Below are 57671 nucleotides of genomic sequence, written 5' to 3' on the forward strand. Positions count from 1 at the left end.
AGGAAAGTATTAATATCGCGCATAAGAACGCCGGTTTGGTAGATGTGTTTGCTCGCACGAACATCATCAATCAAATCGGCGTTCTTGTTTCTGTGTTTCCCGGGATTCCGTGAAGAACCTTTTTTTTCGCAGTCCGCTTTGCCATGTCAACGCTTCGTACTAGCTAAAGATCCCACCTACTCGGTACCTAGGCCCCTATCGATACACGGGTACAGGTAAAGCTTTGCTGGTTTCAGCCGAAACATTCCGAACGGAGAAAAAACTGGCTACGGCAGGCTACTACTGAACCATCCTGGGCTCTATCAGACGTCGACTTCATAGAACGTTCGCCTTGGATAGCTTTAAACAACATCTTCAAGCCCTGAGGCCTGCCATGCTTAGAAATGCTCCTTTGAGTACAAAGCTACTGCTTATTTTGATGTTTCCCCTGTTGGGCTTTCTGGTCTTCGCCGGGATTTTTGTAGCTGACAAACGAGAGACACTGAGCGAGATGAACCGAGCGGTCACCGCTACCGGCACCGCGCAGAAACTCAGTGACGTAGTAACCACTATCCAGCGTGAGCGCGGCGCAAGCGGCGTGTTTCTGGGCAGCGGTGGTAAGACGATGCAGGACAAGTTGAAAGTCTTACGCCAAGAAACCGACCGTGCGGTGAGCGCGATGCATGCGCAATCGACCGAGGGTCTTATCGCGCCTGACAAGATGCTGCGCGCAATTGATGGTTTGGCCGGACTGCGTCAGCAGGTGGACACGCTCGCAATCAATAACGGCGAGTCCGGCACCCGATTCACCGATCTTATCAAAAATTTGATCGGCTTCTCTTACTCACTGGAAACCAGCATTGAGGATCCGGAAATCCTGCGTGGGCTGAGTTCACTCAATCAGTTCGTAGACATGAAAGAGCGCTCTGGTCGAGAGCGTGTACTGCTTGGCCTGGCATTCAACCAAAACCGTTTTGATGCGCCGCTGTTGTCACGTTTCAGCCGCAACATGGGCGAGTTCTCCGGCTATTTCGAGGCCTTTCAACGCTGGGCTCCTGCCGTGTTCAAAAATAAGCTGGATGCGGTTCTACAACAGCCCGCATCCGTCGATGTAGCTCGCCTGCAAAAACTCGGATTTGATACGCCTCTAGGCGATCCGCTTAATATCAAACCCGAAGACTGGTTCAACCTTTCCACCAGCCGTATCGACATGATGGCTCAGGTCGAGGCTGAACTGGGCCAGACGGTCGTGAGCCTAGCCAATGTCGCGCGTACCGATGCCCAGCGCAGTCTGTATGTCGCAATAGCCACCGTCATTCTGATGTTGATTGCGGTGCTGTGGCTCGCTTCGGTGATTATTCGCAATATCAAAATCGCTGTGGTCGACGTGAACCGCACCCTTATTTCGCTATCCACGCGTGACCTAACTGCCAGAACCCGTTACACCGGCAGAGACGAGTTTGGCGAGATCTCGCGTAACCTGGATAACATGGCCATACAGATCGGTGAAGTGATCCGTGAGATCGGGAGTGCCACGGCGCAGGTCGCGACCGCCGCCGAGCAGTCTTCGGCTGTGGCCCTGCAAACTAGCAATAACGTCGTCCAGCAGCGTCAAGGCACCGATCAGGTGGTCACTGCCATCAGCGAGATGAGCGCCACGGTCAAAGACGTGGCGCGCAGCACTACCGACGCCGCAGAGATGTCGCAGCGCGTTAATGCCAGCACTATGCAGGGCAAGGCTGAAATCGAGAACACCATCAGCTTGATCAAAGGGCTTGAGGTTCAGGCCGAACAAACATCCCGAATCATTGAGGAGCTCAAGGGTGAAAGCTATTCCATCTCCTCGGTTTTGGATGTGATTCGTGGTGTAGCAGAGCAAACCAATCTGCTAGCTTTGAACGCTGCCATTGAGGCTGCCCGTGCCGGTGAGCAGGGTCGTGGATTTGCCGTGGTCGCCGATGAGGTGCGGAATCTGGCCAAAAAGACTCAGGATTCCACCGTCAGTATCCAGAAGATGATCGCCAATCTGCAATCCGGCTCCGACCGTGCCGCCACTTCCATGCAGGAAACTCTAGGGAAGGCTCAAGAAGGCGCGAGCAACGTAGTGCGCGCAGGGGAGTTGCTAGAAGAAATAGCCGAGGGCATCGCGACCATCAGCGACAGCAACATACAGGTCGCCTCGGCGGCAGAACAACAGAGTCAGGTTGCCGAGGAGATCCACCGCAACGTAAACGACATCAACACTCTGGTTATCCAGGTCAGCGCCGGTGCTGAACAAACCGCCGTCACCAGCCGCGAGTTAGCCCGCTTGGCCGAGCAACAGCAGGGGCTGGTGGGACGGTTCAAGGTGAACTGAGTTACAAGTTTTTTTACCGGATGCTCAAATGCCCGAGAGAATGACTTTCGGGTATTTGAGGATTGGTAGGTGAGAGGGTGACGCGCCTATAAGGGCTACTTTGCTCAACGCGATAAACGAGGCTTTTCATGACGCCGGATGAGGTCAGGCCATGGATTATCAGCCGTCCTACGGCTTTCTGAAGGACTGCTTATACCGTTCTGAGTCATACAAGGTGACTTTGGCAGACGCTTACAACATTACGCCCTGTATTCCTAGTCCAAAGCGTTGTGAGCTGAATGGAAATGCATGGTTGCCACCCGCCAGCTCCAGCCCTCCTCGCCCTTTAGAGAGCTAAGGCGTTATCTCCTTAAGATCTCCTTAGCCCTTTCAAACTGTACCCTCACATGTCTCCTACGCGATTCCATTTGCAGGAATGGTCGATTGATTTGGAAGCAACCGATACCTTGAGCAAAAAGCGCACAATCTTAGGCATGGAAGCTCATTCAGCTAGGCCGATTTGCTTGGCCTGCCAGGAACCCATTTCCACTCACTCTGGAAAAATGAGGATTGATCGTCATGAAAAGATTTGAGAATAAAACCGTCGTGGTGACGGGGGCCTCCAAGGGCATGGGTGCAGACATAGCATTAGGATTTGGCCGGGAAGGCGCGAATGTCGTTGTGAATTACGCCTCCGATGCAGAAGCCGCCAAGCGAGTGGTGGATAGCATCAAATCCCATGGCGGCCAAGCCATCAGCGTAAAAGCCGATATCGCGTCTAGGGACGAAGTTGAAGCGATGTTCACGGCCTGTCATCAAGCTTTCGGTCAGGTCGACGTTTTGGTAAATAATGCCGGTGTCTATGGTTTCGATGACCTTGGAGGGATCACCGAAGAGAGCTTCCACAGGATGTTCAATCTCAATGTTCTGGGAGTAATCCATTGCTGCCAGTTAGCACGTGAGTCGCTTATACAGCGAAAAGGATGCATTGTTAACATCAGTTCTACCGCAACTGCAGAAACTCCCGCAGGTTCATTAGTTTATACAGCCTCAAAAGGGGCTGTAGACATGATCACGCGAACACTCTCTAAAGAACTCGGCCCTTACGGCGTGCGAGTCAACTCGATCAATCCTGGCCTCATCGTGACTGAGGGCACTAACACCCTCGGCATTATCGGAAGCGAAGTGGAACAAAGCTTCGTTAAGCGCACTCCACTCAGGCGTGTGGGCACGCCGGCAGACATTACACCACTGGCCCTTTTCTTGGCTTCCGAAGAAGCACAGTGGCTTACAGGAGAAATCTTGTACGCCTCTGGGGGAATCCGCTAGCAAGCATATCCGCTGATTGCTTGGGCGCATTTTCAGGATTCTACATTGAGCCTATCCGAGATTTGGGTGCGAGGCTCGATTGCGCCTACAGCATCAGAGTTTGGATAAAGGAGGCATTCAATGAACAGACAGGAACTACGAAAGATAGACCTGAACACAATAGTTATCTTTGAACGGGTAATGCAAGAACTGAATGTGACACGTGCAGCCAAATCGCTTGGGGTAAGTCAGCCGACTGTGACCGCAGCCCTCAATAGACTACGTGACAGACTGGAAGATCCGCTATTCATTGTTGGCGGCAGGAGCATAGAACCAACCAGCAAAGCACTCTTTATCTATGAAGAGCTCAGCCCAGCACTCGATGAATTGAGTAGAGCGCTTTCGTCACTGCAATCGGCGACTAGCTAAATACACAGCCCTTTTAAGGCTTACGATAACGTCTGGAACTTCTCTAATGTAACGGATCCATTGACTGTACTTAAATCTTTTTTTGCAGAGCTTAAATTCGTTTCATGGATCATCTCTGCTACGTACCTAGCCTGCCATGTCATTATTTTATGAGCATTACTCACTCAGTTTCAAGCAACGGATTGCTGCAGCCCTAACCTTAAAGAATTATCGATACTACTTATCAGTCAAATCAATTTTACCCATATCATGATCAACTATATTATATGTCTCGATGATGCATCGGGCTCCCTCCCGCCCCTGCATATCGACCCTTTGGTTTACCGCCTTTCCCAAGGCGGTTTTTTTTCGCCTGAGTTTCGCACGGAGTGAGATATCAGTATCCCAATCCATACTTTACCCTTTACAACTTAGCGCTTAGGTGGCCACAGCCTATTCGCCCCTCTATCCTAAATATTATTTTATACCAAATGCAGATTTTTGGTTTTATTTAAGTTAGCCATACTAATTGGCAAGATAGAGATTCTGAACGCAGTTAGTGTGCTCCCAAAGATCGAGCCTTATTTTGCTCTAATCAATGTTGACATCATCAACTAAGCTCAGGAAAGCGTTTCTAACGCAACGACGTCTGGAGTAGGTATGTCCGAACAATTATTTAGAATCGATTTCGCTTAATGGAATTATTTTAAATAATCATTTCTCGTGAAGAAGTCCAAGAAGCCTAAACCCATTGAAATTGTATACGCAACCAATTGTTTTTTAAGACTTTACTGCGAAACCCTATCGGGATAGCGCCTCAAGTTTGGTGCAAGGATAAGTACGGTAAATTTTTATTACTACTTGACAGCAACAGATTCAGGAAATAGTCTCCAGACAGATAAGACGCATACGTACATTGTGTATCGTATATTCTTTACGGGAAGCGGTTACGTTATGAAAGGTTTTCGTTACCTTGCATTCAGTTGTAGACATCAACTCGACCTATACGCCTGCACACTGATGCGCATTGGTTAGGGAACGCAGCCGATAATAAAAATAACGTGTTTGATTCTTGATCCTGCCATTTACCAATAAAGGAGATAAAAATGGCTATTCTTCGACAACTGGCAAAAGCTCTAACTGACCAAAGTATCGAGATCATAGATTTAACCCATACTCTTGAGACCCGGACACCCGTAATCCAGCTACCCACCGAATTCAGGCAGTCTGCACCATTTAAGATTGACGAAATCAGCCGATTTGATGAGCGCGGCCCGCTGTGGTACTGGAACAACTTTTCCTGCGGGGAGCACACTGGCACGCATTTCGATGCACCTATCCACTGGATTACCGGAAAAGATTATCCAGACGGCGCAACTGATACGATCTCGGTGCAAAAACTCATGGCGCCCGCCTGCGTTATCGATGTATCAGACCGGGTTCGGGATAATGAGGACTATCTGCTGACGATCAGTGATGTTGAAGAGTGGGAGGCGAAGCATGGCAGGATCCCTGAGGGGGCTTGGGTACTGATGCGCACAGGCTGGTCTACACGTCAATACACCGACGCATTCCTGAATCACAAAGAAGATGGTGGGCACTCACCAGGCCCTGACTCTCAGCTACCACTATGGCTAGCAAATGAGCGCAATGTGATGGGGTGGGGTACTGAACCTGTAGGTACGGACGCTGGCCAAGCTCACGCATTAGCGAAACCATTCCCTTGCCATCACGATATGCATGGCACCAATAAGTTCGGTCTTTCTAGCTTGGCCAACCTCCATCTGCTACCTCCAACCGGTTCAGTGTTGATCACTCCTCCACTGAAAATCAAACAAGGCTCCGGGAGCCCATGCCGGGTTTTGGCCCTTGTCGAAAAGAACGTTCGCTAGCGTTTGCCGAGATAGGTGAGCGGTTCCATACCGCTCTTTCGCTTCAATCTACTGATGGCTGCTTTCAGAGCAGATCCGAGGTATGACTTGATTATGTCTGACTACCAGCGGATTCAAACAGCGTCTCACTGGGGCGTTTACAACGTCGGTGTGAAGGATGGCCACATCTCAGACGTTAGCCCTTTCCCGAACGATCCGGCTCCCATTCGAATGATGGAATCTCTCCCGCAAATGGTGAGAAGTCCACTACGCATAGACCAGCCCTACGTCAGAGCAAGCTACCTAACCCGAAAGCATGACTCTCGGGCAATGCGAGGCTGCGACGCATTTGTCCCGGTGTGTTGGGACGAAGCGCTGGATCTAGTGGAAGAAGGCTTACGGAGAATCAAAACAGAATACGGTAACGAGTCTATCTATGGCGGATCATATGGCTGGGCTAGCGCGGGCCGCCTTCATCACTCACCAAGCGTACTGAAGCGCTTCCTGGGTCAATTCGGAGGCTACGTAGATAAAGCCGGCAACCACAGTTTTGGCGCCGCGATGCACATAGCTCCCTACGTGCTTGGCTCTTCGGATGTAACCTCTATAGTCGTTCCATGGAGAGAGATTGCTGAGCATACAGAACTGGTCGTCATGTTCGGAGGTGCAAACTCCAAGAACATGCAAATCGATCCAGGCGGTGCTGTGATGCACGAAACAGACGGACTTCTCGGTGCCATCGCCAAGAGGCAGGTGCGCTTTATAAACATCAGCCCTAGTCGAGATGACACACCTAGCCAGATCGATGGGCAATGGTTGCCGATCATCCCCAACACCGACACAGTTTTAATGCTGGGCCTTGCCTACGTACTGGTACATGAAGGTCGGCACGATCAGCAGTTCGTTGACAAATACTGTGAAGGCTTCGCTCCCTTCAGAGCCTACCTGTTAGGCGAATCTGATAGCGTGCCGAAAAATCAGTATTGGGCGTCGAAGATATGCGGAGTATCTACCGAAGCAATTACTTCGCTCGCAAGAGAAATGGCAACTAAACGCACTGTGATCACAACGGCCTGGTCGGTACAGCGGGCTGATCATGGAGAACAGCCCGTGTGGATGACCATCGTCCTTGCATGCCTTCTAGGCCAGATCAACAAGCGGGGCGGAGGCTTCAGCCTCGGCCCTGGAGGGGTTTCAGGAATAGGCATTGAACGTCCCGGAAATGTTCCTCGACCCACCTTGTCGTTGGGGAGAAACCCGATTGACATATCCGTTCCCGTGGGCAGAGTCGCTGACATGCTCCTGAATCCAGGCATGGAGTTGAATTACAACGGTTCGACATTACGCATGCCTGACATCAAACTAATCTATTCAGCTGGCGGAAATCCATTCCATCACAATGCAAACCTGAACCGTTTTGTTGATGCGTGGCGGCGGCCCGATTTGGTCGTGGTTCACGAGCCATGGTGGAGCCCGCCTGCTAAATACGCCGACATTGTTCTGCCTGCGACCACTTCAATGGAGCGTAATGACATTCTGGCAACCGAATTTCAGCGGCACTGGATTGCGATGTGTCAGGTAATCCCGCCCGTTGCGCAGTCTCGTAATGACTTTGACATTTTTGCTGAATTGGCAGATCGCCTTGGGTTCGGAGAGAGCTACACCGAAGGAAGGGATGAGTTTGGCTGGCTAGAACACATGTACAAAGGCGCGCGTCAAAAAGCGATGGATGTTGGGTATGAGCCGCCGCCTTTCGAGGATTTCTGGGATTTGGGGATGTACGAGTTTCCGCTTTCGGTAACCAACAGAGAAAATTCATTACTGTCGGATTACTGCAACGACCCCAAAAAATACCCACTTAAAACTCGATCAGGAAAAATTGAAATCTTTTCTCAGGCGATTGCTGAATACAAGTACCAGGACTGTCCTCCTCATCCGTGCTGGCTGGAGCCGGTGGAGTGGCGTAACAGCCCTATTGCCCGAAAGTACCCAATACACCTTTTAACAAATCAACCGGCAGGAAAGCTTCATAGTCAACTCGACCCAAGCGATCTAAGCGTAAGTTTTAAGCGAAAAGGAAAAGAGGTATTAAGTATTTCTCCAACGGATGCGCGGGCGCGAGATATTAATACGGGAGACATCATTAAGGTCTTCAACGACCGGGGGGAATTTCTCGCATGCGCCAAAGTAACGGACAACATCCTGGATGGCGTCGCATCAATACCAACAGGTGCTTGGTTTGACCCAGCTGATCCAACAACTACTGGCACTATCGACAAGCACGGAAATCCGAACGTCGTGACACTAGACATTGGCACATCACAGTTGGCCCAAGGTTCCGTCGCTCAAACTGCGCTTGTTCAAGTTGAGAGATTTGATGGTGATTTACCTGTAACAGCATTTCAACTACCCAGAATTTCACATAGATCATAAATTTAGAGCCAGTCGTAAATTAACCTTTTAGAGGCCTAAGCTAAAAGCTCCGATTTAATCTTACAGCATAAAAAACATGGAGAAATTTTCATGCGCCAAAAAAGCTATCTGACAAATGATGAAGTTGACACAGTCTTGAAAGAGGCCTCCAGCTTTGCGAAAGACAAAGCGTGGCCAGTTGCGATCGCCGTTTGCGACGACGGGGGTCATCCATTGGGCCTAGTCTGCCTAGATCAGTCCGCTCCAATAAGCGCGTATATCGCATTGGAAAAAGCACGTACTGCTGCTCTCGGGAGGCGCGAGTCCAAAGCATATGAAGATATGGTTAATAGCGGTCGCACCGCGTTTTTGAGTGCGCCTCAACTGACTTCGCTGGCCGGCGGCATTCCCATTATCGTAGATGGTCAAGTCATTGCGGCGATAGGTGTCTCAGGGGTTAAGCCTGAGGAAGACATATCGGTTGCGCAAGCAGGCTCTGCTGCATTGTCACCGGCTAAAGATACTCGAATTAATTCAACATCTCGGAGTTCACGCGACTGAATATACGCCCTGTTTCGACCTCAAGGTCGATTGCAAGCTCAAATCCTTCATGGAGACCGAGGTATTGTCAGAAGCACAAATCCGCCAGATCACTTTTGGACTCAACAGGCCAAGGTCATTCATTCACTGGCCCCATCAACCGAGCTTTGCTAGCTGAGCGAGAGAAACTTCAGACAAAATCAATAACTAGCTCGGATCGCAAAAAGGACATTCAACAGACGTCGCGCCAAATGCAGCGCGATCCACGCGCTGAGCGCTGTGCAGATAAGTATATCTGCCAGGCCACTGAGCAGGAAACGCAGCAGACTGCCTCCATGGCCGACCAAATGTATAGCGCTGGTTAGTGGAGCTCGATAGGCCCGATGCTCTGAAATTCAAGCGTCATGCTGGCATTAAAATGCAGCGTGAATATGACCATCTTGCATAATGTCGCGCAGTTTCCAACGATACACTGCAACACGTTTTACGACTATCAGTTAGCCTCCCGTAGCGCTATTGAGTCTTGATAAATTCCAGCATCATATTATTGCCATCGAGAATATCGGTACAAATCGCTTGCCTCGCTGCAGCACCGTCACGATTTCTCAATGCCCGAAGGACTTCCCAGTGGTGCTCGATGGCTATTTGCTCCGAAAAGTGGTCGTACGCCAGCGCCAGCAATGGCCCGGTGCGCATCCACAGGCTGTCCAGGAAGGCGCGCAACAGCGGCATCTGGGCGATCTCGGCAAAGAAGAAGTGAAACGTCTGGTTGAGCTTCAACGCTTCGGCCATGTCTTCTCGATGAATCGCGTCAAGGTTGGCCCTGATATTGGCCTCGATGCGCTGCAAGTCGTCGTCGGTGATCATTGTTGCCGCCGTCTCCGCGGCCAACCCCTCCAGCGCCAGTCGCACCGCGCGAATTTCCAGGTATTGCTGCACCGTCAGGATAGGCACACGAATGTCCTTGGGCGTCTTCATGACCAGGGCCTGCTCTTTGGCAAGCTGAAGAATCGCATCACGCACCGGGGTGACGCTGGTGCCCAACTGCATGGCGAGGTCACGGATACGCAGTTTGTCATCGGGCTTGAGCTTGCCCGTGACCAGCGCTTCGCGCAGCGATGAATAAACGCTGGTGCCGAGATACGCGTGTTTTATTTCGCCGATTGGATAGCTCATTTCAGATCCGAGTGAGGAAGGCTGTAGTTGGCGGGAAATACCTCCCCGTCAGCAACGAATTGCATCATCGCGGTTTTATTGGGAAAAAACCAGCTACACAACATGATGCATCATGCATTATGATTCGAATGGCAGTCCCACCCAATAGCGAGATCATCATGAGCACACCACGTTCCTCCCTAGCCGATAAAGATATGCGTCACCAACTGCACCCTTACACCAACGCCCGTGCTCACGAGGAACAGGGGCCTTTGGTGATCGAACGAGGGGACGGGGTGTACGTGATCGACGAAGACGGCAAGCGTTACATCGAAGCCATGGCCGGCCTGTGGAGCGCGGCACTGGGTTTCAGCAATAAGCGGCTGGTTGCTGCGGCGGAAAAGCAGATGTCGACCCTGCCCTTCTATCACCTTTTTGGCCACAAGGCGCACGCCCCCAGCATCGAGCTGGCGGAAAAGCTGATCAACATGGCGCCGGTACCCATGAGCAAGGTGTTCTTCACCAACTCGGGTTCAGAAGCCAACGACACCGTGATCAAGCTGGTTTGGTACCTCAACAACGCCCAGGGCAAGCCTGCGCGCAAAAAATTTATTAGCCGCATCGGCGGCTATCATGGCATTACGCTTGCAGCCGCCAGCCTCACTGGCCTGCCGGCCAACCAGCGCGGTTTCGACGCACCGTTGCCGGGCTTTCTGCACACCGGCTGCCCGCACCACTACCGCCATGCACTGCCCCACGAGAGCGAGGAGCAATTTGCCGATCGCCTGGCAGCGGAGCTTGACGCATTGATCGTGAAGGAAGGCGCGGACACCATCGCGGCTTTCGTCGGCGAACCCTTGATGGGGGCCGGTGGCGTGATCGTGCCGCCACGCACCTACTGGGAAAAAATCCAGCGCGTCTGCCGCAAGCACGACATCCTGATCGTCGCTGACGAGGTGATCTGTGGCTTCGGGCGTACTGGCAAGATGTTCGGCAGCCAGACCTATGGCATCGAACCGGACATCATGATCCTGTCCAAGCAACTGTCGTCGTCCTACCAGCCTATTTCCGCCATTCTGCTCAATGACCGCGTGTATCAGGGCATTGCTGACCAGACCAAGTCTTTCGGTGCGCTGGGCCATGGCTTTACCGGCGGCGGCCACCCGGTGGCGGCAGCGGTAGCCTTGGAAAACCTGAAAATCATCGACGAAGAAAACCTGGTGGAGCATGCGGCCAGCATGGGCGAACTGCTGCGCAGTCAGTTGCAGACCTTCAGTGACCACCCTCTGGTCGGTGAAGTACGTGGAGCCGGCCTGATCGCGGCGGTCGAACTGGTCGCGGATCGCGCCACCAAAGCCCCTCTGGACGCGCCAGGCAACCTGGGTCGCTACCTCGCGGGCCGTGCCCAGGCGCACGGCATGATCACCCGCAACATGGGCGATGCCATCGCTTTCTGCCCGCCGCTGATCATCAATGAAGCGGAAGTCCGGGCCATTGTCGATCGCTTCGGCATGGCACTGGACGACACCAGCAAGTGGGTCAATGGCTAAGTGAACGATCGAGTAGGAGGCGGATTTACATCCGCCGTCCTCTCACACCACCGTACGTACGGATCCGTATACGGCGGTTCAAGCTATGCGGTTAAGCCGGTTTATCGTATCCAGTACCGAGACTAGTCCAAGTTGATCCCATAGTTTCTTCGGCAATGCCTGATTCATATGAGATGCCCCCTGAGCTCCACCATAGGCCACGACCATTGAACGCCGATATGCAGGCGCGCGCTTCGCCAAGCCCCAGGCGCATCAAGTTACGCGCCCTCGTTGAGGGCTGCTTCCATTGACGCCAGACGACGCAGCGAAGCTTGCGACGCACCCAGCCGTCAATTTCCTCAAGTGGCCGTTTGCTTTGACTTAGCTTGAAGTAGCCTGCCCAGCCACGCAGCACTGGGTTTATCCGCTCGATGACACTCGCCATCTTGTGGCCCCGCGCTCTGCGCAGCAGCTCTCTGAGTCGGTCGCGCAAGCGACGCAGGCTCATCGTTGCCACTCGCAACCTTGGCTGTTGATGCCAGCTCATCCCATAGCCCAAGTAATCACACATCCACGACCCGGCTACTCGGCTTTTTCCCCGGTTCAGCGTCAGTTTCAGGCGCTGACTCAGGAAACGCTCAACGCTGACCATCACCCGTTCGTCTGCGCGACGACTGCGCACATAAATGTTGGCGTCGTCGGCATAGCGCACGAAACGATGGCCCCGTCGTTCTAGCTCGTGGTCGAGTTCGTTGAGCAGAATGTTCGACAGCAACGGCGAGAGCGGGCCGCCTTGCGGCGTCCCTTCCTGCCGTCGGCTGACGAGTCCACCTGACATCGTTCGCGCTTCGAGATAGCGACGGATCAGCGTGAGCACACGTTTATCTTCGATTTGACGCTCGATGTAGGCCATCAGCACGTCGTGGTTGACCCGATCAAAGAACTTCTCAAGATCGAGTTCCACGCAGCAGCGGTGACCCGCCGCCACGTGGGCACGGGCAGTTTCGATGGCTTGGTGAGCACTTCTACCCGAACGGAAGCCGTAGCTGTAATCCGAGAACAGAGGGTCGAAGATCGGCGTGAGCTGTTGCAGCAGAGCCTGTTGGATCAGGCGATCCACGACGCTGGGGATGCCCAGCTGCCTTGTCCCGCCTTTGGGCTTGGGGATTTCGACGGCACGCACACCTTGCGGGTGATACTCACCGGCCAGCAACCGAACCTTGAGGATCGGCCAATACTGTTTCACGTAACCTGACAAATGCTCGACCGTCATGCCATCGGCACCCGGCGCGCCTTTGTTGCTGACTACGCGTTGGTACGCACGTCTGAGGTTGGCGGGTGCAAGCACCCGCTCCATCAGCGTGTCCGGCTCCGCGTTCGTCCACGTCACAGACGCCGCCGATACCTGTGCGCTGTCAGCCGTCATCCTCGGATACTGTCCGGGACTCGGAGTAACAGTCTTCTCTTGGAGAAATTTCTGCATTTCGGTATTCAACGAGACTTTGACGCCTACTGGCGGCATAACTTGTTCGGCCCTTGGTGACGGGGTTATCCGCCACTTACTACGGCCTCGGCTGACTTCTGCACGTTCATCCCGTCGCCTCTCGACGCTCGGTAGCACTGTGGCAAACGTGCAGATCTCCCAGGGTAATTCGCGCGACCTTCCTGCTTATGCCTGTCTACGTCGCAGCGTCCCGTGCAAGTATTGGGCTTTAGGGAAACACGCCCCTTTACCCCGCTGCGCCGCCTCTATCCGCTTCCTGTTCGTCAGGCCAGCATTTTGCCTCGGGCTTCCTTCAGATTCGCGGTCACCTGCGACACCCTTGCCTCTGGCTAACACTTCCCCTTGCCGGGTGTGTAGAGGACTTTCACCTCCAAGTCATCAGCGAGGCCACCACAGCCAAGCTGGTTGCGCTTGCGCGCAACGCGCCATGCCTGGCGCACGAGTAAAAAAGGCCTGGTGTGAACCAGGCCTTTTTTGTTTTTGCTGGCCTCAGTTCAACTCGCTCAGCAACGCCGGCACCGCCTCGAACAAGTCCGCCACCAGGCCATAATCCGCCACCTGGAAGATCGGGGCTTCTTCGTCCTTGTTGATCGCGACGATCACCTTGGAGTCCTTCATACCGGCCAAATGCTGGATCGCGCCGGAGATACCGACCGCGATGTACAGCTGTGGCGCGACGATCTTGCCGGTCTGGCCGACCTGCATGTCGTTGGGTACGAAGCCTGCGTCGACGGCCGCGCGCGAAGCGCCGACCGCTGCACCCAGCTTGTCGGCCAGGGCGTAAAGGTGCTTGAAGTTGTCGCCGTTCTGCATGCCGCGCCCGCCGGAAACGACGATCTTGGCAGCGGTCAGCTCAGGACGGTCCGACTTGGCCAGCTCTTCGCCAACAAAGCTGGAAGTACCCGCGTCGTGGGCGGCGGAGACGGCTTCAACAGTGGCCGAGCCACCTTCAGCGGCGACCGGATCGAAACCGGTGGCGCGCACGGTGATGACCTTGATCGCGGCGGTCGATTGCACGGTGGCAATGGCGTTACCGGCGTAGATCGGGCGCTTGAAGGTATCGGCGCTTTCGACCGAGATGATCTCGGAGATCTGGTCGACGTCCAACTGCGCGGCAACGCGTGGCAGAATGTTTTTGCCGTTGGAGGTGGCGGCGGCCAGGATGTGGCTGTAGCCCTTGCCCAGCTCTGCAACCAGCGGCGCAATGTTTTCCGGCAACTGATGCGCGTAGGCGGCGTTGTCGGCGTTCAGCACTTTGCTTACGCCAGCGATTTTTGCAGCGGCCTCAGCCACCGGGCCTGCGCCCTCACCGGCGACCAGCAGGTGAATATCGCCACCGATTTTAACGGCGGCGGCCACGGTGTTCAGCGTGGCCGGGGCCAGCACCTTGTTGTCGTGTTCAGCGATTACCAAGATAGTCATGTTTAGATTACCTTCGCTTCGTTTTTCAGTTTCTCGACCAGTTCAGCCACCGACTTGACCTTGATGCCCGCGCTGCGTGCAGCCGGCGCTTCAACCTTGACGGTCTTGTTGGTGGAGGCGGTAGAAACGCCTAGAGCTTCTGGCGTCAGCGACTCCAGCGGCTTCTTCTTGGCTTTCATGATGTTGGGCAGGGACGCGTAGCGCGGCTCGTTCAAACGCAGGTCGGTGGTGACGATGGCCGGCAGTTTCAGGGAAACGGTCTGCGCGCCGCCGTCGATCTCGCGGGTCACTGCCACGCTGTCGCCGCTCACTTCAACCTTGGAAGCGAAGGTGCCCTGGCCGTAACCGGTCAGCGCAGCCAGCATCTGGCCGGTCTGGTTGTTGTCGCTGTCGATGGCTTGTTTGCCGAGGATGACCAGCTGTGGCTGTTCCTTGTCGACAACGGCCTTGAGCAGCTTGGCCACGGCCAGGGAGGTCAGTTCTTCAGCGGACACGACCAGGATGGCGCGGTCGGCGCCCAGTGCCAGGGCAGTGCGCAGTTGTTCCTGGGCGGTGGTCGGGCCGATGGAAACCACGACGATTTCGGTCGCCACGCCTTTCTCTCTCAGGCGTACGGCTTCTTCCACGGCGATTTCACAGAAAGGGTTCATCGACATCTTGACGTTAGCAAGGTCGACGCCGGAATTGTCCGCCTTGACGCGAACCTTGACGTTATAGTCGATCACTCGCTTTATAGAGACCAGGATCTTCATCAATTACCTCAGTGATCACAACACAGGGGGTCGGAATAACGGATCAGGTGGGACTCGCGCCACGCAGCTTTTCATTGCGTCGGCGCAACCACTCCATCAACAGTAAAAGCACGGCAGAAGCAGCGATCATCAGGGTCGCAGCCGCCGCGATAGTCGGGTTCAGGTTTTCGCGAATACCGCCAAACATCTGCATCGGCAAGGTGCGTTGTGCGGGGCTGGCCAGAAACAGGGTCACCACCACCTCGTCGAAGGACGTGGCAAACGCAAACAAGGCGCCGCTGATTACACCGGGCGCAATCAAAGGCAGCATTACTTTGCGAAACGCGAACCAGGGGGGCGCCCCGAGACTGGCCGCTGCGCGGGAAAAATTACGGTCATAGCCCTGCAAGGTCGCCGCCACGGTGATCACCACAAAGGGCACGCCCAACGCGGCATGCGCCAGTACCAGGCCGAGGTAGCTGTTAAGCAGGTTCAACTGTGCGAAAAAGAAATACAGCGACACGGCAATGATCACCAGGGGCGCGATCATTGGAGAAATCAGCACCGCCATCACCAGCCCCTTGCCGCGGAATTCGCCGCGGGCCAGCCCCACCGCTGCCAGGGTTCCCAGCGCAGTCGCCAGCAACGTGGCGGCGGGAGCGATGATCAAGCTGTTGCGCAATGCCCGCATCCATTCCTGGGAACCGAGAAACTCTTGATACCAGCGCAGTGAAAAACCGCTCAACGGGTAGCTGAGAAACGACCCTTCATTGAACGACAGCGGCACGATCACCAGGATCGGCACCACCAGGAAGATCAGCATACTGATGCTGAACACGCTGAAGATCGGCGCCCATAAGCGCTCGATCAGTGTGGAATGATGATTCATCAGGCACCTCATGCACGCTGGGCGGGGTTGGCTGGACGGGTGACGCGCGAATACACCCAATACAGCAGCAGGACGATGATCAGCAACTGGCTGCCCAGCGCAGCGGCCATCCCCCAGTTGATGGTGGTGTTGGTGTAGAACGCGACGAAATAGCTGAGCATCTGATCACCCGGACCGCCCAGCAGCGCGGGAGTGATGTAGTACCCGATCGCCATGATGAACACCAACAGCGCGCCAGCGGTGACGCCGGCAAATGTCTGCGGTACGTACGCCGACCAGAACGCCCGGAAAGGATGTGCGCCGAGTGAAACCGCCGCACGCACATAGTTGGGCGAGATGCCCTTCATGACCGCATACAGCGGCAGGATGACAAAGGGCAGCAATATGTGGGTCATGGAGATGTACACCCCGACCCGGTTGAATACCAGTTGCAGCGGCTGATCGATCAACCCCAGTGCGATCATCGAGTGGTTGATCAACCCGCCGTTCTGCAGCAGCACAATCCAGCCCGCGGTGCGTACCAGCAGTGAGGTCCAGAACGGCAACAACACCATGATCAGCCACAGGTTCGCGCGGCTGCTCGGTTGCTTGGCCAGCCAGTAGGCCACCGGGTAGCCGAACAGCACACACAGCAGTGTGACCACCAAGGCCATCCATAACGTGCGCATCAGCACCGACAGATACAGCGCCTGCCCCTTGGGCAGCTCGACGATATTGCCGCTCTGGGCATCGACCTGATGATCGAAGGCGGCCAGCACGTAATAGGCTGTCAGCGTACGCCCCGCGCGTTGAATACTGCGCCAGGTGCTCGGCTCCGCCCACAGCGTCGACTGTGCGATCAACGATCGGCTGGTGGACTCGACGCCGTCATCCGGCAACTTGCGCAACGCCATTGTGAGCAGCGTTCGATAACGTCCATCCTCATAACCCAGGCGTTTGATCAGCGATGGAATCTGCCCTTCGTCCTTGGCGGTTTTCAGGTCCTTGACCAACGCCACGAAGACTTTCTCATCCGGGCGGCTCTCGCCGTCCCAGCCCTGCAACGCCAGCAGCGTGGTGGGTAACGCTCTGACAACTTCAGGGTTATCGAAGCTCTTCCACAGTATGTTGCCAATCGGTAACACGAAGCTGATCAAGAGAAAGATCAACAGCGGCGCAATCAACAGCATGGATCGTCTACGGTAAGAGCCCTCGGCACGCAGCAAGCGCTGCTTGAGCGAGGCATTCTTATCGGTTGAATGATCGATAGCCGTCAGGCTGACTTCTGACATGCTGGTCTCCAGGTATAAGACGGAACCGGCCTCACGCACGTAAAGCCGGTGATGACAGGTTACTGCGCTGCCCAAGCGTTGAAGCGTTGCTCCAACTCTTCACCGTGTTCGATCCAGAAATCGGTATCCACGCTGCGAGCGCCTTTGAGGTTGGCGGGAGCAGTGGGCAGATCACCGCGTACCTTGGGGTCGATCTGCGCGATCGCCAAGGTGTTGGTCGGGCCGTAGGGGATGGTTTCGGCGAACACTTTCTGGTTTTCGGGGCGGTTGGCGAACGCGATGTACTTCTCGGCCAACGCCTTGTTCTTCGAACCTTTGACAATTGCCCAGCTGTCCATGTCATAAAGGCTGCCGTTCCAGACGATCGAGAACGGGTGCCCTTCTTTCTGGGCTGCCGTAACGCGTCCGTTATAGGCCGACGTCATGACCACATCACCGGACACCAGCCATTGCATGGGCTGAGCGCCGGCCTCCCACCACTGGATGTTCGCCTTGAGTTGATCGAGCTTCTTGAAGGCACGGTCGACGCCTTCGGGCGTGGCCAACACGGTGTAGAGCTGACCTTGTGAAACGCCGTCAGCGAGCAAGGCGATTTCCAGGGTGAACTTGGCACTTTTACGCAGCGCACGTTTGCCAGGATAGGTTTTCACATCCCAGAAGTCCGCCCACCCGGCAGGTGCCTTGGCGAGTTTTGTCGAATCGTAGGCCAGCACGGTGGACCAGATAAAAATGCCCGCGCCGCATTCGCTGGCGGCAGAGTCGATCATCTGTTTCTTGTCGCCCAGCTTTGACCAATCCAGAGGCTCGAACAGCCCTTCACTACAACCACGCACCAGTTCCGGGCTTTCCACCTCCACCACATCCCAGCCGACCTGGCCGGTCTCGACCATGGCCTTGATCTTGGCCATTTCGCCATTGAACTCGCCCGCTTCAATATCGACGTTGTTCGCCTTGGAGAAGGGTTGGTAAAACGCTTTTTCCTGGGCTTGCTTATTCAGCCCGCCGAACGACACGACCGTCAGTTGTTGCGCTTGCACCTGGCTTGCCGCCCCGGCCATCAACGCCAATACCGCAATTTTCTTGAACATGGCAACGCTCCTTAGCAGTGTTTTGAACAACGCTTTTTTAGTGGTGAACCAAGGGATCGAGCGCACTGGCGTCGTGACTGAACCAACTGACCGGTACCGTATGGCCGGCCAGCCAGTCGTCATGCATGTCCGCGATGGGCACTTTTGCGGTGAACGCCTCGTGCCCGGCGACGTTGAGCCGCACCCGCACGTGATCGCCCAGATAGATCAATTCTTCGATACGTCCCGACAGGCTGTTGGCGGAGGGCACATTCAGCGCAATGCGTTCCGGGCGGATGGACAGGGATGTCGGCTCACCGGCACTTAACGCAGTGCTCGCGCGGGCCCCCACCTCGGAACCGTCCGCCAGGCGCACACGACACTCAGCGCCGGAAACCGAAACCACGGTGCCCGGCAGGGCATTGTTTTCACCGATGAAATGCGCGACGAACGAGTTGCAGGGGTGCTCATACAGCGCCTTGGGCGTGTCGATCTGCTGAATCACCCCATCGTTGAACACCGCGACGCGGTCCGACAGGGTCAGTGCTTCCGCCTGGTCGTGGGTAACAAATACGACGGTCAACCCCAACTGGCGATGCAGGCGGCGGATTTCGAGTTGCATTTGTTCACGCAGTTGTTTATCCAGCGCGCCCAGCGGTTCATCCATCAGCACCAGGCTTGGCTCGAACACCAATGCACGCGCCAGCGCGATGCGTTGCTGTTGCCCGCCGGAGAGTTGCGCGGGGTAGCGTTGCGCGAGATGGCCGAGCTGCACCATGTCCAACGCCCGCTTGACCTTCAATTCGATATCGACGGCACTCATCCGCCGCACTTTCAGCGGAAAGGCCAGGTTCCCCGCAACCGTCATGTGGGGGAACAGTGCGTAGTTTTGAAACACCATGCCGATGCCGCGCTGATGCGGCGCAACCGTATGTAACGGCTTGCCGTCGAGAAGAATTTCACCCTGGGTCGGTGTTTCAAAGCCTGCGAGCATCATCAGGGTGGTGGTTTTTCCGGAGCCCGAAGGCCCGAGCAAGGTCAGGAACTCACCGCGCTGGATATCGAGGTCAAGCTTCTTGACCACCAACTGTTCACCGTCATAGCTCTTCTGCACACCTCGAAAGCGTACATAAGGGGGGACACTGCTCATGGCTGCACCTGCATCTTATTGTTTTGGAAAAATTGCGTCAGATCACTTGTAGCCATTTTAAGCACACCTCCATTCGTGATGCATCATGTTTTATACTTCACTACGAGAGCATAATATGTGCCAGATTCGGCGGAGCTGTGCGGCGAGAGGAGAAATCAACAAACACACAGATGTGCGGCACTCATGCAGTGCACTGAGGGCTGTCGTGCACTGCATAAGCGTGATCACCGGGGTAAAAAAGGAGCAGTTGACAGTATCAACAGAGTTCAACATGATGCATCAAACATCACTTAACCGAAACGATCGAGGATAACCATGAGCGAGAAGAAAACCCTCCTGCTGACAGGTGCGAGCAGAGGCATCGGGCATGCAACGGTTAAATATTTCAATGCGGCCGGCTGGCGCGTGTTCACGGCCTCGCGCCAGAGTTGGGCGGCCGAATGTCCCTGGGCCGATGGTCAGGAGAACCACATCCACCTGGATCTCGAAGACATCGGCAGTATTGAAGCGAGCATCGCCCTAATCAAAGAGAAGCTCGGCGATGGCAAGCTGCACGCGCTGGTCGATAACGCCGGCATGAGCCCCAAGGGCCCCGAAGGCGGTCGCCTCGGCGTACTGGAAACCGATTACGCAACTTGGTTGCAAGTGTTCAACGTCAACCTGTTCTCCACGGCCCTGCTTGCCAGAGGCCTGTTCGAGGAATTGAAAGCGGCCCAGGGCACCATCATCAATGTGACATCCATTGCCGGTTCCAGGGTTCACCCGTTTGCCGGAGTTGCCTATGCCACTTCAAAAGCCGCCTTGTCCGCATTGACCCGCGAAATGGCCTACGACTACGGACGCCATGGAATCCGCGTAAACGCTATCGCGCCAGGGGAAATCGACACTTCAATCCTCTCCCCCGGCACCCAGGACATCGTCGAGCGCGATATTCCAATGCGTCGGCTCGGCAAGCCGGAAGAAGTCGCTTCCCTGATTCATTTTCTGTGCACCTCGGGCGCCTCCTACATCAATGGCTCCGAGATTCAGGTCAATGGTGGTCAGCACGTCTGATCGGTTCCCCCTCTTTCCGTGATGTGTTCAACCGGAGTTTTTATGAAATTGCGTGATGACAGTCTGTTCCGCCAACAAGCCTATATAGCCGGTGTCTGGAGCGATGCCGACAACGAAGAGCGTCTGGCCGTAAATAATCCGGCGACGGGCGAAACCCTCGGCCATGTGCCGAAAATGGGCGCCGCCGAAACACGTCGCGCCATCGAAGCCGCCGAACAGGCACTGCCGGCCTGGCGTGCACGCACCGCCAAGGATCGCGCCACCGTGCTGCGTCGCTGGTTCGACCTGATCATCGCTAACCAGGATGACCTGGCCTGCCTGATGACACTGGAACAGGGTAAACCCCTGGCCGAAGCCAAAGGCGAAATCGCCTACGCCGCATCCTTCATCGAATGGTTTGCCGAGGAAGGCAAGCGCGTCTATGGCGACATTATTCCAGGCCACCAACCGGACAAACGCCTGCTGGTCATCAAACAGCCTATCGGCGTGACGGCCGCGATTACGCCGTGGAATTTCCCATGCGCCATGATCACGCGCAAGGCAGGCCCGGCGTTAGCCGCCGGCTGCACCATGGTGATCAAGCCAGCGAGCCAGACGCCCTTCTCGGCATTGGCCCTGGCTGAACTGGCCTCCCGCGCAGGCATTCCTGACGGCGTGCTCAGTGTAGTAACCGGCTCCGCCGCGCACATCGGCGCAGAACTGACCAGCAACCCGATTGTGCGCAAATTGTCATTCACCGGCTCGACCGAGATTGGTCGTCAGTTGATGGCCGAATGCGCGCAAGACATCAAGAAGGTTTCGCTTGAACTCGGCGGCAACTCGCCGTTCATCGTGTTTGAAGACGCAGACCTGGATGCGGCCGTCGAAGGCGCCATGTCGTCCAAATACCGCAACGCCGGGCAAACCTGCGTCTGCGCCAACCGCCTGTATATCCACGACAGCGTCTACGATGCCTTCGCCGAAAAACTACAGGCTGCCGTCGCCAAGCTGCGTCTGGGCAATGGTCTGGACGAAGGCACCACGACCGGCCCGCTGATCGATGAAAAAGCCGTGGAGAAGGTTCAGGAACATATTGCTGATGCAATCACCCAGGGTGCACGTGTGATCCAGGGCGGCAAACCCCATGCGTTGGGCGGCAACTTCTTCGAACCGACCATCATGGTGGACGTGCCCAAGACCGCCCTGGTTGCACGCGAAGAAACCTTTGGCCCCTTGGCACCGCTGTTTCGCTTCACCAGCGAAGCGGATGTTGTTGCGCAGGCCAATGACACCGAGTTCGGCCTGGCAGCGTATTTCTTCGCACGCGACCTGTCGCGGGTGTTCCGCGTGGCCGAAGCGCTTGAATACGGAATCATTGGCATCAACACCGGGATTATCTCGACTGAAACCGCGCCCTTCGGCGGTATGAAAGCGTCCGGCCTGGGTCGTGAAGGTTCCAAATACGGCATCGATGATTATCTGGAAATCAAATACATATGCCTGGGCGGTATCTGAGACTTTGAAGGAGTCGTGACGTGAGTGTCGATATTGATTGCGTAGTCGTAGGTGCTGGCGTGGTAGGGCTTGCCGTGGCACGCGAGATGGCCCGGGCCGGCAATGAAGTGCTGCTGATAGAAGCTGGCGAGGCAATCGGTATCGGCACCAGCTCGCGCAACTCGGAGGTCATCCATGCGGGGATCTATTACCCGCCCGGGAGCCTGAAAGCCCGGTTCTGCGTCGAGGGCCGGCACGCCCTCTACGCGTATTGCTTAAGCCATGGGGTCGATACGCGCAGAACCGGAAAGTTGATCGTTGCCAATACGGAAGCGCAAGTCGCTCAGCTGGAATGCTTGCTCAAGCGTGGGCTTGAAAACGGTGTGGATGATTTACGCCTGCTTGATCGCAGCCAGGCCACCGCACTGGAGCCCGCGCTTGAATGCATCGCGGCGTTGTATTCGCCGTCCACCGGCATCGTCGACTCCCATGCGCTGATGCTGGCGCTGCAAGGAGATGCCGAAGCGGCCGGCACCAGTGTCGCGTTTCACGCGCCACTGATCGGAGCCAAAGTCATAGCGGACGGTTTTTTGCTGGACATCGGTGGGGAGTCGCCCATGCAACTCTCCTGTCGCAGGCTGATCAATTCGGCGGGGCTTCATGCGCCAGCACTGGCAAGGTCCATCGAAGGGTTGGCGCCAGACAAGGTGCCACGCGACTATTTGTGCAAGGGCAGTTACTTCAGCGTTTCAAAGCGCGTGCCCTTCACGCACCTGATCTACCCGGCACCGGAAGCAGATGGTCTGGGCGTGCACATGACGGTCGACCTGGGTGGCCAGGCACGCTTTGGCCCGGACACTGAATGGGTCGACACCGAGGACTATCAGGTCGATCCGGCGCGCGCAGACGGTTTCTATTCGGCCATCCGCAGCTACTGGCCCGATTTGCCGGATGACAGCCTGCAACCGGGCTACAGCGGGATTCGTCCAAAAATTTCGCCACCGGGCGAGCAGGCCAATGATTTTGTGATCAGCAGCCCGCGCGAGCATGGCGTACCGGGGCTGATCAATTTGTTCGGCATTGAGTCACCGGGCCTGACGTCGTGCCTGGCGATTGCCGAGCATGTGCGCGAGCTAATTGATATTTAGTGTGTATTTCCCGAGGGTGGCTACACTCGCACCAGGATGTAGGCGAAGCCGCGTCCCCTCTACTTGCAGATGAGCATTGCCGATGAAATTCAGTCATAAGATACTGCTGGCCGCCGTCTCGGTCGTCACACTGGCGTTTGCCGCCTTTTCGACTTACAGCGTGCAGCTTCAAGAGCGCTACATCATGAACACCCTGCAGGCGCGCTTGAACGATAGCGGCCAAAGCACCGCCAACCATGTGCAAAGCTGGTTCGAAGGGCGCTTGCTGATGATTCAGAACCTGAGCCAGAACATCGCCTTGGATCCGCGCCCGGAACATATCAAGGCGTTAATCTCGCAAAAGGCGCTGGCGGGTGAATTTCTGCAGAACTTCATCGGTTTGGCCGACGGTAGCGTGGTCATGGAACCGGTGACCGCCCTGCCTGACCAATACGACCCACGCACTCGCCCCTGGTACAAAGACACCGCGGCGAGTAACACGCTGAACCTGAGCGAGCCCTACGTCAGCCAGTCCACCCAGCAACTGGTGCTTTCAATCAATACGCCGTTGAACAGCGATGGCAAACTGATTGGCGTCGCCAGCGGTGACCTTAGCCTGGATGCCTTGACCAAAATGATCGGCGGCCTGGACCTCAATGGGCTGGGCTATGCCTTTATGGTGAACGCCCAGGGCAAGATCCTGGTCAGCCCAAACCGCGACCATTTGATGAAAACCCTCGCCGAGGTGTATGGCGACCACCCTCCCCAACTGGAGCAACCCTTTAACACCGTCCTGCTCGATGGCCGTGAACAGATCATAGGCTTTACCCCGATTCGCGGGCTGTCGGGCGCGCAATGGTACATCGGCATTTCCATCGACCATGACAAGGCGTATGCGGCCCTGGGCGAGTTGCGCAGGTCCGCCGTGTTCGCAACGCTGATCACCGTCGCCATCATCGTTGCCCTGCTCGGCAGCCTGATGCACGTCCTGATGAGGCCCCTGCGAACCCTGGGCACAGCGATGCAAACGGTCGCCGAGGGCGAAGGTGACCTGACCTTGCGCCTGTCCGCGCAAAGCCGCGACGAATTTGGTACCGTCGCGCAATCCTTCAATACCTTTGTCGAGCGAATCCATCGCTCGATGCTCGAAGTCGCCTCCACCACTCGGCATTTGAACCAGATGGTCGAACAGGTGCACAGCAGTTCCGTCGTGTCGTTGAGCAGTTGCGACGAACAGAACCAGCGCAGCAACAGTATCGCCACGTCGCTCAATGAGCTGGGCGCCACTGCCCAGGAAATCGCAAGGAACGCCTCCTCCGCCTCCGTACAGGCGTCGACGGCAAAATCCCAGGCGATGGAAGGCCAGGTCGTCCTGACCAAGACACTTGCCGCGATCAACGAGCTGTCCGAAAAAATACACACTGCTTCCGGCCGGCTCGAAGTCCTGAATGGCAGGACTGTCGACATTGGCAGGATCCTCGAAGTGATAAAAAGCATCTCCCAGCAAACCAACCTGCTGGCGTTGAACGCAGCCATCGAAGCCGCCCGTGCGGGAGAAGCCGGCCGCGGCTTCGCCGTGGTCGCCGATGAAGTCCGAAGCCTTGCCCACAGGACACAGTCTTCGGCAGAGGAAATCCAGCAAATGATTGAAGAACTTCAATCGGACTCCCGTTCATCCGTGACCACCATGGATGAAAGCCAACAGTACAGCGCGCAGAGTATTTCGATTGCCACTCAGGCCGGGGAACGTTTTGATGCGGTGACCCAGGGCATCACGCTCATCGATGGCGTGAACCAGTCAGTGGCGGCCGCGACCGAGGAGCAGACGTCGGTGATCGAGTTGCTCAACGTTGACATCGTTGAGATCAACACGCTCAACGGCCAATCCGTCGACAGCCTGAATGCCACGCTGGCGGCCTGTGAACAATTGCAGTTGCAGTTCTCCGGCCTGTCTCAGCTCGTTGGTTCTTTTCGTGTTTGAGAACGGTGTGATTAAGGATGACCGGACAGTGAGATTGCTTCTGGCCCATTAGAAACTTCGAAGGGCGGCCGCTAACGACCGAGGCTGTGTAATGCAGCCACATATTACCCAAGCGGCGCTGCCCTCCTGCCCACTCAGCGCGCGGCGATATTCTGATTTGAAGCATCATATCCAGGCTCAGCACAGGCAGGGATGATTGTGGCTGAATCGGTTGCCGCTCCAACTGTCGATCCCCCAGAAGATCTCATGACCAAACTCCACGTACGTCGATCACCCGAATCCGGATACCGGGTATCTGGGGTGGCACTGCCGAACAGGACATCGCGAAGCTGAATACCGCATCCATTCTTGGAATTCTCCTATTCGCGTACAAAAATCAATACCCTCTCCAACATGCGGTCGCAGGCATCCAGTTGCCAGTTGCGATGCCTGCCTGTTGCCGACGCTATACATTCGAACCCAATGACGCGATGGCTAAAGAATCACCGAGCCGACCTCTTTAAAACGCAACACAGGCCGATAGAGGACATATCCAATAATAAATATTGGCCCAGGCCAAAAGATGGTCGCCAGGCATGCTGTTCACTTGCGAGATACCCCGATGCTCAACTCCATCTCCATCCGCTTGAAAATCATCCTGCTGTCCGGCTTGTGCCTTCTGGGCGTGATAGGTCTGATCGTCAGCCTGAACCTCTATCAGGGCAACCAGAACATTCAGGTAATCAGTGCCTCCAGCAGCAAAATGCTGACCGGCAGTGGCGAGAACCTGTTGCAGGCCAAGGCGGCCGAACAGGCGGCCAATCTGCAGAGAGTCTTCGGCGACAGTCTGCTGATCATCACCGCCCTCTCCGACCAGGCGGCCAACCTGCGTAGCATGGCAATCCAGCGCGGGTTGCCGGCCTCAACATTGCGCGAGGAACTTAACCAGAGCGTGAAAACAACATTTGATCGAAACCCTCAGATTCTGGGGCTTTGGCTGGTGTACGAACCGAATGCGCTGGAGGGTAAGGACAGCGAGTTCGTTAACGACACGGCACGCACCTCCAACGATAAAGGACGCTTTGCCAGCGCCTGGAACCGGGGTGCGGGCCAGTCGATGAACCTGCAGATTACTGAAAGCGATTTGCACAAGACCGAGCTAAGCATCAGCGGTACCCCGTACAACAGTTGGTACACCTGCCCGAGAGACAAGCGGATTACCTGCCTGACGGCGCCCTACGCCGACACCCTGGGCGGGAACGCCCAAGTGATGACCTCGCTGTCGATACCGTTGATTGCCGATGGCAAGGTGATCGGCGCCATGGGCGTGGACCTCGCCCTCGGCGCCCTGCAATCGGCCGCAAGCGATGCCCAGCGCACGCTGTTCAATGGCTCGGCAAGCATGTTAATCGTGTCCGACAGCGGCGTGCTCGCGGCCTATAGCAAGGATGCAGGCCAGGTCGCCAAACCGCTCAGCGTCACATTGGGTGAGGACGGCAAGGCGATACTCGCGGCATTGACGCAAAAAAAACCACAGGTGCTGTCCCAGAATGATTTGATTCGCGCCGTCTACCCCGTTGCACCTATTCCCGACGCGCCGGCTTGGGGGGTGGTCATCGATTTGCCCAAACAAGTCTTGCTGGCCGACTTGGTAGCGCTTCAGACCTTGCTTGACCAGACCCAAACCCGTGACACGCTGGAGTCATTGCTGGTGGCTATCGGCGCCGGGCTGCTGGGCCTGCTGCTCATCTGGCTCACCGCCTCCGGCGTGACGCGCCCGATCAACAGTGTCGCGCAGATGCTCAAGGCGATTGCCAGCGGCGATGGCGACCTGACCCAACGACTGCACTACCGCAAGAAAGATGAATTGGGCGATCTGGTGAACTGGTTCAACCGTTTCCTCGACAAACTGCAGCCCACCGTTGCGCAAATCAAGCAGAGCATTATCGATGCGCGCGGTACCGCCGACCAGTCTTCGGAAATCGCGCGGTTGACCAGTGAAGGGATGCAGGTGCAATTTCGCGAGATCGATCAACTGGCAACCGCGTCCAACGAAATGAGCGCCACCGCCCATGAAGTCGCCCACAGCGCCTCGAACGCCGCCCAGGCAGCGCGCGGTGCCGACCAGGCGTCCAGGGAGGGCATCACCCTTATTGAGCGCAGCACCCAGGACATCAATGCGTTGGCCCGCGAGGTCAGCAAGGCCGTTACGGAAGTCGAAGCCCTGGCGATAAACAGCGAGCAAATTGGTTCGGTGCTGGAAGTGATCCGCAGCATTGCCGAGCAAACCAACCTGCTGGCACTCAACGCCGCGATCGAAGCGGCGCGCGCCGGGGAAAGCGGTCGAGGTTTTGCGGTGGTGGCTGATGAAGTACGCAACCTGGCAAAGCGCACACAGGATTCCGTCGAGGAAATCCGCATGGTCATCGAACGCATCCAAACCGGAACGCGGGGCGTGGTGGCGACAATGCACTCCAGCCAGACGCTCGCCCAGGACAACGCCGAGCAGATCCATCAGGCCGTGCAGGCGCTGAGCAAGATCAGCGACGCGGTAACGGTGATCAGCGACATGAACCTGCAGATTGCCAGTGCGGCGGAGGAGCAAAGCGCGGTGGCCGAAGAGGTCAATCGCAACGTCTCGACCATCCGCGGCGTGACCGAAACCCTGACTGAGCAGGCCGCCGAGTCCGCGCAGATCAGCAGTCAGCTCAACGCACGGGCCAATCAACAGATGAAGTTGATGGACCAATTCCGCGTATAACAAACGGCGCTATGCCGGCGAGTGACTCAGGGACGGTAATTCGTCTGAGTTTCTCTAACGAGGCCTTTGCGCCTACGCTGAGCGGCACCCGCAGATCTGACGATGCAAATAAAGCCTGCTTGCTCACCATTGCGGTGTGTCGGTCGATAGCCTGACCGACACACCGCAATCCCTAACAATCCTCTCCGCATTTGTTTTATCGCGCTCAATCTTCAAGCGCGCGAACGCGCTGCATGCGCTTTTGCTCTGCGGGTGCATCTGCCAACTGCAACTCAAAGTCAAAATCAATCTGCGCAAAGCGCCCTTGCACACCCAACTCCCGCGCCAGTTGCTGATCGTCGCTGAAGCGGATTTCGGCGATCAGTTCATCGCGTGTCGCATATGCAAAGTCGTCGTGCAGGTACGGGTCATCCGACAGGTTGATCTGCGTTGTCAGGTGCCGGTAACCCGGGGCCGAGATGAAGAAGTGGATATGCGCCGGCCGCTGCCCATGCCGCCCCAGGTGGTCAAGCAACTGCTGAGTCGGCCCAGTCGGCGGGCAGCCATAACCCGACGGCACGATGCTGCGGAAACGGTAGTTGCCCTGGGCATCGGTTTCGATGCGTCGGCGCAGGTTGAACTCCGATTGGCTGCTGTCGAACCAGGAATACGTGCCGCCGGTGTTGGCTTGCCACACATCGACAATCGCGCCGGCCAGTGGATTGCCGTCGGTGTCGCGCACCTGGCCTTGCATGAACAGCGGCACGGCAGCATCGGTCCCATCATCCAGGCGCGCTTCGTACTTGGACAACGGCGCACCGGCCACGTACAGCGGGCCCTCGATGGTGCGCGGGGTGCCACCGGACTTGCCAGCTTCTTCATCCGCGGCGTCCATCAACATATCCAGGTAATGTTCCAGGCCCAACCCGGCCGCCAGCAGCCCGGCCTCCTGGTTCTTGCCCAGTTCGTTGAGGTAGTTGACCGCCTTCCAGAATTCTTCGGGAGTCACCTCCAGATCTTCGATGATGTTCACGGTGTCGCGCAAAATCCGATACACCAACGCTTTGGTGCGCGGGTTGCCGGCGTCGTTAAGTTTGCCGCTGGCTTCTTCGAGAAACTGTTGGGCGTGAGCGGTCTGGGACAGTCGGATGGACATGGTGCATTCCTCATCTTGTAATTATTGGGTGCGTGACAGGCTTAACGGTCGTCTTCATGGATCGACGAAGGGTGCCGGCACAAGGCATTCACTTCGATCGACATATAGGGATAGAGCGGCAGTTGCATCAGCAGGTCGTGCAGGTCTTGCACGCTGTCGACATCGAACACGCTGTAGTTGGCGTAATGCCCGGCGATACGCCACAGGTGGCGCCATTTGCCCTCCTGTTGCAGACGCTGCGCCAGCGCTTTCTCATCGGCCTTGAGACTGGCCGCGCGCTCGGGGTCCATGTCCAGGGGCAGGTTCACGGTCATTTTCACATGGAACAACATGGCAGGCGCCTCTTAGTGTTTGTCACGACGGAAGAACGCCAGGCGCTCCTCATCAATGGCCAGGCCCAGGCCCGGTGCAGTGGAGACATGCAGGTGGAAATCACGGTACACCAGCGGCTCCGTGAGGATGTCCTCGGTCAGCAGCAGCGGGCCGAACAGCTCGGTGTCCCACGCCAGCTTGTTCAGCGTGAGGAAGGCATGCGCCGAAGCCAGGGTGCCGATACCGCCCTCGAGCATGGTGCCGCCGTACAGGGCGATACCCGCCGCCTCTGCGATCGCCGCCGTGCGCAACACCGCACGGGGGCCGCCGTTCTTGGCGATCTTGAGGGCGAACACCGACGCCGCGCCTTCGCGGGCCAGGTTAAAGGCATCCTCGACACATTCAATGGACTCATCCGCCATGATCGGCACCGGGCTCGACAGGTTGAGCCGCGCCATACCGCCACGGTTATAGCGTGAAATCGGTTGCTCGATCAGGTCGATACCGTTGTCGCCCAGCACTTTGCACGCGCGCAATGCCACCGCTTCGTCCCACGCCTGATTAACGTCCACGCGCACACTGGCGCGGTCGCCCAGGGCCTTTTTGATTGCGACCACATGGGCCAGGTCGTGGTCGACTTCACCGGCGCCGATCTTCAATTTGAAAATGCGGTGGCGGCGCAGGTCGAGCATCTTCTCGGCCTCGGCAATGTCCTTTTCAGTGTTGCCGCTGGCCAGGGTCCAGGCCACCGGCAACGCATCGCGCACGCGGCCGCCGAGCAGTTCGCTGACCGGCAGGTTCAAGCGTTTGCCCAGCGCATCGAGCAAGGCGCTTTCGACGCCGGACTTGGCAAAGGTGTTGCCGCGAATGCTGCGCTCCAGGCGCAACATGGCCGCATTGATATTGCTGGCGTCCTGGCCGATCAGCAGCGGCGCAAAATGGCGATCGATGTTGACCTTGATGCTGTCGGGGCTTTCATTGCCGTAGCTCAGGCCGCCAATGGTGGTGGATTCGCCGATGCCCTCGATGCCATCGGCACAGCGCACGCGGATGATCACCAGGGTCTGGTTCTGCATCGTGTGCATCGCCAGCTTGTGCGGGCGAATGGTGGGAAGGTCGACGATGATCGTCTCGATCGACTCGATGGCGCAATTCGGCATGACTATACCCGTTGGGTTCTGTTTAGATTTAAGCCGATTCTGTTCCCTATTTTCTAAGGCATCCAATATAGAATGGGTCTCGAACAATACTCTTTGGGTATGAAAGGAGTGATCATGGAACTGCGTCACTTGCGCTATTTCCAGGTGCTGGGGGCAACCCTGAACTTCACCCGCGCCGCCGAACGCCTGCACATCGCCCAGCCGCCCTTGAGCCGGCAGATCCAGCAATTGGAGGACGAACTGGGGGTGATTCTGCTCGAACGCGGCCGGCCGCTGCGGCTGACCGAGGCCGGGCGGTTTTTCTATGAGCACGCCAATGTGCTGCTGGAACAACTGAACAAGGTATGCGACAACACGCGGCGCATCGGCCAGGGTGAGAAGACCTGGCTGGGTATTGGCTTTGCGCCTTCGACGCTGTACGGCGTGTTGCCGGAGCTGATTCGGCGGTTGCGTACCCATGAAGCGCTGGAGCTGGAGCTGGGGCTGTCGGAGATGACCACCTTGCAACAGGTCGAAGCGCTCAAGGCCGGACGGATCGATGTGGGGTTCGGGCGAATCCGCATTGACGACCCGGCTATCGTCCAGCGCGTACTGGTGGAAGATCGATTGGTCGCCGTATTGCCCGCCGGCCACCCGTTGCTGGCCGCACCCGCCACCCTCGCCCAATTGGCCGCAGAGCCTTTTGTGCTGTACCCCGGCAACCCGCGTCCCAGTTATGCCGACCATGTGATCGCGCTGTTCGACGCCCATGGCCTGAGCCTCAAGGTGGTGCAATGGACCAACGAATTGCAGACCGCCATTGGCCTGGTCGGCGCCGGCATGGGCGTGACGTTGGTACCGGCCTCGGTGCAAGTGTTGCACCGGGCGGATATCGGCTATACACCAATTGTTGAAGCCACCGCGACTTCGCCGATTATTCTGAGCCATAGAGCCCATGATAAATCGCCCGGGCTCAGTCATTGTTTGCAGTTGGTGGAGCAATTGATCTGAATGCCGTCAGCCGAGGTGCGGTTCGCGATCGGTTATCCGGAGCGGGGATCAAACTCGGAACTGCTGCATCAGCTCACCTTGATAATTGGCCAACTGATTGAGCTGATCGCTCACCTGAGCTGACTGTTTGGCCTGACCGGAGAGTGATTCGGTCACATCGCGGATTGCATCGACATTGCGATTGATCTCTTCGGCAACGCTGCTTTGTTGCTCCGCTGCGCTCGCTATCTGCAGGTTCATTTCGCTGATCACGTTGACTGCCGCGCCGATCTGCTCAAGTGCGAGCACGGCTTGCTGCACCTGGACCACATTGCTCTGAGCCAATCGGTGGCTGCTGTGCATGGCCTGGCTCACATCGCGGGTGCCGGACTGCAGGTTTTCGATAACCTGGCGAATTTCCTCCACCGAATCCTGAGTACGTTGCGCCAGATTACGCACCTCGTCAGCCACCACGGCAAAGCCTCGCCCGGTCTCCCCGGCACGTGCCGCTTCGATGGCGGCGTTGAGGGCCAATAGATTGGTCTGCACGGCGATAGCGCAAATGACTTCCAACACCGAGCCGATCTGCTCGCTACTGTCAGCCAATCCCTGCAACTTATGCATGGCATGGCTCAAATCATGGGCGAGTTCGTCGGTGGCAGACGTCGTCCGGGCAATAACATTCAGCCCGTCCTGACTGGCCTGGTCGGCATTAACAGCCGCTTGGGCGGCCTGTGCAGCACTCTGAGCGCAGGCATTGGCCGCAGTGGACATTTCATGCAGGGCCGCGGCGACTTGGTCGATCTCCTGGAATTGCTGCTGCATGCCCTCGCTGGTGCTACGGGCGATCTGCGCGGACAGGTCCGCCGTCTGGCGGGCGTCGTGTACCGAGCCCTGCACCTGGGCGATTACCGGCTGCAACTTGTCGAGGAAGCGATTGAACGCCTGTGCCAGCCGACCCAGTTCATCGCGGCGCGGATAATCCAGCCGACGTGTCAGGTCACCGTCGCCCTGGGCTATATCTTCGAGCATCACTGCCAATTCGAGCAGTGGGCGCGTGACCCCTCGTGCGCTCAGCCAGATCAATAAGACCCCGAGGATAGCGGCCAGTGTGCCGAGTCCGAATTCCAGTCCCGAGCTACTCAGGCGAGCAGCATCGAGAGTGTCTTGCATCGCGGCGACCGGCGCCAGCAGCACCTCTTGCGGCACGCTCAGCAACACACCCCACGACCGGCTGCCGAATGCCGGCTCCAGCGGCTCCAGCACCGTAATGCGTTGGTTATCCAGCACGGTAAGCGGCTTGGCTTGACTCAACGCCGCCAGGATATTGCGCGCATCATCAGGGAGCATATCCTGAAGTTGCTTGCCGAGCCTTGCCGGGTTGGCGCTATTGCTGGCGATCAAACCAGTGGGGCTCAAGATGCTGATTTCTCCCTTGCCCGCGTAGAGAGTACGGCTGTCGTCCAGCGTGTTTTGCTGGAAGCTCTCCAGACTGATATCCAGGCCCAGCACAGCGATGGTCTTGCCATTTTCAATGATTGGAAAGGTGATGCCGGTGACTAACAGGCGCTTGCCAGACGCATCGTCGGAATAGGGATCGACGACACAGGGCTGTCCGCTATTGCGCGAGCACGTATAGAAGGTATTGAACGGTTTACCGCTGGGCCCGGGAGAAGTGTCAGCGAGTATTTTTTCCTCGCCCAGCACCGGAAACGGTTTTGCGTTTTTATCGCGTACCCAATATTGAGCAAATCGACCTTTTTCATTGCTGCCCAGTTGCGTTTGGCCAATAAAGTCGGCATCGCGGCCGTCCAGCGTTTCGGGCTCAAAAATGACAAAAAGGCCGAGCAACTCAGGCCGCTTTTCCAGCGAGCTGCGGATTACCGCCGTGAGTTCGCCGCGTAACGCCTGCGGCGTAATTTCGCCACGCGACGCCCGATCACGCAGGTCCAGCAAAAACCGCGCAACGCCCTCTCCATATTCATGGGTGCGCATAAAAGCTCTTTGAACCTTGAGCGCCTGCACCCGGCCCTGCGCTTGAAGATTCTGTTGCGCCGCGTCCGCCAGCATTTGACTGCTGGAGGCCTTGATTTGCGCAGAGGTGATATTGCTCTGATAGAGAGAAAGGCCCACCAGCAGGATGACCACCAATATCAGGCAGAGACTCGCGAGCAGAGTGGTTTTGCTCTGTATGGTCAAAGTAACAGTACCCATGGGTTCAACCTTGTCTGAGTGGACAGGAACGAAAACGGGTGGCACATGCCACCCGCCCACGGTCAAAACGTCGTAGCGAACACCAACTGGGTATAGACGTTTTTGTCGTTGTTACCCAACTGTGCCCCACCCTGCGCGGCGCTCTTGTCCGGCTGGTAGATGCCCACCAACGGCATCACGGTCACGTGCTCATTGAAGTGCCATTCGGCATACAGGTCGACTTCATGACCATCGGTGTTACCCAATTTTCGGTCGATCGTGTCGTAGTTGAAGTACAGCGCGCCAAGGGTCAGGTTCTCCAACGGCGAGGCCTTCAGCGTGACGTTCTGGATACGTGAATTACCGTTGAAGGGGCCGGCATAGTTACCGGCCACCTCACCCTGGAACCAGGTGCCGTAGCCACGGCTCATGCCGTAAAACAATGTGTCGTAGCGTTCGGAAAAGCGGCTGTAGCGGTAACTCGCGCTCGGCTTCCACATCGCATCGGCGAAGGTCCATCCGGCTTCCAGGTACCAGGCGTCTTCATTCGCCGCATTGGGCTTGTTCTGCCTGGCGTATTCACCCGACAAAAACAGGTTTTTCACGCCCGCATTGCCCGCTGCGCGCAGGCTATAGGTCTTCATGCCGTCACGCTCGAGCTGCAGCGGCGAGGCGTACGGTTCGCGGATGTCGGTGGTGTTGATGTACGTCAGCCCGACGGTCCCCGCCTCTGCCACATGTTCCAGCGTACCGACGTACATCTCGGTATTGGCCTGGGCACGGTTATCGGATTTGAGCCACATCAGGTCCCCACGCCAGCCTTCCTTGCCGCCGATTCGTAGCACGGCGGTTTTGTCAAAAGCCTTGCGCGCCGCCAGGTAGTAAGCGCCGCCACGGTTGAATTGGCCATCGGCGTTGCCGCGCCCCAAATTGAGAGCGTCGCCCTGAATCAGGAAGCCGTCGCCCACTACAATATTCTGTCGACCGAATGACAGGTCGATGCCGTCCTGGCCAAGAGCTTCGAACAGGTTGCCCGAACGCCACCCCAGATAGGCATCCTCGATTTTGGTCGTGCGTTCAGAGCCATCGGTGAAACCGGCCGCGTCGCCATCGCCCCAAGTTCCTGAACTGAGCAGTGAGAAGGCGCCATAGGCCGTCCCGGCGCCGCCCAGCCCCTGATCGCCGCTCACGCCATACTTGATGTAACCCTCCCGCCATGAGGACGACCCCGGCTGCAATCGGCCGGAAGGCGCGTAATTTTGCTGACTGTGAAAAGCGCCAAACACCGCCTCCAGGTTGGCATTCAGGTGAGTGTCGCCTTGGGCATACAACTCGTAGGCACCCGCGTGAGTTGCAGTGCCGACAAGTGCTGCGAGTGTGCAAAAGCGGAGCATGGGATGTTGGCGCATGGATGCATTTCCAATTTATTATTAGAGAGGAGCGATACCTTGAACAGGTTGACAATCAACCCAAAATTAAATACCGCTCACAATGGTTTCGGCAGTTAATGCGAACAACTAATTATTATTAAACTTTATCGGCGGCATGCGCTGCGTCAACGCAGCAGACCACAGTAGTGCACGAACAGACTATACAATCCAGCGATACTCATCTATCCGATTTATTGGTCAATTTCATCCTGTAAATCAGCGCCTGATAGTATGTTCATATAAACAAAAACCATGGCTTAAAGCACAAATTTTCGGATAAACAAACCAACTTACAGGACATCCGCCATTCACTCATTTAGTGTTTTTACTCATTAAAGAGCATCATGTGATCGCCAGCACCAACGTGGTGCAAATCCTATAATCCAATTATCCGTTACGGCCCTTCCCGCTTTATCTTCCGGGTAACACTTTGCTGACAGCCGTACAGGTTGCCAAAGCGTCAGCAAAGCCACTGCGCCAGCTATTCCGGCTTCGCGGGCGAACCAATCGGTGACAAGGTGCGATTTTTGCTAGTTAATCCTCACCCTCCCCTATGTGACCCCCTCAAACATGGACACCAAGAAACTGCTGCTGGCCGTGAGGCTGGGCGAAACCCTTCATTTCGGGAAGGCCGCGGAAATTGAAAATATGGCGCAATCCGGCCTCAGTGCGCAGATCGCCAAATTGGAAAGCGAGCTGGGTTTTCGCCTTTTCGTGCGTGCCAATCGCACAGTCGCACTGACGGAAGCAGGTGAAATATTCATTAAAAAAGCGCGCGTGATTTTGGCCGACATGCACAACTCAATCGTCGAATGCAAAGCGCTTGCCGACAACAAACGCTCTGTGTTGAGGATAGGCATGTTCGGCGATCAGGCAGCGGAGTACACCCATCCTATGTTCGCCCTTTTTCAACGGCTGAACCCGGATATCCGACTGGTATTCATTGAGCTGCAAATGACCAACCAGGTGCAATCCCTGGTGGGCGGCCTTGTCGATGTGGTGTTGATGCGCATCCCGACTCATGATGCGCGGCTGGAGTACGTTGAGCTGTTCAAGGAGCCTCGAGTCGCCGTCGTTCCCGCGACCCACGCGCTGGCATCGCTGGGTGCACTGACCGTAGCGGATTTGCTCGATAAACCCTTTGCCATTCCGGCCGAGGGGGCACCGTCCGACCTTATTTCGTACTGGAGTCTGGCAGACGTTAGAAATGAGCCAAGTAAAGTGGCCGCCATGGTAAAAACCATACCCGAGGTGATATCGGCAGTCGCTTACGGGGGCGCCTTCGATACCTTCCCATCGTCGTTAACCAAAGCCTATAACCATCCTGGCATTCGGTACATTCCCATTGACGACGCATCACTCAGCGCAATGTCACTGGCCACCTTGCAGGGCAATCGAAGCCCCGGTGTCAGGGCGCTACGCTATTGTGCGGAGCAGACATTTGAAGTCAGTTTTTCACAGTAGCCCCCCCTTGCGCGGTGACGCCAGCCTCACCCATCACAAAGCGTGATTGATCAATCATCTTTGGCGCATTGAATCCCCCCTCGGATGGTCACATTATCATGCTGCGGCCACACAAACATGCGCTGCGATAAGGTTTAAAAATTGCCTTTGCGTAAATGATAAAAATAATAGGTGTCGAAAATGAAAAAAATAAAAATCACCATGTTGTTGCCCGTTGACACATTACTCAACTGGGATGCCATTCAATGAATGACGCCCCAGCTTCCTCCTGAAAAATTGCGCCGAAATATATAAAAAACAAGAATTTTGCCAATTTAAAAAATGCACCGGCTACTTTTGTTGTTTGCCCCTCAGGCAAAAACAGTTTATTGCCCGTGCACGACTCAATACTGCCGAATAAAAAAATCGTATTGCTGTAACAGGCCGCTCAACAAGTAGCCGGACCACAGCGATGCAGGATGGTATTCCGCGTGGAGGATGTTATGCAAAACCGTGATCAAAAGAACAACCTGAAAACAAACTCGCTGGGCGTGTCTGACATTGTATTTTTTGTCGTCGCCGCCGCCGCGCCGCTGGGCGCCACACTTGGTGGTTCGCCGGCCGTTTTTGCCATAGGCGGGAGCAGCGCACCCGGTCTTTATCTGTGTGCGTCAGTGATCCTTATGCTATTCGCCATCGGGTTTGCCGCAATGAGCCGCTATGTTGTCAGTGCCGGCGGGTTTGCCGAGCTGGTTAAAGTGGGCATTGGCAGCACCGTGGGTCATGCCGCCTCGGGCATCGCCATTCTTGCGTACATCTGCATGCTGGCAGGCATTTACGGCGCATTCTCCGCGTTTAACTCGGACCTGGTTAAAAATTATACGGGTGTTGAGTTCACCTGGCAGCTGAGCGCCTTATTGGCGATTGTCGTCGTCGGCCTATTTGGCTACATGGACGTGAACATATCCGCGAAGGTACTGGGGGTGTTAATGATCCTCGAAGTGCTGATTCTCGTCATATTCGATATTGCGGTACTGATTCAGGCAGACCCGGCGGCAATGAATGTTGCCAACTTCATTCCCAAAGACCTCAGCGCTCCAGGCCTTGGCGTCGCGATGATGTTTGCTTTCGCCTGTTTTGTGGGCTTCGAATCAACGACCATCTATGGCGAAGAAGCGAAAAACCCGCATACCACTATCCCGCTTGCCACCTACATCGCAATCGCACTGATCGGCGTATTTTATACCCTCACCACGTGGTGCCTGGGCATCGCCTATTCGGGCAGCGATATACAAGCCGCGGCCACCGGCGACGTGGTGAACTTCGTCTTCAACATGAACACCAAATTTGTCGGGCTCTGGTCGACCCAAATTATGCAGGTACTCGCCGTCACCAGCCTGTTTGCCGTGCTCTTGTCATTCCACAACGCGCTGTGCCGATACCTCTTCTCCCTTGCCCGTTCGAACTTTCTGTTTAACGCGTTGAGCCGTGTACACCCCAAGAACAGCAGTCCTTACGTCGCCAGTTTGACGCTCAGCGTGATTACTTTTTTAATATTGTCAGTCTTTATGCTTATCGGCGCTGACCCGATAGTCAATCTTTACATGTGGATGGTGGCTGTCGGCACGCTCGCCATACTTGTGCTGCAGTCAATGGGCGCGATCGCTGTGATTGCCTATTTTAAAAAGACCAAACAGGGTTTCTTGTGGCAAGGCCTTATCGCTCCGCTATTGGGTGGCGCAGGCTTGATCTTCGTAGTGATGCTAGCACTCACTAACTTCCATGAGTTAACCGGTTCAACCTCTGACTGGGTTGGATTTCTGCCTTGGCTGGTGCCCATTGCAGCTGCGGTAGGGATTATCAACGGCAAATGCAAATCCGCCAATTACACCGCGAATGAAAACCCGGCGTCGGCATGACGTTGAATAATTAAGCACCTGTTGCTTGTGCGGCGCATTCAGATAGCCAAATCCAGGGTGTGCACCGGGAGAGCACCTTGGTTCCTTCTTAGTTTAATACCTCAGACGACTTTTTTTAGCTCTCTTTACGTGGGAACAGCCATGAAACTTGATTACCAACAATCCGTGACCAACTTTTCCGAAGCTTTTAACCTGTCCAAACGCGAAACAACCAAGGGCACCGATTATATTCCAGGCGGTTTCAGCAGACGCACCTTTGCGTTTGGACCCCATGCCATTTTTGTAGAAAAGGGCGACGCTCAATACATCCATACCATTGATGGAAAACGCTTACTCGACCTCAATAACAACTTTTCCACCAACGTACTCGGGCACAATCATCCGGCTGTCATTCAGGCAATCACGGACATGCTGCCGAATGGTTTTTCCTTCGGCAACCCGACCGATCATGAACTGGAACTCGCTAAATTGATTTGCGAGCGAATCGAATCAATCGAGCAGGTCAAGTTCTCTTGCTCGGCGAGTGAAGCGTGCCTCAGTGCCGTTCGTATTGCGCGAGGTTACACTGGCCGCAACAAGATCGCCAAGTTCGAAGGCGGCTACCATGGCTTTACCGATGAACTCGCGGTTTCCGCTCATCCAAACCCTGACAACTTTCCCGGCCCGGACTTCAACCCCAAAGCCCTTCCAGACTCCGACGGCATTCCAGGCTACACAACCGAAAACGTCATTATTCTGGTGCAAAATAACTACGAAGCCTGCGAGAAAATCCTGCGTGGAAACGCAGAAGACATCGCCTGCGTGATGATGGAGTTGCAGGCCTGCGCCGGTGGCATCGTAGTGCTCGACAAAACCTTCGTTAAAAAAATTCGCGCGCTGACTGAAGAATTGGGCATTTTGCTGGTCGTCGATGAGACCGTCACTATGCGCGCGGCGTACAACGGCCTTCAAAGCGAGTATCAGATCAAGCCCGACCTGACCGTGCTGGGCAAGATGATCGGCGGCGGCCTGCCTATTGGTGCAGTCGGCGGTAGCCGCAAAGTGTTCCGCGTGCTTGAAGATAACCAGGTGATGATCTCCGGCACCCACCATGGCCACCCGCTGGCGTGCGCAGCCGGTATTGCATGTCTCAAGGCCATGGATGAAAAAGCCTATAAAAGGCTTAACGACATGTACGCGAAGATCAAAACAGAACTGAACAGTTGGGCCGCAGAGCACAGCTACCCCTTCGTTATTTATGGCGCCTTCTCTGTATTCGCTTTTGCGTTTACCCATGAAATGGGTCAGGCGATCACCACGCACCGCGATCACTGGCACAAGATAGACGACAACAGCATGAGCATCTATGCGCTGGAAATGGCCACTCGTGGTTACTTCCCGGTACATCGTGGTCAGGTAGGCTTGACACTACCCATGACTGACGAAGACGTTAACGGCTATATTCAAACCACCAAGGATGTCGTTACGCTCATCTACGGCACCCACTGATCCAGCCCTGCCAAGCCGGAATATTCATCTACTGGATATTCCGGCTTATTTTTGCCATTAAATCCAATCCATAAAAAAGGCCTGGGATTAAAACCGACCAGGCCAATTCGCTTCTACACCACGCCCATCACATATGCGCCCGACCGCCATCGTTACGATGCATCGTAGCACTTGGAATTTCATTGAATAATTTTTTGTATTCGCTCGCAAACCTGCCCAAGTGGTTAAACCCCCATTCAGTGGCGACGCTGGATATATTTGTTCCTCGTCCGCCATCCAGCAGCTGCTTGCGTACTTCAGACAAGCGTAACTTCTTCAGATAAGCCATCGGCGACATGCCCATATGTTTGCGAAAGCCATCAAAAAGCTTAAACCTGGAAACACCGGCTGCCTGTTCAATATCGTCGAGACGAATATCTTCGCGAGCGTTGGAATGTATGAAGTCTTTGGCTTTAAGTAAAAAGCTCGGCAGCCGCCCAATCAGACACTCGTGGATCTCATCGGTGTAGTTACTTTTTTGCGCCAGGATCAAACCCCTGACAAGAGAGGCCTCGATGTCTCTTGAAAATAGCGTCTGATCGAAAATCGCCCCACCCGCGTCTTGCTCTGACACAAAGTGGTTGATCAATCGCCACCAGGAGGCACTTGCGCCTATTTGTCCGTCCATCAGCGGATCGAAATTGATCGGGGTTTCCACGGGACGTTTCAGGATCTCTTCGAGCGCAAGCCTCATCGTGACTCGCGGGATGACCACCGACAGTTTCCTGCAATCGCCCGCTATTGAAAGCTCCTGGCTATGGAAAGGCGAAACGATGACCCCCATGCTCTTGTTGGACGAGATACGACGCCCGAGGTAAATCAGCTCCTGCTCGCCGGAAAGAGGCAGGCTGAGGCTGTAGCTGTCCAATTGCTCGGAGCCCTCGACGCCGATACGAACGTCGGCCCCATACTCCAGGGTGCCAAGCTTGGTCGCATAGGAGCGAAACACTCTGGCGTTGTGCCGGAATGAAACCCGCTCGGGTTGTGCACTTTGCAGGCTGTGCGGGCCGCAAACCTCCTCCATCCATGCTCGGGCACCTGCCATGTCACAGCAGTTGATCTGGATATCACTATGGGGAACTACATGCGGCTCGGTCATAGCAAGGCACCACGGTTATGAAAGACGGTGCGCTCTTCGGCGCGTACCCATAGCAACAGCAAGACATATGCCACAGGGTAGATTACCGGCTAAAGCCAGTTAATTTGGACAGCATCCTCCGACTAATCGGATAGTTTCGCTTCTCTACCTGAAAACACCCGTCTCAAGTGCTCCCACAAGCACCATTCATGGGCTAAACCAGGGGAACTTGCACCACACGTTACCCGACAGACTTAACCGATGTAATGGATCGACACCTTTCTACCCACAGTAACACCCACACTGCACGCTATAACAAACCGTTGAGTATCATTCTCATTAATATGAGTTTTCAATAGATATGACCACTTCCGGACTTTTTCAATCTCATTAAATGGCTTTAAGTCATCAATAAATCGGATAGACCAATCGCCGCGCGCCGCCTCTAATAGGAACCCTGCATAACCGCACGATTGAGGATCTACCCATGAGCCGTATGCGCGATATTAGCCAGTGGAAAGAATATATCGAAAGTTGCCTGGACTTTCGAAGCGAGGAAGGTATCTATCGTATTGCTCGCGACATTTTCACGGAGCCGGAACTTTTCGATCTGGAAATGGAACTGATTTTCGAAAAAAACTGGATCTACGCGTGCCATGAAAGCGAGATTCTGAACAAACACGATTTCGTAACAATGAACGCAGGTCGTCAGCCACTTATTATTACCCGTGACGGCGAGGGAAAGTTAAACGCTTTAATTAACGCTTGCCAACACCGTGGCACTACCTTGACTCGCGTCGGCAAAGGCAATCAGTCTACTTTTACCTGCCCTTTTCATGCGTGGTGCTATAAGAGCGACGGACGGCTTGTAAAAGTCAAGGCGCCGACTGAATACGGGGAAGACTTCGATAAAGCCACCCGTGGGTTGAAGAAGGCTCGCATAGAAAGTTACAAGGGCTTCGTCTTCGTCAGCCTTGACGTGAACGGCACTGACTCACTTGAAAATTACCTGGGCGATGCGAAGGTCTTCTTCGACATGATGGTTGCCCAATCCCCCACCGGCGAACTGGAAGTACTGCCGGGCAAATCCGCCTATACCTACGACGGTAACTGGAAGCTGCAAAACGAGAACGGCCTCGACGGCTATCACGTCAGCACTGTCCACTACAACTATGTGTCGACCGTGCAACATCGTCAGCAAGTGAATGCCTCCAAGGGCATCAACTCCGGCGACTTTCTTGATTACAGCAAGCTGGGTGCCGGGGATACCGAAACCGACGACGGCTGGTTCGCGTTCAACAACGGCCACAGCGTCTTGTTCAGCGACATGCCCAACCCGGAAGTTCGCCCAGGGTACGCAACCATCATGCCGCGACTGGTGGAGGAATACGGCCAGGACAAAGCCGAGTGGATGATGCATCGCCTGCGTAACCTGAACGTCTATCCGAGCATGTTTTTCCTCGATCAGATCAGCTCACAGTTGCGAATCATCCGCCCGGTTGCGTGGAACAAGACCGAGATCAACAGTTTTTGCCTTGGCGTGAAAGGCGAGTCTGATGCCGACCGCGAGAACCGAATCCGCCAATTCGAAGACTTCTTCAATGTGTCCGGCATGGGCACACCCGACGACCTCGTCGAGTTTCGTGAAGCGCAACGCGGATTCCAGGCGCGCCTGGAACGCTGGAGCGACATTTCCCGTGGCCGCGACAAGTGGACAACGGGGCCTACGAAAAACACCGACACCATCGGTATTTCTCCGGCCATGATCGGGGCCGAATTTACCCACGAAGGCCTGTACGTGAATCAACACGGCAACTGGCAGAAGTTTCTGCTCAATGGTCTGGCGCGTAAAGAAGCCGATGCCCAAGCGCTGAAACTGAAAGAGGTATAAGGCAATGAACTTCGAACTTCAGTATCGAGTGGAGCAATTCCTCTACAAGAAAGCAGAACTGTGCGATGACCAGGATTGGGATGCTTACCTGGCACTCTTCAGTGAAGACAGCGTGTTTCACCTGCCGCAATGGGACTCCGAGCACGTCTACACCACCGACCCCAAGCGCGAGATGTCGCTGATTTACTATCCCAACCGTGGTGGCCTGGAAGACCGGGTATTCCGGATCCGTACAGGCAAAGCCGCCTCCGCGACACCGCTGCCACGGACCTTGCATCAAATCAATAACGTGCGGATTCACCCGTTGGAGGGTGGCGATCTTGAAGTGCGGGTTAACTGGCAGACCTTGTATTACCGCCAGTCCTTATCCGAGCACTTCTACGGGCGCGCCACCTACACACTTCGACCGCAGGGTGACAGCTGGCTGATCTCCAAGAAGCACAGCGTGCTGCTGAATGACAAGATCAATTCAGTGTTGGATTTCTACCATATTTAAGTCTGCGAAAGGTTAAATCATGTACCAGGTTGCGTTGAACTTCGCTGACGGTAAAACACTGTTTTGCCCCGTCCAGCCTAACGAAATTTTGTTGGATGCTGCGCTCAGAAGTGGGATCAAGATCCCTCTGGATTGCCGCGAAGGGGTTTGCGCGACCTGCCAGGGCCGTTGTGAGTCCGGAAGCTACACTCAAGATTACGTAGATGAAGAAGCCCTTTCCGAACAGGATTTGGCTGACCGCAAGGTTCTGTCATGCCAAACAAGGGTGCTGTCCGACGCATCCTTCTACTTTGACTTCGACTCGACACTGTGTGGAAGTGCTGGAACTTCAGAGGTGACCACCACAGTCACTGAAGTCATTCAGGTATCCGATAGCACCGCAATATTGAAGGTCGAACTGGCGTCCGGTGCTGCCCCACTGAATTATCTGCCCGGCCAGTATGCGCGCCTGCAAGTGCCGGATACCGGTCACAGTCGCTCCTATTCGTTTGCCTGTGCACCTGGCCGTCGAACCCTTGAATTTCTGGTTCGTCTCCTGCCCAGCGGGGTCATGACCGACTACGTACGCGATCGGTGCAAGCCAGGCGACATCATCCAGATGGAAGCGCCACTGGGGGCCTTCTACCTGCGCCATATCGATCGTCCGGTGTTGATGGTCGCCGGAGGAACCGGACTGTCCGCCTTCCTCGGCATGCTCGATCAACTGGCGGAGAAAGGCGGGTCCGGATTCCCGGTGCATCTTTTCTATGGTGTGAGGACCGAACAGGATCTGTGCGAAATGCCTCGCATGGAGGCGTATAAATCAACGATTCAAGACTTCGACTTCACTCCGGTCCTTAGCAATGCTGCTGAAGATTGGCAGGGCAAAAAGGGGTTCATTCCTGAACATCTCGCCCCCTTCGAGCATTCAGACACACCCTTTGACCTGTATATGTGCGGCCCTCCCCCCATGGTCGAGTCGGTAAAAACATGGCATGTGGAAAAACAACTTACCGCTGTGCGGATGTATTTTGAAAAGTTCACGGAAAGTAATACCTGAACCACTAGTGGCACCGGACACCCAGTTGAATTTTATTGACTGCCAGTTATGTACGCGGGTTCTTTATGTCCAGCTTATCAGTAAAAATAGAACGCATTGAGGCACTGACTCCCCGCATTCGGCGGTTGGTATTAGTTGCTCAAGACGGTGGGCAGCTCCCTGAATTCACACCAGGGGCCCACCTTGAACTGCACATTCCAGGTGATAGAAAGCAGAAGCGTGCCTACTCAATCGTGAACTTGTCGGCCGGCGACCATTATGAAATTGCCGTACAACTCGATGACAAGAGCACAGGGGGCTCCAAGTGGGTGCATACGCTGACGGAAGGTCAGGTCATTGAGGTAGAACCGCCTCGCAATCATTTCCCCCTGGTCGAAGAAGCCAAACACATACTGCTGATAGCGGGTGGAATCGGCATCACACCGATGCTCGGCATGGGCCGCGCGCTGCTGGCATCCAAACAGGCATTCACCCTGCATTACGCCGGCCGCACCGCAGAAAACATGGCTTATCTGGACGAAGTACAGTGCCTGGACAATAGCCAATGCTGGATAAGCGGTGGAGACGCCAGCAAACGTTTCGCGGCATCGCGTGTATTAGCGACCCCCTCTGAAGGCACTCATCTGTATATCTGCGGCCCCGTAGAGATGATCACCTCGGTGATACAAACCGCTCGGGAACTTGGTTGGCCGGAAGATCACGTCCACTACGAATTGTTCGCCGGTGCGCTTGAAGAAGATGGCGACCAGGCGTTTGAAGTAGAACTTCGCGCGAGTGGAGTAACGCTTGCAGTGAACGCGGGGCAGACCTTGTTGGACGTGATGATCGAGGCCGGCCTGGACCCGATGTTCGACTGCCGACGAGGTGATTGCGGTGTATGCGTAACACAAGTCATCGAGGGTGAAGCCGATCACCGTGACATCTGCCTGTCCGATCGCGAGCGCTCCGGCGGCGCCTTCTGCACCTGTGTCTCTCGTGCCAAGACTGCCAAGTTGGTACTTGACCTCTAATAATTAAAGGAGAGAACAATGATTCCTACCAATGAACAAATTGCCGACCTGATCCGGCCCGACAGCGTTCATAAAAGCGTGTACACCGACCCTGTTCTCTTTCAACTCGAAATGGAGCGAATTTATGGGCATGCCTGGATTTATGTCGGCCATGAGAGCCAGGTAAAGAACCCTGGTGACTACCACACGACTCGGATCGGCGACCAGGATGTGGTGATGGTCCGTGCGCCTGACGGCAAAGTAAACGTCCATTACAACCGCTGCCCGCATAAAGGGGCAAAGTTGGTCGCGGACGGTGACGGCAATGTCGGCAAGTTTTTCCGCTGCCCCTACCACGCCTGGACATTCAAGCTGGACGGTTCGCACCTGTCGGCACCGCTGAAGAGCGGCTTCGAGGGCACATGCTACGACCCGAAACATCCGGATTTCTCCATGGCCAGTGTGGCCAGGGTCGATAGCTACCGCGGCTTCGTATTCGCCAGCCAGGCGTCCTACGGCGAAGACCTTAAAACCTTCCTCGGTGGCGTCGTCAGTTCCATCGACAACATGTGCGACCGATCTCCGGTGGGTGAACTTGAAGTAGCCGGCGGTATTTTCCGCGTACAACAACGTTCCAATTGGAAAGTTTTCTACGAAAACCTCCACGACACCATGCACGCACGGGTGACCCACGAATCATCGGTCGATGCCGCTCGAGAACAGGCTGAAGCCATCGGCGAGATGCCGTTCGAACTGCTGATCATGGACGGCAATGGCGAGCCCTATGACTTCTGGGAAAAACTGGAACTGCGTGCCTACCACAATGGCCATGGCTACATGGAGGCGATTTTCGATCCGGATGCCGCTGAGAAAGACGAAGTTTCCCGCGCGCACTTTGAATGTTTGAGCCAAGCCTACGGGGCAGACCGGGCGCGTGAAATCATGGGCATGAACCGACATAACACCGTGATCTACGGCAGCGGATCGCCTCATACCGTGTTCATGCAATTCCGGGTTATCCGCCCGGTTGCCGTCGATAAAACCATGGTGGAAATCCAGACGTTCCGCTGTAAAGGTGCCCCTGATGTGGTGTTCGATCGGGCACTGACTTATGCCAACGTTATCAACTCCCCTTCTTCAAATGTCATGCCCGACGACGTTGAAGTGTATGCCCGCTGCCAGGAGGGCAACATGACCCGAGGCGGCACCTGGATCAGCATGCACCGTTATGTCGGCACCGATAAGGTCCTTGAAGACGGCGCCGTCTCTACCAATGGCACCAGCGAACTGCCCATGCGTAACCAGTTTGCCGCCTGGAAAAAGTTCATGACCGGAACAATTATCGCCAAGGAGAGCAATAATGTTGCTTGACCGCGCTTTCAACGTAAATACATCCGACGTCAAGCCTGCACTTGTCGAAGAGGCCACCCTTCGCTCGATCGAGCAATTTCTTTTTAAGGAAGCTCGCCTGCTGGATACGTGGAAGTTCTGGGAATGGGACAAACTCTTTACCGATGACGGCATGTATTGGGTGCCGCAAAAGCATAACCAGGTAAACCCTTTTGATCACATTTCCCTGTTCTGGGAAAACCGCATGCTGCGCGAGACACGCATTCGTCGCGTGGAAAATGCGCGTAACTGGTCACAGCAACCCCAAACTCAAACAGCGCACTTGATTGGCAATGTTTGCATCGAAGGCCTGGACGAGGACGATTGCCTGGTAGTCAGCGCGGTGTTCCAGGCCACGGAATGGCGTTTGGACCAACGTCAACTCGCCGGGCGTTACACCTACAAACTTACCGGCAATAAAGTGGAGGGTTGGAAGATCAAGCTCAAGCGTGTTGACCTGGTCAACTGCAATGATGTGTTTGCCAACCTGGAGGTATTCGTTTGATGGAGCGGCCAGTCGTCATTGCGCTCCACTACCAGAATGATGTGCTGCATCCGGAAGGACGTATCAAGGTAGGTCTGGACGAGGATGGAGCCGTTCGCGCGAATCTGATTGCCTCTGCGAGCGCATTACTGCGTGGCGCGCGAAAAAATGGCTGGCCAATCATTCATGCGCGTGTGGCGTATCGAGGCGATTACTCCGACTTGATCGCTAACGCGCCGATATTAAACAGCGTCAAGAAGATCGGTGCCGTGATTGACGGCACGTGGGGCGCCGAATTCCTCGATGCCTTGAGTCCCCATGAAAACGGCAAGGAATTCATCATTACCCACAAGCGGATCAACGCATTTTACGGCACGCATGGGGAAGCCCTGCTAACCATGCTCAGCGCGCGCACGCTGATCATTGCCGGTGTGGCAACTCATTCCGTCGTGGAAAGTACCGTAAGGCATGCCGTGGACTGCGGTTATCACATCGTCGTCCCCGCAGACGCGTGCTCTGCCGCTGACCCGGCGGCACATCAAGCGTCGCTTAAAAGCATGAGTCTGATCGCTGAAATCTCCAGCGTTGACCACTTGTTCGAGGTGCAATCATGAGCCTGGAAGGAAAAGTTGCAATCATCACCGGCAGCACTCAGGGGCTGGGGCTGGATATTGCCAAAGTCATGATCGCCCAAGGGGCGCAAGTTATGCTGGTCGGGCGTAATGCCAGTGCAGGAAAAGCCTTATGCGACGAACTGGGGCCCTGCGCTTCCTACACAGAGTGCGATGTGGAAAACGATGAAGATATTGATCGGTGTATTGACAACACCCTCAATCAATTCGGAAAAGTCGACATTCTGGTTAACAACGCGTGTATCTACACCGATCAGGGCATTGAGTCTTCCCGGGAAGATTGGCACAAAAGCCTGAACGTCAACGTTATCTCTGCCGCCATCTTCGTGCAAAAAGTCTCTCCCCTGCTGAAGCCTGGCAGCACGATAGTGAACATCACCAGCACGGGTGGGAAATTCGGTGCGGCCGGCCGCGCACTCTACCCTGCATCCAAAGCGGCGATGCTGCAATTGACCAAGAATTTCGCCGTGACCCTGGCCCCCAGGGGCACTCGCGTTCTGAGCGTATCGCCGGCCTGGACCTGGTCCCCGACCGTCGCCACTCTGACAAACAATGATATAGCCCTCGCCGACCGCGTCGGTGCTGACTTCCACCCTCTGGGTCGCATCGGACGAGGTGAAGAAGTCGGGAATGTTGTTGCTTTTCTCTGCACGTCCGGCGCCTCTTGGATGACCGGCGTGGATATACCTGTAGATGGAGGTTTTTCCATCCTGGGTCCGGACAGAGGTATATCGCCTCGCGTGTGGTTCCAGCGTCATTCCGATTCTGAATAGTTTGATCTAGAGGAACATAAAAATGGGCGAATTCATCGGTATCCAGACCCTGGACAAAGCGCACACCTTTCGCGGCTATCTTGCTGTTCCCGCGAGCGGAAAAGGCCCGGGACTCGTACTCGGCCAGGAAATTTTTGGCGTCAATGCAAACATGCGTGCCGTGGCGGACCTCTATGCTGAAGAGGGATACGTGGTATTGGTGCCCGACCTGTTCTGGCGAATGGAGCGCGACGTCGATCTCGGTTACACGGAACAGGATTTTGCGAAAGCGATCGATTTTTTCCAGCGCGTGGATTTGGATCTGGCTGTTCAGGATATTTCCGCCAGCTTTGCCAAGCTCAAAACCCTGGACCAGGTTGAAGGCGACGACTTCGGTTTCGTCGGCTTCTGCATGGGCGGCAAACTGGCGTACCTGACGGCGACACGCACCAAGGCCGCCTGCTCGGTCGGCTTCTATGGCATGGGCATCGAAAACTATCTCGACGAAGTGGATAACATCAAGGGTCGACTGGTGCTTCATTTTGCCGAGAACGACGCTTACTGCGACGCTCAGGCCCGGGCAAAAATCAGCGCGGCCTTGAAAGGCCACAAGGGTTCGGAAATCTATGTGTATCCGAATGTCGACCACGCTTTCGCCCGTGCAGGCAGCGCTCACTTCGACAAACCCACGGCCCTCATGGCGCACGAACGCACCATTGCCGCGTTGAAGCGCGAGATTGGCCCGAACTTCAATCTTTCGAACCTGTGGGACGAGCATGTAAAGCATGAGTTCGATACCCGGGACGTTCCCGCAACGATGGCCACCATGGTCGCGGAGCCCTACGTCAATCACATCCCGACCATGACCGGTGGGGTAGGCAGCAAGCAGCTAAGCCGTTTTTATCAGCACCACTTTGTCCATGGAAACCCGCCGGACATGAAACTGATCCCCCTGTCCCGGACAGTGGGTGCGTTGCAGATCGTCGATGAATTCATCATGTGTTTTACCCACACGACGGAGATCGATTGGATGCTCCCGAACGTGGCGCCCACCGGAAAGTACGTCGAAATTCCCATGCTGGGCGTCGTCCGCTTCAGGGGCGACAAGCTCTACCACGAGCATATCTACTGGGATCAGGCGAGCCTGCTGGTCCAGGTCGGTCTGCTTGACCCGACAGGCTTGCCTGTCGCAGGCGTGATCACTGCGCAGAAGCTACTGGATGAGGCACTGCCTTCGAATACGTTGATGGATAACTGGAAGAATAGCGAAGCCCTGTGATGCCACGCTGGGCAGTCCCGCAAACGGCAGGATCGCCCAGCCCCATGTCCATCTCGACATTTCGCCAAATTTTTTCTGCGCAAACTTGACTCAAAGGTGTGCCGCCATGACCGATCAAGCCATTAAAGACCTGAAAATCTACCACCCTTATATCAACGGTAAATCCTGGCAAAGCGACGGCCAGCCGGAACAGGTCGTGATCAACCCCTACACCCAACAAGCCATTGCACGCGTGAAGCTTGCGACGGCAGCCGACATCGACAGCGCCATCGCGTCAGCATTCGAAGCGCAAAAAACCTGGGGCAAAACGCTCGCGAAGGAGCGTGAGGCCATTCTTTGCCGTGCTGCGGATATCATCGAGCGCCGTCGCGGCGACATTGCGAAGATCCTCATCGAGGAAGGCGGCAATGTGTTCGGCAAAGCCATGTTCGAATGCGACTACATGGTCAGCACATTCCGCATCGCCGCAGGACAGGCACGCGATATCCGTGGCGAAACCATGCCTGCCGACGGTGCGGGTCGTATCTCGATGTCCATCAGGCAACCGCTGGGTGTCATTGCAGGCGTTGGCCCTTTTAACGCCCCGCTGCTCTTGAACGGGAAAAAGCTCGCCCCTGCCTTGGCCGCCGGCAACGCATTCCTCATGAAGCCGGCCCCGCAAACCCCGCTGATTGGTTTGCTCTTCGCCGAGATTCTGGAAGAAGCTGGCGTCCCACCCGGCGTGTTCAGCGTGCTGCCCACCACCAATGAAGCGCTCGGAGACAAGTTCTTCTCCGACAAACGCGTGAAGATGGTGACCTTCACCGGTTCGGCAAAAGTCGGCCGGTACCTGTCCGAATTGGCTGGCAAGTTCCAGAAGCGCATCGTCCTGGAACTTGGCGGTAAGAGCCCCATCGTCATCCTCAATGACGCGAAGCTGGACTATGCTGTCAGCGCCGCGGCTTTCGGCATCTTCTTCAACCAGGGCCAGGTGTGCATGGCCAACTCGCGGATCATCGTCGAGGAAGGCCTTTACGACGCGTTTTGCACTGCGTTCGTTGAAAAGGTCCGTTCCATTCGCTGTGGGGACCCTGCCGACCCCGCCACGATCGTGGGCCCACTGATAAGCGCCAACCAGTGCGAATTCATCCGTGGCCAGATCGACGAGGCCATTGCCAAAGGGGCCACGCTCCTGACGGGTGGTGAATATCTGGGAAACCTGTTCCAACCCGCCGTATTGACCGACGTCACGCCATCGATGGCTGTTTATGATGAAGAGAGCTTCGGACCGTTGGTTTCCATATACAAGGCTAAAGACTTCGAGCACGCCATTGAGTTGGCAAACGATACGTCCTACGGTCTTTCTTCCGGCATTGTGACGAACGACCTTCAGAAGGCGTTCGACTTCGCACTGCGTATCGAAGCAGGCTCGGTGCATATCAATGACAATTCTTTCGACGATGATCCAAACGCTCCTTTCGGAGGGTTCAAGGATAGCGGCCACGGCAAGGAAAATGGTCGTTACTCCATTCACGACATGACCGAGCTAAAGTGGGTAACTTTACAGTTGGGTGAGCGTGCCTTTCCTATCTGATGAGCAATAATAATGGCCCCATCCTGCCGGATTGGGGCCATGTATTAATCCACACAGTCGCTGGGGACGGATTTCAGAATACGGAAATAATGAGCACTGAGCGATAACTGTGATTCCGAGAAGTTTTACACTTAAAAAATGGTTTAACCGGAAATGGAATGACCTCACCGAGTTGGTCTACCAAGGAAACAGCTAGCGTGCATAGCTAGTTTTGATTTTCAGATAATCGGTGTGAGGCCTACCTATTGGGAATGGAGGTCCGCCGCAGATGAGCGTTTATGGTTTCAATCTGAATACGAAAACCTTCTATCGCCCTATAGATGCAGCATTGCGCTGGTGTAATCTCACTCGCTACGAAGCCCAAATTATCCAGGCGGATTGGTCTCGTCCTGAAAACCTTGCGACCCTCTTTCCACAATGGCCCAATCTTCACATCGCTGTCGAAAGGATTTTAGACGCCATACGCAATGGGGAGCTGCCGTATGGCTGCCTCGGCATTTCTGTTCCTTTCGGAAGCTATGTAGAACCCTTTCAGCTGACCATCCGCCATTCAGACTTACGCCGCTGGATGGAAATTCATTATACCGACCATAAGCCGATTTTTTTATTCGAGTCCGGTGAGGATGTACCAGCAAAGGTGAGCCTCGGAAGTTTTCTCTCATTGAAAGCAGACCGAGACGAGTTATCGAGGGAGCTGAAAGCGCAACAGCAGCGCTTCCATGAGGTACTTGCAGAACTCAAGTCGATTGGACTCGAAAGAGATGACCTCAAAGCCTTGGCCAAAACTAATGGCCAACTCAGCGAGCGCAGCGAACTGACCTATCACAACATCATTGGGGCATTGGTCAGCCTTCTCTTGGACCATTCGCCCGCCGGAAAACCTCTTTCGGTATTCACGAATCAAGCAGCCATCGTTGATGCCATTGTCGCTCGTCACAAAGATGTGCCCGGCCTGAGCAAGCGCACGCTGGATGAAAAATTTGCCGTAGCCAATCGTAGCATCAAAAAAAATACCTAATCGGGCCAATTGCGTTGCAATAGGGTTGATTGCAATGCAATGACTCATCCGCCGTGGTGCGATTCAATCCATGTCACTTCCCAACACGCGCCAATTGGCGCCAGGAGTGACTAGCATGTCCAGCCAATCTGTCCCCTCAGTTGAAGCGCCTCAACCCCAACGCCACATCATGCGGCGTGAGGAGGTCGAGCAAAAAACCGGCTTCAAACGTGCGCACATTTACAACCTGATGAAGGAAGGCAAGTTTCCGCGGGCGAAGCGTATCGGACTGCGCGCAGTTGGCTGGGACTCACTGGAAATCGAGCACTGGATTGCAGAACGCCTCTCGCTACAGGAGTGAGGTGATGCACGTGGTCTCGGTGGTGTCCACCAAGGGTGGCGTAGGCAAAACTACAGTAGCGGCGAACCTCGGTGGCCTGTTGGCCGATGCTGGTCTGCGTGTTCTGCTCTTGGATCTAGATAGCCAACCCACCCTCTCCAGTTATTATTCACTGAGCCAGAAAGCTCATGCAGGTGCGTACGAGCTCATTGCACTCAATCTAACAGTGCCTGAACGAATAATATCTAGGACTGCAGTCGTCGGTCTCGACCTGATTTTCTCCAACGACGATCAAGGTCGACTGAGCACCTTGTTGCTGCATGCACCTGACGGACGACTGCGCCTGCACAATTTGCTCAACGAGTTGAGTCTCAATTATGACCTGCTTTTGATCGACACTCAGGGAGCACGCAGTGTATTGCTGGAGATGGCCATCCTGGCCTCGGATCTCGCCCTCTCTCCCATCACGCCGGAAATGCTCGCTGCCCGCGAAATGCGCCGTGGCACCTTGAAGTTACTGAGTGAGCTCGAACCGTTTCGCCACCTAGGCATCGACCCGCCGCCCTTACGGCTCTTACTGAACCAGGTGAACGTCAATCGAGTGGACACCCAGATGATCATCCGAAGCCTGCGCGAGACTTTCGCAGAGGCTACCAATATCTCGGTGCTAGACACCGTAATCCCCGACCGCGTGGCATATCTCAATGCCGCCTCCCTCGGTTTACCGGTCCACCGAATAGATAAGTGTCTATCGAGTAAACGCCGACGTTCGCCGTGTGCGTTAGAAATCATGCAAGCGCTGGCTATCGAATTATTTCCTGAATGGCGCGAAGCGATCTCATCGGTAATGAGGTGTGCGGAGCCTCGATAAAACAAATCGCCCAATCAGCATTTCACCAATTTATTTTTGTTTGATCAGCCTTGAGCCCAGCAGGGCTTGGTAAGGAGTTTTCTAATGTTGGATCAGTTTCCTATCGTCGTTCAGCCTTCCATTCGACCACGCGACGCGGCTTGCGAGGAGTACTGCACCGTGGTTTTTCGTCTGCAAGGGGGGCGCTCGGCCATGGTGTGGTTCCTCGCAGAACTCTCCCAACATTTCGAAGGTACAGGGACTGCCGAAATCGTGAAATTCGAGGTCGGTGACCATTTGCGTAGCCTGCGTTAACCGAGGCGGTTGCGATGAAGAAACTCAGTCAGGAGGAAGTCACCGACAAGCTGCACCAGGACCACTTCACTCAAGGTCCTGGACTGGAGCGACTCTCCGATCCAATCACCGACACTCCCATGCAGGTCACTCTGGAACAGTTACGCCCCTACGAACACAATCCCCGCTTCATCCGTAATCCGCTTTATGACGATATCAAGGCATCGATCCGTGAACGCGGGCTGGATCAACCGCCACCGATTACCCGCCGCCCGGGTGAAACCTCTTTCATCATCCGCAACGGTGGTAATACGCGCTTAGCCATTCTCGGCGAGCTGTGGCAGGAAACTCGCGACGAGCGTTTCTTTCGGATTCACTGCCTGTTCCGACCTTGGAGCAATGAAACCAACGCCCTACTCGGCCATCTGGCGGAAAGCGACCTGCACGGCCAACTCACGTTCATCGAAAGGGCCCTGGCAGTAGCCAAACTCAAAACCATGCTTGAGTCGGATGGCCCAGAGCTCTCACAACGGGAGCTGGCTCGACGTCTTGCCGCTGGAGGCTATCCGGTTTCGCAGTCGCATATCAGCCGGATGCTGGACACCCTCGAACACTTATTACCCGCCATTCCACAAACTCTGTATGCCGGCTTGGGTAAGCCTCAGATAGAACGTCTGATCGGTCTACGTAGTCAGGCTGAGCGAACCTGGAACCGCTATCCAACCACCACAGTCGCGTTTGCAGAGTTCTGGCTGGAGACCATGGGCTACTTCGATTGCGATCCTGAATCCTTTGATCTTGAGCAGATTCAGGACGAATTGCTCGAACGCATGAGCCACTTGCTCGGACAGTCCTACCGTATGCTGGCCCTGGAGCTGAGCGATACCCAACGGGTCGTCTCCACGCCCGGGGCTGTAACGACCACGCCCTCCAAGAGCGTCTATTCGCAAAGCGTACATGAAGCCACGGCAGCCCGCCCCTCCTCCGACACCAACCCCCAATCAACTGATGCCAAGAGCAAGGTAGAGCCAAATCCAGAAGAACTGCTCAGGGCCCCCGAAACAAATGCTTCACCTGCGGTCAGCCCTCTACCACGCGTTCAACAGATTCGTGAGCAAATCAATCGCGAGATATCCAGCGAGGCGACGTCTCCAGTCGAAACCTGCCCAATCGACGACCTCTGGATCATCACACCACCGCTGGATACCCCAGAACAACTGCGTTTAGCCATTGCCGGACTGGCTCGTGAAATGGCGACCTATGCCGGAGATGCCGAGAGCATCATTGATCAAAAGCTTGGCTTGGGCTTCACCTTGGACATTGAGCGACTTGATCTTTCAGCGCCTCGCTCGACCGGCGTGCACCTAATGCTCCTGGCCCTGCTACGTGCTCAAGACGAGGTGAACTGGGAAGATCGCAAGCAAATACCCTCCGCACTGTTCGGGCAGCTATTGTTGGGGGTCTATCAACTCCCTCTACCAGATCGACCAGTCACGGACGTGGGGCTGGAGCGACTGCCGGACAGTCTGTTAATCAAACTGTTTCGCCTGATACGCCTGGCCCGGCGTCTAATCGACTTAACACTCATCTCTGAAGACAAAAACTCACCGGAGGAGCTGAGATGAACTTGTCCTTCAATATGCTCAATCAAGCCATGCTAACCCAGGTACTGCACGAACTCCGTCTGGGCAACCTGCAACGCTGCAAGGCACTTGGACTGAGTGAGGATGACATCTTCGTGCTGCAATCCTTACCACCGACCACGTTATCGCGCCTGGCCCATGCCACAGTCCCTTGGCTTGAGGTCAAGATTGACTCGCCAGTGCTACATCGTTTGATTGAACAAGCTGAACGCGACGAACAGAACGAACGGTTGATCAACCGGGCGCTCAAGCTCGGCGCCAGCAGCACCATCATGTACCAGTGCTTTGGCTTGGCGCATTCGGAAACCGCCATGCGCCGGCGTCTGCTCAAATTAGAAACCCGTAAAGGCCGCCCCCAACATTTAAGCGAAGCGCAGGAACATGCGTTGTGGCAGCGTTGGTGTCAAATACGAACAGAAGATGGGACCGAGGATAAACTCGACGCCATGATGATGCTTGCCGAAGAGCAGCAGATCAGCTTGACCATCGTATGGCAGCAGATCGACCAGTACAGCAACAAAACATGAATGCTATTCCCTCCAGTCGCTGGCAACGTGTCCTGCAGCAATGTACCCAGCAACTGCATGAGCGCTGGCCAGCACGCCCTACCACTGAACAGCCCTCCAACCAGGCTCTACAGGCTGGCTTTCTGTTTAGTGGCCAATCACACGAAGTCGTGCCACGTCGGCTGCTGTTGGATAATCGGCTGACGCCATTGGAGCGAAATGCCTGGCAGGTATTTCGACTCATGCTGCAAGGCCAGGGCGTGGTCACGCCGCGCTATGAGGATTTGCAGCCTTACCTCTCGAGCGTGCCCTACGGTGCGTCAGCCTCGCGTGAAACCATTGCTCGCGTGTTGACGATGCTCAGGCTCACTCGTTGGCTCAGCTTGGTTAGCCGCGGTCGCGATCAAATCAGCGGGCGGCTACAAGGTTCTTTGTATGTTCTGCACGATGAACCGTTAACCCCCTCCGAAGCCATGGAGCTCGATCAGGATTACCTAGAACTGGTCGGACATGCCCTCGGACATACGACAAAGGCCGTGCGTATTGTCGCTCAGCACATTGTGGAGGAGGTCCGACAGGACACGAATATCGATCAGGGTCGGTTACCGACGCGGCTGGACAGTTGGGGCGAACAGTGGGCGCAGCAAGGCTTGGATCAGCCACCCGGTGATGCATTCCACGATTCCGAACATGGGGAAGATCACAGCGTTCGGAATCGCGCAGGCCCTCGTTCGGATTCCGAATCAGGCTCGAACCCTAACGTTTCCAGCAGCGTTCGGAATCCGAACGCTGCCTGTACTGTATTAAAAGAAAGTAAATGTACAGTACCGCGCGCGATCTCTACTGTGGATAACCTGCACTGGCCCACTTCGCTGCGCCTGAACCCAAGCGAACGTCAGGCCGTCGCCGTGGCGCTGAACAAGCTCAACCCAGCGGATCAGCAGGCCGTGCTTAACGAAGCAGGGGCACGCTGTGCGGCCGGTGGTATACGCAAGCCAGCGGCCTATCTGATGGGCTTGGCCCAGCGTGCGCTGAAGGGCGACTTTCGTCCTTGGGCAAGTCAGGCCGAACCATCACCCATCACAGAACCGCCCCCAACCGCCCCCTCGCGGCCATCTCGAAAAAAGGGCGAACCTGCATCAGCCCTCGCCCAAGCGTACCTAAATGAGCTGCGCCAACTGCGTGGAGGCAGTGGACGTCACTAGATTTGATGCCAGTGGCATCAAATCCATAGAGTTCCAATCTACGAAAATATCGGACCGAACCATGGAGCGTTTAGGGAAACGCCTGGGCGTAGTTCCAAATAAACGTAGACGTCAGGCATTTGCCCTCTCTCACCAAACCGAACAGACCGCATTCAGCTTTTTGGCTGCCCTTGACTCTCATCTGTCGCAACGTCCCGTCCA

The 57671-nt window shown here is 55.6% G+C and carries 45 protein-coding genes and 5 pseudogenes; 35 read left to right on the forward strand and 15 right to left on the reverse strand.

The genetic code is table 11. The annotated features are described in order from the left end of the window. Positions 1-418 precede the first annotated feature (418 nt). The 6 genes and pseudogenes from TU75_RS23690 to TU75_RS23715 all read left to right on the forward strand — a co-directional run bounded on the left by TU75_RS23690 (position 419) and on the right by TU75_RS23715 (position 8874). Positions 419-2335 (forward strand): methyl-accepting chemotaxis protein, encoded by a 1917-nt coding sequence (locus tag TU75_RS23690; protein WP_043205934.1) that lies wholly within the window; start codon positions 419-421, stop codon positions 2333-2335. A gap of 558 nt (positions 2336-2893) precedes the next feature. Next, positions 2894-3643, forward strand: coding sequence for an SDR family NAD(P)-dependent oxidoreductase (locus TU75_RS23695; RefSeq protein ID WP_060550310.1), 750 nt, complete (start codon positions 2894-2896; stop codon positions 3641-3643). 120 nt (positions 3644-3763) lie between these two features. Beyond that, positions 3764-4027 (forward strand): annotated as a pseudogene (locus tag TU75_RS23700) (LysR family transcriptional regulator); the annotation flags it as partial. 1109 nt (positions 4028-5136) lie between these two features. Further along, entirely contained in the window at positions 5137-5922 is a 786-nt protein-coding gene (locus TU75_RS23705) for a cyclase family protein (protein ID WP_060550312.1), read from the forward strand. 93 nt (positions 5923-6015) lie between these two features. Next, complete coding sequence (locus TU75_RS23710) at positions 6016-8334, forward strand: molybdopterin-dependent oxidoreductase (protein ID WP_069665426.1); 2319 nt, start codon at positions 6016-6018, stop codon at positions 8332-8334. 90 nt (positions 8335-8424) lie between these two features. After that, complete coding sequence (locus tag TU75_RS23715; RefSeq protein ID WP_060550313.1) at positions 8425-8874, forward strand: GlcG/HbpS family heme-binding protein; 450 nt, start codon at positions 8425-8427, stop codon at positions 8872-8874. A gap of 492 nt (positions 8875-9366) precedes the next feature. Here TU75_RS23715 and TU75_RS23720 read toward each other — a convergent pair whose 3' ends face one another. After that, positions 9367-10029 (reverse strand): GntR family transcriptional regulator, encoded by a 663-nt coding sequence (locus TU75_RS23720; protein ID WP_060550314.1) that lies wholly within the window; start codon positions 10027-10029, stop codon positions 9367-9369. 158 nt (positions 10030-10187) lie between these two features. Between TU75_RS23720 and TU75_RS23725 the strand changes: the two genes are divergently transcribed. Beyond that, positions 10188-11558, forward strand: a complete 1371-nt coding sequence (locus TU75_RS23725) for an aspartate aminotransferase family protein (protein ID WP_060550315.1) — start codon at positions 10188-10190, stop codon at positions 11556-11558. A 78-nt stretch (positions 11559-11636) separates the two neighbouring features. Here the strand turns inward: TU75_RS23725 and ltrA are convergent. From ltrA to TU75_RS23760, 7 genes and pseudogenes are all read right to left on the reverse strand, one after another. Continuing rightward, positions 11637-13059 (reverse strand): annotated as a pseudogene (gene ltrA, locus TU75_RS23730) (group II intron reverse transcriptase/maturase). A 471-nt stretch (positions 13060-13530) separates the two neighbouring features. Further along, positions 13531-14463, reverse strand: a complete 933-nt coding sequence (locus TU75_RS23735; protein ID WP_060550316.1) for an electron transfer flavoprotein subunit alpha/FixB family protein — start codon at positions 14461-14463, stop codon at positions 13531-13533. 2 nt (positions 14464-14465) lie between these two features. After that, on the reverse strand, positions 14466-15215 hold the full coding sequence (locus TU75_RS23740; RefSeq protein ID WP_060550317.1) for an electron transfer flavoprotein subunit beta/FixA family protein: 750 nt from the start codon (positions 15213-15215) through the stop codon (positions 14466-14468). 43 nt (positions 15216-15258) lie between these two features. Further along, positions 15259-16086: an ABC transporter permease gene (locus TU75_RS23745; RefSeq protein ID WP_231982036.1), complete on the reverse strand. Its 828-nt coding sequence runs from the start codon at positions 16084-16086 to the stop codon at positions 15259-15261. 5 nt (positions 16087-16091) lie between these two features. Continuing rightward, entirely contained in the window at positions 16092-17354 is a 1263-nt protein-coding gene (locus tag TU75_RS23750) for an ABC transporter permease (protein WP_060550319.1), read from the reverse strand. Between the two features lie 59 nt (positions 17355-17413). Next, positions 17414-18442, reverse strand: coding sequence for an ABC transporter substrate-binding protein (locus TU75_RS23755; RefSeq protein ID WP_060550320.1), 1029 nt, complete (start codon positions 18440-18442; stop codon positions 17414-17416). A 37-nt stretch (positions 18443-18479) separates the two neighbouring features. After that, entirely contained in the window at positions 18480-19571 is a 1092-nt protein-coding gene (locus tag TU75_RS23760) for an ABC transporter ATP-binding protein (RefSeq protein WP_060550321.1), read from the reverse strand. Positions 19572-19886: 315 nt separating this feature from the next. Between TU75_RS23760 and TU75_RS23765 the strand changes: the two genes are divergently transcribed. The 7 genes and pseudogenes from TU75_RS23765 to TU75_RS28730 all read left to right on the forward strand — a co-directional run bounded on the left by TU75_RS23765 (position 19887) and on the right by TU75_RS28730 (position 27945). After that, on the forward strand, positions 19887-20624 hold the full coding sequence (locus TU75_RS23765) for an SDR family NAD(P)-dependent oxidoreductase (RefSeq protein WP_060550322.1): 738 nt from the start codon (positions 19887-19889) through the stop codon (positions 20622-20624). 42 nt (positions 20625-20666) lie between these two features. Beyond that, complete coding sequence (gene gabD, locus TU75_RS23770) at positions 20667-22118, forward strand: NADP-dependent succinate-semialdehyde dehydrogenase (protein WP_060550323.1); 1452 nt, start codon at positions 20667-20669, stop codon at positions 22116-22118. 20 nt (positions 22119-22138) lie between these two features. Continuing rightward, complete coding sequence (locus TU75_RS23775) at positions 22139-23245, forward strand: NAD(P)/FAD-dependent oxidoreductase (protein ID WP_060550324.1); 1107 nt, start codon at positions 22139-22141, stop codon at positions 23243-23245. Between the two features lie 184 nt (positions 23246-23429). Continuing rightward, positions 23430-24347: pseudogene (locus TU75_RS28715) on the forward strand (HAMP domain-containing protein); the annotation flags it as partial. A 57-nt stretch (positions 24348-24404) separates the two neighbouring features. Further along, entirely contained in the window at positions 24405-25205 is an 801-nt protein-coding gene (locus tag TU75_RS28720) for a methyl-accepting chemotaxis protein (protein ID WP_414860460.1), read from the forward strand. Between the two features lie 874 nt (positions 25206-26079). Further along, positions 26080-27087, forward strand: a pseudogene (locus tag TU75_RS28725) (methyl-accepting chemotaxis protein); the annotation flags it as partial. A gap of 102 nt (positions 27088-27189) precedes the next feature. Further along, the gene (locus TU75_RS28730) at positions 27190-27945 is read left to right on the forward strand and encodes a methyl-accepting chemotaxis protein (protein ID WP_414860461.1); all 756 of its coding nucleotides are present in this window, start codon (positions 27190-27192) and stop codon (positions 27943-27945) included. A gap of 205 nt (positions 27946-28150) precedes the next feature. Here TU75_RS28730 and catA read toward each other — a convergent pair whose 3' ends face one another. From catA to TU75_RS23800, 3 genes are read right to left on the reverse strand one after another with little or no spacing between them, the layout of a single operon-like run. Continuing rightward, positions 28151-29080: a catechol 1,2-dioxygenase gene (catA, locus tag TU75_RS23790; RefSeq protein ID WP_060550327.1), complete on the reverse strand. Its 930-nt coding sequence runs from the start codon at positions 29078-29080 to the stop codon at positions 28151-28153. 41 nt (positions 29081-29121) lie between these two features. Further along, positions 29122-29412 (reverse strand): muconolactone Delta-isomerase, encoded by a 291-nt coding sequence (catC, locus tag TU75_RS23795; protein WP_060550328.1) that lies wholly within the window; start codon positions 29410-29412, stop codon positions 29122-29124. Between the two features lie 12 nt (positions 29413-29424). After that, positions 29425-30552, reverse strand: a complete 1128-nt coding sequence (locus tag TU75_RS23800) for a muconate cycloisomerase family protein (protein WP_060550329.1) — start codon at positions 30550-30552, stop codon at positions 29425-29427. 114 nt (positions 30553-30666) lie between these two features. Between TU75_RS23800 and TU75_RS23805 the strand changes: the two genes are divergently transcribed. Continuing rightward, positions 30667-31542: a LysR family transcriptional regulator gene (locus TU75_RS23805; protein WP_060550330.1), complete on the forward strand. Its 876-nt coding sequence runs from the start codon at positions 30667-30669 to the stop codon at positions 31540-31542. Between the two features lie 48 nt (positions 31543-31590). Here TU75_RS23805 and TU75_RS28735 read toward each other — a convergent pair whose 3' ends face one another. The 3 genes and pseudogenes from TU75_RS28735 to TU75_RS23815 form a co-directional block, all read right to left on the reverse strand. Beyond that, complete coding sequence (locus tag TU75_RS28735) at positions 31591-32346, reverse strand: methyl-accepting chemotaxis protein (RefSeq protein ID WP_414860462.1); 756 nt, start codon at positions 32344-32346, stop codon at positions 31591-31593. 102 nt (positions 32347-32448) lie between these two features. After that, positions 32449-33735 (reverse strand): annotated as a pseudogene (locus TU75_RS28740) (methyl-accepting chemotaxis protein); the annotation flags it as partial. 62 nt (positions 33736-33797) lie between these two features. Beyond that, complete coding sequence (locus TU75_RS23815) at positions 33798-35123, reverse strand: alginate export family protein (protein WP_060550332.1); 1326 nt, start codon at positions 35121-35123, stop codon at positions 33798-33800. A 591-nt stretch (positions 35124-35714) separates the two neighbouring features. On the opposite strand from TU75_RS23815, the gene TU75_RS23820 reads away from it, so the two are divergent. The 3 genes from TU75_RS23820 (at position 35715) to TU75_RS23830 (ending at position 39994) form a co-directional block, all read left to right on the forward strand. Further along, positions 35715-36608, forward strand: coding sequence for a LysR family transcriptional regulator (locus TU75_RS23820; protein ID WP_060550333.1), 894 nt, complete (start codon positions 35715-35717; stop codon positions 36606-36608). Positions 36609-37090: 482 nt separating this feature from the next. Further along, entirely contained in the window at positions 37091-38506 is a 1416-nt protein-coding gene (locus TU75_RS23825) for an APC family permease (RefSeq protein ID WP_069665422.1), read from the forward strand. Positions 38507-38647: 141 nt separating this feature from the next. Then, positions 38648-39994 (forward strand): aspartate aminotransferase family protein, encoded by a 1347-nt coding sequence (locus tag TU75_RS23830; RefSeq protein WP_060550334.1) that lies wholly within the window; start codon positions 38648-38650, stop codon positions 39992-39994. 127 nt (positions 39995-40121) lie between these two features. On the opposite strand, the gene TU75_RS23835 is transcribed toward TU75_RS23830, so the two are convergent. After that, positions 40122-41132, reverse strand: a complete 1011-nt coding sequence (locus TU75_RS23835; RefSeq protein ID WP_082630550.1) for an AraC family transcriptional regulator — start codon at positions 41130-41132, stop codon at positions 40122-40124. Between the two features lie 466 nt (positions 41133-41598). Here TU75_RS23835 and antA point away from each other — a divergent pair, with 466 nt between their 5' ends. From antA to TU75_RS23920, 17 genes are all read left to right on the forward strand, one after another. Next, entirely contained in the window at positions 41599-43002 is a 1404-nt protein-coding gene (antA, locus tag TU75_RS23840; protein ID WP_060550336.1) for an anthranilate 1,2-dioxygenase large subunit, read from the forward strand. Positions 43003-43006: 4 nt separating this feature from the next. After that, positions 43007-43498 carry an anthranilate 1,2-dioxygenase small subunit gene (gene antB / locus TU75_RS23845; protein WP_060550337.1) on the forward strand — a complete coding sequence of 164 codons (492 nt, stop codon included), beginning with the start codon at positions 43007-43009 and terminating at the stop codon, positions 43496-43498. Between the two features lie 16 nt (positions 43499-43514). After that, the gene (antC, locus tag TU75_RS23850) at positions 43515-44537 is read left to right on the forward strand and encodes an anthranilate 1,2-dioxygenase electron transfer component AntC (protein ID WP_060550338.1); all 1023 of its coding nucleotides are present in this window, start codon (positions 43515-43517) and stop codon (positions 44535-44537) included. A 65-nt stretch (positions 44538-44602) separates the two neighbouring features. After that, the gene (locus tag TU75_RS23855; RefSeq protein ID WP_060550339.1) at positions 44603-45547 is read left to right on the forward strand and encodes a PDR/VanB family oxidoreductase; all 945 of its coding nucleotides are present in this window, start codon (positions 44603-44605) and stop codon (positions 45545-45547) included. Positions 45548-45565: 18 nt separating this feature from the next. Beyond that, a complete protein-coding gene (locus TU75_RS23860) occupies positions 45566-46897 on the forward strand; it encodes an aromatic ring-hydroxylating dioxygenase subunit alpha (RefSeq protein ID WP_060550340.1) in 1332 nt (443 codons plus the stop codon). Further along, entirely contained in the window at positions 46887-47420 is a 534-nt protein-coding gene (locus tag TU75_RS23865) for an aromatic-ring-hydroxylating dioxygenase subunit beta (protein ID WP_060550341.1), read from the forward strand. Before TU75_RS23860 ends, TU75_RS23865 begins: the two co-directional genes overlap by 11 nt. Next, positions 47420-48013 carry a cysteine hydrolase family protein gene (locus TU75_RS23870; RefSeq protein ID WP_060550342.1) on the forward strand — a complete coding sequence of 198 codons (594 nt, stop codon included), beginning with the start codon at positions 47420-47422 and terminating at the stop codon, positions 48011-48013. Before TU75_RS23865 ends, TU75_RS23870 begins: the two co-directional genes overlap by 1 nt. Further along, the gene (locus TU75_RS23875) at positions 48010-48804 is read left to right on the forward strand and encodes an SDR family oxidoreductase (protein WP_060550343.1); all 795 of its coding nucleotides are present in this window, start codon (positions 48010-48012) and stop codon (positions 48802-48804) included. The genes TU75_RS23870 and TU75_RS23875 overlap by 4 nt, the downstream gene beginning before the upstream one ends. 22 nt (positions 48805-48826) lie before the next feature. Further along, positions 48827-50062 carry a dienelactone hydrolase family protein gene (locus tag TU75_RS23880; protein ID WP_060550344.1) on the forward strand — a complete coding sequence of 412 codons (1236 nt, stop codon included), beginning with the start codon at positions 48827-48829 and terminating at the stop codon, positions 50060-50062. Positions 50063-50168: 106 nt separating this feature from the next. Further along, positions 50169-51635, forward strand: a complete 1467-nt coding sequence (locus tag TU75_RS23885; RefSeq protein WP_141719137.1) for an aldehyde dehydrogenase family protein — start codon at positions 50169-50171, stop codon at positions 51633-51635. Positions 51636-51903: 268 nt separating this feature from the next. Next, on the forward strand, positions 51904-52653 hold the full coding sequence (locus TU75_RS23890; RefSeq protein WP_060550345.1) for a hypothetical protein: 750 nt from the start codon (positions 51904-51906) through the stop codon (positions 52651-52653). Between the two features lie 115 nt (positions 52654-52768). After that, positions 52769-52993, forward strand: a complete 225-nt coding sequence (locus TU75_RS23895; RefSeq protein ID WP_003235809.1) for an AlpA family transcriptional regulator — start codon at positions 52769-52771, stop codon at positions 52991-52993. A 4-nt stretch (positions 52994-52997) separates the two neighbouring features. Beyond that, positions 52998-53843, forward strand: coding sequence for a ParA family protein (locus TU75_RS23900; RefSeq protein WP_060550346.1), 846 nt, complete (start codon positions 52998-53000; stop codon positions 53841-53843). A gap of 84 nt (positions 53844-53927) precedes the next feature. Next, positions 53928-54137 carry a hypothetical protein gene (locus TU75_RS23905; RefSeq protein WP_060550347.1) on the forward strand — a complete coding sequence of 70 codons (210 nt, stop codon included), beginning with the start codon at positions 53928-53930 and terminating at the stop codon, positions 54135-54137. Between the two features lie 14 nt (positions 54138-54151). Further along, entirely contained in the window at positions 54152-55741 is a 1590-nt protein-coding gene (locus TU75_RS23910) for a ParB family protein (protein WP_060550348.1), read from the forward strand. Continuing rightward, positions 55738-56286: a DUF2857 domain-containing protein gene (locus TU75_RS23915; RefSeq protein ID WP_060550349.1), complete on the forward strand. Its 549-nt coding sequence runs from the start codon at positions 55738-55740 to the stop codon at positions 56284-56286. Before TU75_RS23910 ends, TU75_RS23915 begins: the two co-directional genes overlap by 4 nt. After that, positions 56283-57470, forward strand: coding sequence for an STY4528 family pathogenicity island replication protein (locus TU75_RS23920; protein WP_060550350.1), 1188 nt, complete (start codon positions 56283-56285; stop codon positions 57468-57470). The genes TU75_RS23915 and TU75_RS23920 overlap by 4 nt, the downstream gene beginning before the upstream one ends. The last annotated feature ends 201 nt before the right edge of the window (positions 57471-57671 follow it).

Origin of the sequence: Pseudomonas poae (genome assembly GCF_001439785.1) — a bacterium.
Taxonomy (GTDB): Bacteria; Pseudomonadota; Gammaproteobacteria; order Pseudomonadales; family Pseudomonadaceae; genus Aquipseudomonas; species Aquipseudomonas poae.

What these genes read in the sequence shown, in the direction of transcription:
- TU75_RS23690 (WP_043205934.1), top strand. Translation starts at nt 419, where the DNA reads ATGTTTCCCCTGTTGGGCTTTCTGGTCTTCGCCGGGATTTTTGTAGCT.
- TU75_RS23695 (WP_060550310.1), top strand. Translation starts at nt 2,894, where the DNA reads ATGAAAAGATTTGAGAATAAAACCGTCGTGGTGACGGGGGCCTCCAAG.
- TU75_RS23705 (WP_060550312.1), top strand. Translation starts at nt 5,137, where the DNA reads ATGGCTATTCTTCGACAACTGGCAAAAGCTCTAACTGACCAAAGTATC.
- TU75_RS23710 (WP_069665426.1), top strand. Translation starts at nt 6,016, where the DNA reads ATGTCTGACTACCAGCGGATTCAAACAGCGTCTCACTGGGGCGTTTAC.
- TU75_RS23715 (WP_060550313.1), top strand. Translation starts at nt 8,425, where the DNA reads ATGCGCCAAAAAAGCTATCTGACAAATGATGAAGTTGACACAGTCTTG.
- TU75_RS23720 (WP_060550314.1), bottom strand. Translation starts at nt 10,029, where the DNA reads ATGAGCTATCCAATCGGCGAAATAAAACACGCGTATCTCGGCACCAGC.
- TU75_RS23725 (WP_060550315.1), top strand. Translation starts at nt 10,188, where the DNA reads ATGAGCACACCACGTTCCTCCCTAGCCGATAAAGATATGCGTCACCAA.
- TU75_RS23735 (WP_060550316.1), bottom strand. Translation starts at nt 14,463, where the DNA reads ATGACTATCTTGGTAATCGCTGAACACGACAACAAGGTGCTGGCCCCG.
- TU75_RS23740 (WP_060550317.1), bottom strand. Translation starts at nt 15,215, where the DNA reads ATGAAGATCCTGGTCTCTATAAAGCGAGTGATCGACTATAACGTCAAG.
- TU75_RS23750 (WP_060550319.1), bottom strand. Translation starts at nt 17,354, where the DNA reads ATGTCAGAAGTCAGCCTGACGGCTATCGATCATTCAACCGATAAGAAT.
- TU75_RS23755 (WP_060550320.1), bottom strand. Translation starts at nt 18,442, where the DNA reads ATGTTCAAGAAAATTGCGGTATTGGCGTTGATGGCCGGGGCGGCAAGC.
- TU75_RS23760 (WP_060550321.1), bottom strand. Translation starts at nt 19,571, where the DNA reads ATGAGCAGTGTCCCCCCTTATGTACGCTTTCGAGGTGTGCAGAAGAGC.
- TU75_RS23765 (WP_060550322.1), top strand. Translation starts at nt 19,887, where the DNA reads ATGAGCGAGAAGAAAACCCTCCTGCTGACAGGTGCGAGCAGAGGCATC.
- gabD (WP_060550323.1), top strand. Translation starts at nt 20,667, where the DNA reads ATGAAATTGCGTGATGACAGTCTGTTCCGCCAACAAGCCTATATAGCC.
- TU75_RS28720 (WP_414860460.1), top strand. Translation starts at nt 24,405, where the DNA reads ATGGTCGAACAGGTGCACAGCAGTTCCGTCGTGTCGTTGAGCAGTTGC.
- TU75_RS28730 (WP_414860461.1), top strand. Translation starts at nt 27,190, where the DNA reads ATGCAGGTGCAATTTCGCGAGATCGATCAACTGGCAACCGCGTCCAAC.
- catA (WP_060550327.1), bottom strand. Translation starts at nt 29,080, where the DNA reads ATGTCCATCCGACTGTCCCAGACCGCTCACGCCCAACAGTTTCTCGAA.
- catC (WP_060550328.1), bottom strand. Translation starts at nt 29,412, where the DNA reads ATGTTGTTCCATGTGAAAATGACCGTGAACCTGCCCCTGGACATGGAC.
- TU75_RS23800 (WP_060550329.1), bottom strand. Translation starts at nt 30,552, where the DNA reads ATGCCGAATTGCGCCATCGAGTCGATCGAGACGATCATCGTCGACCTT.
- TU75_RS23805 (WP_060550330.1), top strand. Translation starts at nt 30,667, where the DNA reads ATGGAACTGCGTCACTTGCGCTATTTCCAGGTGCTGGGGGCAACCCTG.
- TU75_RS28735 (WP_414860462.1), bottom strand. Translation starts at nt 32,346, where the DNA reads ATGCAGCAGCAATTCCAGGAGATCGACCAAGTCGCCGCGGCCCTGCAT.
- TU75_RS23815 (WP_060550332.1), bottom strand. Translation starts at nt 35,123, where the DNA reads ATGCGCCAACATCCCATGCTCCGCTTTTGCACACTCGCAGCACTTGTC.
- TU75_RS23820 (WP_060550333.1), top strand. Translation starts at nt 35,715, where the DNA reads ATGGACACCAAGAAACTGCTGCTGGCCGTGAGGCTGGGCGAAACCCTT.
- TU75_RS23825 (WP_069665422.1), top strand. Translation starts at nt 37,091, where the DNA reads ATGCAAAACCGTGATCAAAAGAACAACCTGAAAACAAACTCGCTGGGC.
- TU75_RS23830 (WP_060550334.1), top strand. Translation starts at nt 38,648, where the DNA reads ATGAAACTTGATTACCAACAATCCGTGACCAACTTTTCCGAAGCTTTT.
- TU75_RS23835 (WP_082630550.1), bottom strand. Translation starts at nt 41,132, where the DNA reads ATGACCGAGCCGCATGTAGTTCCCCATAGTGATATCCAGATCAACTGC.
- antA (WP_060550336.1), top strand. Translation starts at nt 41,599, where the DNA reads ATGAGCCGTATGCGCGATATTAGCCAGTGGAAAGAATATATCGAAAGT.
- antB (WP_060550337.1), top strand. Translation starts at nt 43,007, where the DNA reads ATGAACTTCGAACTTCAGTATCGAGTGGAGCAATTCCTCTACAAGAAA.
- TU75_RS23855 (WP_060550339.1), top strand. Translation starts at nt 44,603, where the DNA reads ATGTCCAGCTTATCAGTAAAAATAGAACGCATTGAGGCACTGACTCCC.
- TU75_RS23860 (WP_060550340.1), top strand. Translation starts at nt 45,566, where the DNA reads ATGATTCCTACCAATGAACAAATTGCCGACCTGATCCGGCCCGACAGC.
- TU75_RS23865 (WP_060550341.1), top strand. Translation starts at nt 46,887, where the DNA reads ATGTTGCTTGACCGCGCTTTCAACGTAAATACATCCGACGTCAAGCCT.
- TU75_RS23870 (WP_060550342.1), top strand. Translation starts at nt 47,420, where the DNA reads ATGGAGCGGCCAGTCGTCATTGCGCTCCACTACCAGAATGATGTGCTG.
- TU75_RS23875 (WP_060550343.1), top strand. Translation starts at nt 48,010, where the DNA reads ATGAGCCTGGAAGGAAAAGTTGCAATCATCACCGGCAGCACTCAGGGG.
- TU75_RS23880 (WP_060550344.1), top strand. Translation starts at nt 48,827, where the DNA reads ATGGGCGAATTCATCGGTATCCAGACCCTGGACAAAGCGCACACCTTT.
- TU75_RS23885 (WP_141719137.1), top strand. Translation starts at nt 50,169, where the DNA reads ATGACCGATCAAGCCATTAAAGACCTGAAAATCTACCACCCTTATATC.
- TU75_RS23890 (WP_060550345.1), top strand. Translation starts at nt 51,904, where the DNA reads ATGAGCGTTTATGGTTTCAATCTGAATACGAAAACCTTCTATCGCCCT.
- TU75_RS23895 (WP_003235809.1), top strand. Translation starts at nt 52,769, where the DNA reads ATGTCCAGCCAATCTGTCCCCTCAGTTGAAGCGCCTCAACCCCAACGC.
- TU75_RS23900 (WP_060550346.1), top strand. Translation starts at nt 52,998, where the DNA reads ATGCACGTGGTCTCGGTGGTGTCCACCAAGGGTGGCGTAGGCAAAACT.
- TU75_RS23905 (WP_060550347.1), top strand. Translation starts at nt 53,928, where the DNA reads ATGTTGGATCAGTTTCCTATCGTCGTTCAGCCTTCCATTCGACCACGC.
- TU75_RS23910 (WP_060550348.1), top strand. Translation starts at nt 54,152, where the DNA reads ATGAAGAAACTCAGTCAGGAGGAAGTCACCGACAAGCTGCACCAGGAC.
- TU75_RS23915 (WP_060550349.1), top strand. Translation starts at nt 55,738, where the DNA reads ATGAACTTGTCCTTCAATATGCTCAATCAAGCCATGCTAACCCAGGTA.
- TU75_RS23920 (WP_060550350.1), top strand. Translation starts at nt 56,283, where the DNA reads ATGAATGCTATTCCCTCCAGTCGCTGGCAACGTGTCCTGCAGCAATGT.